Raw genomic sequence first — 56,913 nt, forward strand, 5'->3', positions numbered from 1 at the left:
AGGTTCGTACCGCCGAGGTCGACGCTCTGGCACAGCTTCGTGAGCGTCGCGTTCTTGATCGCGGACGTGACGATCAGTACCTGGCCGCCGGTGTCCCCCTCGTTGGGGCTGCCCGGGGCCATGTTGTCGAGTCCGCCGAACTGCTCGAACCCGGTGCCGTTGAGCTCGGTCGCGGTGACCGTGAAGGGCATGCCGGAGATCGCGAACTGCACGCCCAGTGCGCCCTCGGCGGTGAGCACCGCGAGGGCACCGGCGACCAGGGTGGCCGGCACGGCCATCACGGCGGCCCGGCGCGCCCGGACCCGCCCGCGTCTGGCGGGGCCGTCGGTGGTTTCGGATGCTGCTGGCACGGAACCGCTTTCCGGGTTCTCGGGGGTGTGGTCGGCGGACGAGGTGACGTCCGAGGACGAGGCCATAACTGCTCCCAGATGCAAAAGTGCGGGTAGGGCATCAGTGGCACGTTGTCCTGGCGCGGACAGCGCCCACGGCGCACGCCCCTCGCAACTCCCGGCGGATGCAAGGGCTTTCTCGTACTCCGCAGTAGCCAGCCCGGAAGTTACCGGTGGTTACACCCAAGGGTCAAGGCGGTTGTGGGAAAAGAGTGTTGATTGTGCGCCACCTGTGAGTTCCCTTGCCTCGCCGGCCCTCCGGAGGCTCGCAAGGGCACCGACGAGATGCATCAACTCCCTTGCAACTCCTTGACGTTGAGCGACACGCAGGTCTACAACTCTCCCTGGCTCCCCCCTGGATCCGTGGCGCCGGATCCGCCGTCGCGTTGGCCCGAGGCCCGCGTTCCCGGACTTGATGTCCTTACATCTCTGCGAGATCACTCCACGGCGCCGTCACGGTCGCTTCCCCCCTCGGTCCGTGCCGGCAGCCCTCCCCGCCCGGTCCGTCCGGAGCCCTCCCCACGGTCTCCGGCCGGCCACCGGTCGGCTGTCGTTGCCGGTCCGTGTCGTACGGAGAAGGCGTCACGGACCGGCAACGGCACACACCGACTCGCGAACGAGCCCCCACACCGAACTGCCCTGAGCCGCGCAGTTGCCCTCAGGGCACACCCCCGCAACGAAAGTCGAGGTACACCCGCATGCGCGCACGCACCCTCCTCACCCTCGCCGGCACCGTCGCAGCCCTCGGGCTCGCAGTCCCCGCCTCGGCCGCCGACACCCCGGTGCTGACCACCACCGACGGAGCGGCGGTCGCGGTCGGCGCCGTCCTCGACGCCAACCTGGCGAGCGGCACCGCCGCCACGTTCTACTCCAGCGCGACCGGCACCAGCGGCATCTCCTGCACCAAGTCGGCGTTCTCCGCCACCGTCACCGACAACCCCGCCGCCCCCGGCACCGCCACCGAGTCGCTGACCTCCCACACCTTCGACACCAGCGGCTGCACCGCCAACGTCACCGGTGTGCTCGGCGTCAGCGGCATCACCGTCGACAACCTGCCGTACACCGCCAGCGTGTCCTCCGACGGCACCGTCACCGTGACCCCGGCCGCGGGCTCCGCCGTCCAGTCCACTGTCAAGCTGCGCACCCTGCTCGGCACCATCACCTGCGTCTACCAGGCGCCCAGCCTCTCCGGCTCGGCGAGCAACGCCGACAACAGCATCGCCTTCACCAACCAGCCGTTCACCAAGACGTCCGGTTCGTCGCTGTGCTTCAGCAACGCCTACTTCACCGCCAAGTACGCCCCGGTGACGAGCTCGGGCCTCGCTGTCAACGTCAACTGACCGTCGTACGGCGCAATTTCACCGCCGACGCAGACGCATGACCAGGGCGGCGCCGCCCGTGAGTACCAGCACCGCCGCGGCGCCGCCCGCCAGCACGGGGGTGGACGGCCCCGAGCCGGTGTCCGTGCCGGAAGCCACCGGGGTGCTGTCGCTCTGGGGCTGTGCGGACGCCGGGTCCTGGGACGGCGGCTGGGACGTGCGCTGCTCGGACGCCGGCGGAGGGCTGCTGTCCGCGCGCTTCTCGCCGCCGCTCGGGGACGCTGTCGCGGAGCGCTCGGGATTGCCCGGCGACGCCGTCGCCGAGCCCTCGCCGCCCTGCTTCCTCGCCTGCGGGAACACCACGTCGGAGCACGAGTAGTAGGTGTCCGGCGTGCTGCTGTTCTGCCAGATCGTGTACAGCACATGCCGCCCGGTCCGGTCGGACGGCAGGGTCGCCCGGATCCGGTACGCCCCGTCCATCAGCGCCGGGTCCTTGACCACCGCGAACGGCTGCTCCGCGAGGTCGGACCAGGCGAGCGGCTTCGCGGGGTCGTAACTGGCTTTGGTGAGGTAGAGCTTGAAGGCGCCCGTGTGCGGGATCGTGGACACGTACCGCATCGTCAGGGTGGACCCCGGCGCGAGCCGCGTCGACGGCCAGTCGGTGCGGGCGAGGTCGAGGCCCCGGTAGGCGGGCAGTCCGCCGCTGCACAGCTGTCCGTCGGGGACGACCTGTCGGTCCCGGCCGTTCACGTTCGCGATCCGCAGGTTGTCCCAGGCCGTGAAGGGCGCGCCGTTCGAGGCGATCGCCGCCCGGCATGCCGACGTGGACGCGCTGCCGCCGTCGGGGGAGCAGGCGTACACGCGGCTGGTCGGATCCGTCGGCGCACCGTGCGCATGGGCCGGGCCCGCAGCCCACACCGTGAGCAGCAGCGGCGTCACGGCGGCAGCCGTCAGGGCGGTGCGGTGCGATCTCATCCAGGGCATCCGGGACATCCGGAACGTCTCCTCGGCCGGTGCGGAAGGGTCCTCGTGCAGTACGGGAAACCGGCCCGGCGCGTTCACTGCGTGATGAGTCGGGCAAAGTCCGCCAATACCGGTCAACCAGGCGACGTAGAGGGTGGGTTTCCGGCCGGATCGAGGGTTTCCCCTGTATCCGGATGACCAGCTCTTTGCCTATCGTTCGACCACAGCCGCCCCACAGGTAACCCCGAACGGGGCCTAGCTCGCGCCAGGCCGGCCGCCGCGCCCCCGCACCACGCACTGCCCCACCTGCGTTCGTTGCACTGCCCCGCCTTGCCGCACAGCCCCCACCTGCCCACCCGGTGGACCCCCCGCCGCTTCGAGGACGAAGCGAATCGACCGCCGCTCCGCGCTGCCCGGAGTACGGCCGGCCACGAAAGGCAAGCCCTTGCGTACCTCCACACCCCTCAGACGGAAGCTGATATCCGTCGCCGCGGTCTCCGCCGCGCTCTTCACGGCCGCCACCACCACGGTCGCCGTGGCCCAGGATTCCCCCACCGAGGAAGCCGCCGCCCCCATCCCCGCGGCCCAGACCGAGGCCGCCCCCGGCACCACTGCCGAGCGCCTCATCGTCGGCTACAAGTCCGGCGCAGCCGAGGCCAAGTCGAACAAGGCCGCCGAGTCCGACGCCGCCGCCAAGGGCAAGGAGGCCGGCGAGGACCTCGACTTCCAGCGCCGCCTCGGCTCCGGCGCCGCCCTCGTCGACCTCGGCGAGAACCTGACCAGGACGGACGTCGCCGACGTCGTCGCCGAGTACCGGGCCGACCCGCAGGTCGCCTACGTCGTACCGGACCGGCTGAACAAGCCGCTGGCCACCCCCAATGACACCGAGTACGCCAAGCAGTGGGACCTGTTCGAGTCCACCGCGGGCATGAACGTGCCGGGCGCCTGGGACGTCGCCACGGGCAGCGGCGTGACCGTCGCCGTCATCGACACCGGTTACGTCACCCACTCCGACCTCGGCGCCAACATCGTCGGCGGCTACGACTTCATCTCCGACACCGCGGTCTCCAACGACGGCAACGGCCGTGACAGCAACCCGGCCGACACGGGCGACTGGACCACCGACGGCCAGTGCGCCGCCGACTGGGAGGCCTCGCCCTCCTCGTGGCACGGCACCCACGTCGCGGGCACCATCGCCGCGGTCACCAACAACGGCAAGGGCGTCGCGGGCATCGCCCACGGTGCGAAGGTGTCCCCGCTGCGGGTCCTCGGCCAGTGCGGCGGCTACGACTCCGACATCATCGACGCCATCACCTGGGCGTCCGGCGGTACGGTCTCCGGCGTCCCGGCCAACGCCAACGTCGCCAAGGTCATCAACATGAGCCTCGGCGGGGGCGGCGCCTGCACCACCGCGACCCAGAGCGCCATCAACGCCGCCGTGAACCGCGGCACCACGGTGGTCGTCGCGGCAGGCAACAGCAACGCCAACGCCGCCAACTACTCGCCGGCCAGCTGCAGCAACGTCATCAGCGTGGCGGCCGCGGACCGCCAGGGGAACCGCTCCTACTACTCCAACTACGGCTCGGTCGTCGACATCGCCGCTCCGGGTGGCGAGACCAACTCCGTCACGGCCAACGGCATCCTGTCCACGCTGAACTCCGGTGCCCAGGGCCCGTCCTCCGAGAGCTACGAGTACTACCAGGGCACCAGCATGGCTGCCCCGCACGTCGCGGGCCTGGCAGCGCTGATGAAGTCCGCCAACGCGTCGCTGACCCCGGCGCAGATCGAGTCCGCGATCAAGACCAACTCGCGTACTCTGCCGGGCACTTGCTCGGGCGGCTGCGGTGCCGGCCTCGCGGACGCGACCAAGACGGTGCAGGCGGTGAGCGGCAGCTCCGGCGGCCCCACGGGGGGCACCACCTTCACCAGCACGTCCGCCGTCTCCATCCCGGACAACAGCTCCGCCATCGAGTCCGCCATCACTGTCAGCGGCCGCAGCGGCAACGCCCCGTCGGCCCTCCAGGTCGGCGTGGACATCACCCACACCTACCGCGGTGACCTGGTCATCGACCTGGTCGCCCCGGACGGTTCGACGTACCGCCTGAAGTCCAGTTCCTCGGACTCCGCGGACAACGTCAGCACCACCTACACGGTGAACGCCTCGAGCGAGACGGCCAACGGCACCTGGAAGCTGCGCGTCCAGGACACGGCGGCCCAGGACACGGGCCGGCTCAACAGCTGGAAGCTGACCTTCTGAGCGAACGGGTACCACAAGCGGGCGGGCCGGCCGGCGCGGATGGGGCATCGGCCGGCCCGCCGTTCGTCAGGGCACCGACCGGAGTGACGGAAACCGTCACTCCGGTCGGCGGCTGTGCACTCAGCGTACGGACAGGTCCATGTCGTCCCTCTCGACGCCGGCTTCGTCGAGGGTGGCCAGCACCCGGACCCCGCGGTCGGGCTCCCGGTCGATACCGGTCAGCAGCCCCGGCACCGCGACGCTCGGCAGGATGTGTCCCCACAGGACCGAGATCCGCTCCGCAAGGTCCTCCCGGTCGGTCAGCGCCAGGGACATCAACTGGAGCCCCGCGAACGCCCCGACCAGCAACTCCACCGTCTGCCTCGGCACCACGGTGGGCAGCAACTCGCCCTGGTCGCGGGCCTGTTCGAGCAGCCCGACCAGATGGTCCGCCCACTGCCGGAACGGCCCGGCATCGTCGACACCAGGCGGAGCGCTCTGGTCAACGGCCAGCCGCACGCTGCCCTTGAGCAGTGAGTTGCCGATCAGCCGCTGCCCGAACACAAAGGTCATGTCGACGAGTTCCTGCAGCTTGCACGGCTGCGGCGGCACCACGCCGAACGGCATCTGCTCGTCCAGCACGGCCTGGGCGAGGGATTCCTTGGAGGGGAAGTGGAAATACAGGGCGCCCTTCGTGACCTCGGCCCGCTCCAGGACCATCGAGATGGTCGTCGCCGCGTACCCGTGCTCGTCGAAGACCGCGCCCGCGGCCTCCAGAATCACCCTCCGCGTTCTGATGGCGCGCTCCTGCCTCGCCATAACAGCCCCTCCGCTGCGCCGAGTCGACCTGTGCGCCGGGCGTGCGCCGGAGCGGTTCGGGCACGGCAGGGCGACCCAAGGCCGCATTGAAAACAAACCGGTCGCCTCGTACTCTAACGCTCGCGGCACGGGCACCTCGCCGTTGTCAGCGCACACACGGGGGGACCCAAGGAGGGGACATGTCTCATCCGCGGCAACTCGCCACGACTCCGCTCACCGAGACCCCGGTGGCACCGGAAGGGCTGACCGCCACCGTACCTCGCCAGCTCGTCCACCGTGCCTCGGTCGCGGAAACGTTTCTCACGGGTGCGACCAGCACCGAAGCGGACCGGTTCACCGTCTTCGCCGAGTGGCCTCGCGCTCACCAGTTACACGTGTCGCCGGACCGGTCGGCATACGAGCCGCTGCTCGTCGCGGAAACCGTCCGCCAGGCCGGGACGCTCATCGCGCACACCGCCTACGAGGTCCCGCTGGGCCACCAGTTCGTGCTCACGGAACTGCGGATCACCACGCGCCCCGAGCATCTGGCCATCGGCACCGCACCCGCCGCACCCGTCCTTCACATCACGGTCTCCGACGTCACCCGCCGCGGCGGACGCCCGGCCGGATTCCGCTACGACGCGGAGATACGGCTCGGCGACCGACGCGTCGGCAGCGCACACGTGGCCGCCACCTGGACCAGCGCAGCCGTCTACCACCGACTGCGCGGCGGGCGCACCGCGGCCACCGTCTCCGTGCTGCCCCTCCCGCCGGGTCTGCCGCCCGCCGACGTGGACCGCGCGCTGCCCACGGACGTCGTCCTCGCGCCGGCCGAAGCTCCCGACCGCTGGCAGCTGCGAGTCGATACCGGCCATGCTGTTTTCTTTGATCACCCACTCGATCATGTGCCCGGCATGCTGCTGCTGGAGGCAGTCCGCCAGGCCATACGTGCCCGGACCCGGAAGTCTCCCCGCAGGCCCGCTTCCTTCCATGCCGTCTTCCACCAATACGCCGAACTCGACCTGCCTATTTGGATCGAGGCCGTGGGTGATCCGGGCCCGCACGGCACCGATGTGCAAGTCGTGGGACGGCAGGGAAAGTCGACGGTTTTCGAGTGCGGGGTGGGCATCGAGGAGGGCTGAGCTATCGTGTACGGGGAGTAAGAAACAAACGGCGCGACCCGTTCTTTTCCGGCCCAGGAGAGTTCAGCTGATGGCGAGGCAGTTACGAGCGGAACAGACCCGCACCACGATCCTCACGGCCGCCGCCGAACTGTTCGACCGTCACGGCTATGAATCGACCAGTCTCAGCGACATCGTCGAGCACGCCCAAGTCACCAAGGGCGCCCTGTACTTCCACTTCGCGGCGAAGGAAGACCTGGCCCAGGCCATCATGGAGCTCCAGTCCCGCGCCTCGCGCCAGGTCGCCGCGGAGATGGACGGCAGGGGCTACACCTCGCTGGAGGCCCTGATACGCACGACGTTCGGGATCGCGCGGCTGTCCGTCGAGGGCCCCATCCCCAGGGCCGGCCTGCGCCTCGCCACCGGGGGAGTGGTGATACGGCCGCCTCTGCGGCACCCCTTCACCGAGCTGCTGGACATCACCACCCGCAAACTCGCCGGCGCCGCCAAGGAGTCCGACCTGCACCCGGACATCGACGCCGAGGCCGCGGCCAACTCGCTCGTGTGCTTCTTTGTCGGCACCCGGGTCGTCGGCCGCTCCCTCGAACCCGTCGCCCGCCAGCCCCGCAGGGTGGCAGAGATGTGGCACATCATGATCCGCGGTCTGGTCCCGGTGCCCCGTCGGGCCCGCTATCTCACGCTCGCGACACAGCTGGAACGGGAGATCAGAGCCGTAGGACACGCCTGACCCGCGCGATACGGTGAGGCGTATGCCCGAGAGGTCCGACACCCCGCCCGTGCCCGCGCTCCTCGGGAACGAACCCGGCTCGTTCCCGCACAGCGTCCTCGCCGAACGGCACCCCGCGATCATCCGGCAGGTACGGGAGTCCTTTCCGTACGGCCCCGAGCAGCACCGCGCGCTCGACGCGCTCCTCGCGAGCTGCACCAAGGGCGTGATCGAACCGCTGCCCGCCGACGCGCCCGACCGGGACCGCTGGACGGCCTGGGACGCCGACGCGCAAACCGGCCGGTCCTGGTTCGACGTTCCGTGGCTGTGGTCGGAGAGCTACTTCTACCGCCAACTCCTGGAAGCTGTCGGGTACTTCACCGCGGGCCCCTGGCAGGGCATCGACCCCTTCCGTCCCTCCAAGACGGCCGAACTCGACGCCCCGGAGACGGACGAGGAGCTCGCCGCGCTCGACGACCTCGCGGACCGGCCCGCCGACGAGCAGGACGGGGCCCTGCTGCACGGCTCCCTGTGGGGCAACCGGGCCGACCTCGGCTTCCGCCTGTCGGCCGCACACGACGAGACGTCGTCGGACACCCCACCCCTCGTGGCCGACGACAGCGAGGCCCTCTGGTCCCTGCTCCCGCCCTCCGGCTCCGCCACCCTGTGTCTGATCGCCGACAACGCGGGCCGCGAACTCGTCCCCGACCTGCTCCTCATCGCCCAACTCCTCACCCAGGGGCGGATCGGCCGGGCCGTCCTGCACATCAAGGCGTACCCGTACTACGTCTCCGACGCCACGCACGCCGACGTGCTCGACGCCCTGCGCCGGCTGACGGCGGCGCAGGGCGCGGCGGCTGCGTACGGCCAGCTCCTCTGGTCGGCGATGACGGACGGCCGCCTCACCGTCCGCGCCCACCCCTTCTCGTGCGCCCCGCTGCCGTACGCCGCGATGCCCGGTGACCTCCGCGACGAGCTCGCCGCGGCCACGCTCACCATCGTCAAGGGCGACCTCAACTACCGGCGTCTGGTGGGCGACCGCCCCTGGCCGCCGACCACGCCGTTCGCCGACGTCACCGCGTACTTCCCCGGTCCGGTGGCCGCCCTGCGCACCCTGAAGTCCGACGTGATCACCGGCCTGGACGCCCGTACCGAAGCGGCGCTGGTCGCGGCTGAGGGGCAGAAGTGGCGGACCGGCGGGACGCATGCGCTGATCCAGGTGCGGACGTGACGACCGCTCACCATCGAGTCGTTCCGGATCAACTGATCTTCACCGGCAGTGACTTGAGCCCATTGATGAAGTTGGACACCAGCCGCTTGGGCTCTCCAGCGGTCCTGAGGACGGGCAGCACGCGCAGCGCCTCCCGGTAGAGCACCCGCAGCTGGAGCCGCGCGAAGTGGGCGCCCAGGCAGACGTGCGGGCCGTCGCCGAAGGACACGTGCGGGTTGGGCGTGCGAGACAGATCCAGCCGGTCGGGGTCGGCGAAGGACCGTTCGTCGCGGTTGGCGGCGGCGTGGAAGACCACCACTTTGTCGCCCGCCCGGATGTGCCGGCCGGCCAGCTCGGTGTCCTGCGCCGCGGTGCGGCGGAAGGTGAGGACCGGGGGGTGCCAGCGCAGCAACTCGTCCACGGCGGACGGCAGTTCGACATGGCCCGCGCGCAGTCGATCGTACGACTCCGGGTGCTCCGCCAGCGCCAGCAGCCCGCCCGGCGCCGCGCTGCGGACGGTGTCGTTGCCCGCGACCGTGAGCAGGAAGAAGAACATCTCCAGCTCGAGTCCGGCGAGTTCGGCATCGTGGGCGAGGGTGGTCATGACGTCGTCGTCGGGGTAGCGCCGCTTGTGCGCGGCCAGTTGCTGGGCGTACCCGAACATGTCCCGCAGCATGGCGGGCGACCGCGGATTGACCGGCCTGCCCTGCGCGTCCAGCACCGGGGGGCCCGCCTCGTCGGGGTCCTGGTAGCCGATGACGCGCTGCGTCCAGTGCAGCAGCAGCTTGCGGTCACCCTCCGGCACGCCCAGCAGGTCGGCGAGGTTGAGCAGGGCGTAGTCGTCGGTCACGGCGGCGACCAGATCGACGGTGCCGTCCGCCGTTCGGGCGGTCTCCAGGGCGTGCGCGAGGAGCGTACGGGCGCGTGCCTGAGCGATCCTCGCGAAACGGTCCACGCGACCGGGGGTGAAGGCCCGGCTCACCAGCCGCCTCAAGCGGCCGTGACCCGGCGGGTCCTGATTCAGCATCATGCGACGGATGAACGGCAGGTCGTCCGGGTCGGGGTCCCGGATCTGGGTGGCGCCGATGTAGGAGGAGTACGTCGCCGAGTCCTTGAGTACCCGCACGACGTCGGCGTGCCGGGTCACCGCCCAGAACCCGGGTCCGGCCGGCCAGCCCAGCACCTCGGGCTCGTCCTGCCGGGACACGGGGTGGTGGTCGCGCAGGACGCGATAGGCGTCGTAGGGCACGCCGGTGGCGTACTGCCGGGGGTCGAAGACATCGGGGGCGTCGGGGACGGGGGGTGAGTGGCGGGACGTCACGCCTGCTCGCCTTCGTTCGGGCCGTCCGCGTGCACGGCGAGCACCTTGTGGGCGCCTTCGCCGTGCAGCTCGCGCGGGAGCGTGAAGGAGGTCATGTGACCAAGGTGGCGTATCTCGGTGAAGACCGACACCTCACCCCGGCCGAACGGCTCCGCTTCCTGATCCTCCCCTCCGCACTGCCCCGCATCTTCGCCGGGCTGAGACTGAGCCTGTCGCTCTCCCTCATCCTCATAGTGTTCCCGGAGCTGCTTCCCGGCACCGCGGACGGCATCGGCTTCACCCTCACCGACGCCCAGTCCCGCTCCGACCTGCTCACGGTCTGGGCGGCGCTCGTCCTCCTCGGCGCCCTCGGCCACCTCCTCAACACCGGCCTGCTGGCGGTCGGGAAGCGGCTCGTCGGCAAAGGGAGGACGGTGACCGTATGACCCGTACGCCCCCCACAACCTCCGCACAGGGACATCCATGCTCCGCCTAGACGAAGTCGGCCGGCGCTACGGCTACCACCAAGTCCTGCACGACATCACCCTCACCGTGCCGGACGGCCGACTCCTGTGTGTCGTGGGCCCGTCCGGCTGCGGCAAGTCCACCCTCCTGCGGACCATCGCCGGGCTGCTGCCCGGGCTACGAGGGCACGATCACCCTGGACCTGTCGGTCGAACTCCCCGGCACCCGGGACCAGATCACGACCCGGGGCCTCGCGCAGTTCGCGACGCAATGGGTAGGGCGGCCGAGAGCCGCCGTCACCTGCCGCTGCCCCTGCCCGCACCGCTCAGCCCACGCGCACGTCCTGCCACACCATCCGGTGGTCGGACGTCGGCACCGTCTTTCCGTCTCCCACCAGCCGGTACAGCGGGTCGTCGGAGGTCGGCCAGAAGACGCCGTTCGCGCTTGGTATCAGGCCCCTGGACGGGATGACGTAGTCGACGCGCAGGTTCCCGGGAGCGGCGTCGCCGAAGTCGGACGTGTCGTACGCCGGGTCGCCGAGGTGCGAGGTGTTGGCGCCGCCCTGGAGCTTCGCCGCCTCGACGCCGCCCGCGCTGGCCGGCGGAGTGGCCGGGAGGTTCACCGCCGGGTGGTCGAGCAGCTGCCGGATGGCGTGGGCGTAGCTGTCGCCGTCGTACGGGTCGGCGTTGTTGTCGCCCGCGATCACGAACCGGGCCCCGGACCGCAGTCCGCCGCGCACGCCCTTGTCGTCGTAGAGGTAGGAGCTGCGCCGGCGCCCGCCGATGTAGTCGGCCCACAGGCGGATCTCGTCGTGGTTGCGGCGGCCGTTGCGGTCCTCGGTGCCGTCGAAGGTGGGCGGCGTCGGGTGCGACACCAGGAAGTGCACGGTGGAGCGGCCGATGCACACCGGCACGTCCCAGTGGCTCTTCGACGACAGGCGGAGGATCGCGCGGGCCTCGTCGCTGTAGTAGCCGGGAGGCATCACATGGTCCGGCATGTCCCGCCACAGGAAGCGCTGGAAGGTGCGCACCGCGCGCGTGTCGATCGGGTACTTCGACAGGACGACCATGCCGTATTGCCCCGGGAACCAGCCGTAGCCGTAGGCGTCCTGCCCGTACGCGTCCGAACCGGGCGTCGTGACCGCGCCGTTCTTCCCGTCGAGGTCCACACCGGAGGCGACGCCCGTGTTCACCGGGCCGGTGAAGTGGTAGGGGAAGCGGGCCGGCCTGGCGCCGTTGTGGCCGACGGACAGGTAGTTGCGCAGGAACAGGTGGACCGCCCTGCCACGCTCGTCGTAGTCGAACTCGTTGATCAGCAGGATGTCCGGGTCGACCCGCTGGATCGTCTCGGCGGCATTGCGTGCCTGGGCGTTGTCCGGCGTGGACAGGTCGGTGATCAGCGCGCCCTCGGTGCCGCGGTTCAGGGAGGCGTTGAAGGTGGCGAACCGAACGGACCGGTGGCCGTGCCGCTCGGCCGCCTCGGCGGGCAACGCCGCGGTCGTGGCCAGTGCCGCCCCTGCCAGGGAGGCGAGTGCCGTGCGGCGGGAGAGTGATCCGGTGTGGTTCATCGCGACTCCGGGAGGGAGAGAGGGAGGGGAGGGGCACACGGGGGATTCCGGGATTCCGGGATTCCGGGATGCGGGGGACATGAAGCTCGAAAAGTCTGCGCGCGTAGAGATGAACGCCGCAAGATCCGTCGAGAACTCCCGGATTCACCCGTGATTCACGCGATGGTGTGATCATGTCCCGCGCCGCGGATGCCCGTTGGGGCCCGAGGGTAGGGCCCGGCCATGACGCAGCAGCCCTTCGAACTCCCGCACTTCTACATGCCGTATCCCGCGCGGCTCAACCCACATGTCGACGAGGCCCGCGCCCATTCGACCGAGTGGGCACGTGAGATGGGCATGCTGGAGGGGTCCGGGGTCTGGGAGCAGGCCGACCTGGACGCACACGACTACGGCCTGCTCTGCGCCTACACCCACCCCGAATGCGACGGCCTCGCTCTCTCCCTGATCACCGACTGGTACGTGTGGGTCTTCTTCTTCGACGACCACTTCCTGGAGATCTTCAAGCGCACTCAGGACCGCGCCGGCGGCAAGGCCTACCTCGACCGGCTGCCCCTTTTCATGCCGATGGACCTGTCGACCCCGATGCCGGAGCCGCAGAACCCCGTCGAGGCTGGCCTCGCGGACCTGTGGACGCGCACGGTGCCCTCGATGTCGACCGACTGGCGCCGCCGCTTCGCCGTCGCCACCGAGCACCTGCTCAACGAGTCGCTGTGGGAGCTGTCCAACATCAACGAGGGCCGGGTCTCCAACCCGGTCGAGTACATCGAGATGCGCCGCAAGGTGGGCGGCGCCCCCTGGTCGTCCGGCCTCGTGGAGTACGCGACGTCCGAAGTCCCCGCGTCCGTCGCCGAGTCGAGGCCGCTGCGGGTCCTGATGGAGACGTTCTCGGACGCGGTGCACCTGCGCAACGACCTGTTCTCCTACCAGCGCGAGGTCGAGGACGAGGGCGAGCTCAGCAACGGCGTCCTGGTGCTGGAGACCTTCTTCGGCTGCACCACCCAGGAGGCCGCGGACACCGTCAACGACGTCCTGACCTCCCGCCTCCACCAGTTCGAGCACACCGCCCTCACCGAAGTCCCCGCCGTGGCACTGGAGAAGGGGCTCAACCCCGGCGAGGTGGCCGCCGTCGCCGCGTACACCCGGGGGCTGCAGGACTGGCAGTCCGGCGGCCACGAATGGCACATGCGCTCCAGCCGGTACATGAACGCGCGCGCCGAACCGACGGCCCCCTGGAAGGCCCTGACCGGCCCGGGGACCTCCGCCGCCGACGTCGGCGCGCTGCTCGCGGCGGCCGGCGCCGAACGCCTGCGTGCCTACACGCACGTGCCGTTCCAGAAGGTCGGCCCGTCCCGGCTCCCCGAGTTCTACATGCCCTTCCAACTGGAGCTCAGCCCGCATCTGGAGGACGCCCGGCACCGCCTGACCGAGTGGACGCACCGCATGGGCATCCTCCAGGAAGGTGTGTGGGACGAGGACAAACTCGCCGCCTACGACCTCCCGCTGTGCGCCGCGGGCCTCGACCCGGACGCCACACCCGAGGCCCTCGACCTCAGCTCCGACTGGCTCGCCTGGGGCACCTACGGCGACGACTACTACCCTCTCGTCTTCGGTCAACGGCGCGACCTCGCCGCCGCCCGGCTGACCACACAGCGCCTGTCGGCCTGCATGCCCCTCGAAGGCGAGGAGGCCACCGTGCCCCTCAACGCCATGGAGCGCGGCCTCGCCGACCTGTGGACCCGTACGACGGCGGACATGAGTCCCGAGCACCGGCGTTTCCTGAAGGACGCGGTCAACGTCATGACCGAGAGCTGGGTGTGGGAGCTGTCCAACCAGATGCAGAACCGCATCCCCGACCCGGTCGACTACCTGGAGATGCGCCGCGCCACCTTCGGCTCCGACCTCACCCTCAGCCTGTGCCGGATGGGCCACGGCCCCGCCGTCCCACCCGAGGTCTACCGCAGCGGCCCGGTCCGCTCCCTGGAGAACGCCGCCGTCGACTACGCCTGCCTCCTCAACGACGTCTTCTCGTACCAGAAGGAGATCGAGTACGAGGGCGAGATCCACAACGCCATCCTCGTCGTACAGAACTTCTTCGGCATCGACTACCCGACCGCCCTCGACGTCGTCCACGACCTGATGACCCAGCGCATGCAGCAGTTCGAGCACGTGGCCGCGCACGAACTGCCCATCATGTACGAGGATTTCGGGCTCTCGGAGGAAGCTCGGGAGATCATGGCGAACTATGTGGTCGACCTCCAGAACTGGCTGGCGGGCATCCTTAACTGGCATCGCGAGGTCGACCGCTACAAGGCCGAGTACCTGTCCCGCCGCGCACACGGCTTCGTACCGGACCGCTCGCCGGCCGTGCCCGTCCTCAGCTGAGCTCGCGCACCCGCGCGGCCGTCTCCTCGGCGAGCTCTCGTACGCCCTTGGTGCCATTCTCCGAGAGCTCGCCGAGTATGGCGTCGGCGGCCGGGAGGAGCGAGCGGGCCTCGTCGGTGAGGTGCGCGTCGGCCAGGACGCGGGTGAGTCGGTAGTGCTCCTCGGCTATGAAGCGGCCGAGGTTCACTCCTTCCCACTGACGCAGGGAGTCGTCCCCGGGAGCCGCCAGGATCCCCCGCAGCGTGGCCAAGGTCTGCACGGCTTGCGTCAGTTGACCGTCCTCACGCTCCAGACGGGCCTGGTCGAGGCGGGCCGAGACCCGGTCCCAGGCCTTCTCCTGCAATGCAGTGTGGAGCTGCTGGGCGCGCAGGGCCTGCGTGCGGTCGCCGAGTTCCTCGAAGTCGCGGGCGAGCGTGCGCAGCGGGGCCGTGGTCAACGCCCGCGGCGCGTCGGGCCGGCGGAGTCTGCTCTGGTCCATGACGATCGCGTCGAGCTCGCGGATCAGCGTCACCCGGGCGAGCTCGGTCATGCCCTGGTCCCGGGCGAGGTCGGTCCAGGTGGACACCGGCTCGTCAGCGGGATCCGTGCCGAACAGCGAGTCGTCGAGCTCCTGCGCCCAGTCCCGCAACTCCTCCGAGCTCGCGCCCGGCTCGGGGATCCCGCCGAGACCGCAGGCTGTGTCGTAGTCCGTCTCACGCACCTCGTGCAGCAGCGGCAGATCCCCGACGTCTCCGCGCAGCCCCACCAGCACGGCCGCGAGGCGCAGTTCGTCCGTCATCGAGGACCGCGTCTCCTGCCGCAGCAGATGCCGCAGCAGTCCCAGGTCGTCCTCGGCCCGGTCGAACTGCGCGGCCCGCAGGGCGAGCCGGCGCCGCACGGGATCCTCGGCCACCGCCTCCCACGCCGCACCGTCGCCCGCACGCAGCAGCGTCAGATCGGCGCGGCCGCTCGCGAGCACCGGCTCCCACAAGGGCGGGCGGGGATACGAGTCGAGCAGCTGATGGGCGTTGTGCTCCGTACCGTTCAGCAGCAGGAAGTCGGGCTCGGTGCGCAGAAGTGCCGCCCGGAGCATGGCTTCGAGCTCTGCGGGGGCGCGCTCCGGAAAGCCCAGCGCCGCTCGCAGCTCGGTTCGCGCCTCTTCAAGGCGACAGAGGCGGCTGTGCTCCGCTCCGTCTCCGTCGTCGTACTCCTCGTCGAACTCCTCCTCGTCGTCCCCTTCGGCCTCCTCCAGGCCGATCATGATCTCCAGCGCCTCGTCGACACTGGAGCCGATGATCCCGGCCGAGCCTTCCGAGTCGGCGTACAACATCGACCCGTCCGCGCAGACGAAGTACGTACCGCCGGTGTCGTCCCCCGCCACGATGTCGAGCGGGCCGCCCGAGGCAAGGCGGACCTCTTCGACGTGGCCGTGGGCGGCCCGGGCGATGTCGAAGTTGAAGGGGTAGGCCGCAAGTTCGGCCAGGCGGGGGTTCTCCCGGAGCGCCCGCAGCGCATGATCGGTCATGTCACTGAACGTAACAGCCGCCACTGACAACGGACTTCCCGCCTCCGGATGCCGTCGCCGAAACTTTTCGTGCGGAACGGGACATTCAGGGAACTTCGATGCGGCGCGGCGAGTCTTCTGGGGTGAGAGGAAACGACCACAAGAACACACGGGGGTGTTCGCCTTGACCGACATCATCGAGAGGTTCACGGACAGCGACACGGGGGCCGTGGCGGAGGCCGAATCGGGGAAGCAGCCGCTCGGCACCGGCGAGCTCACGCCCTATGTGGCCCCGCTGCCCGTCCCATCCGTCCTGCGACCCGCGTCCGAGGACGTCTTACGCGAGACTGAGATCGCCCTGCGCCCGACCTGGGTGCGCCTGCACCCGCAACTGCCGCCGACTCTGATGTGGGGATACGACGGCCAGGTGCCGGGCCCGACCATCGAGGTGCGGCGCGGACAGCGCGTGCGCATCGCCTGGACCAACCGCATCCCCAAGGAAGGCGAGTACCCGGTCACTGCGGTGGAGGTACCGCTCCGTACGGACGGCCGCCCGCAGTCCGCCACCGAACCCGGCCGCGACGGAGTCGAGCCCAACAAGGACGTCGCAGCCCTGCCCGCCTGGTCGGTGACCCACCTGCACGGCGCCCAGACGGGCGGCGGCAACGACGGCTGGGCGGACAACGCCGTCGGCTTCGGCGACGCCCAGCTCTCCGAGTACCCGAACGACCACCAGGCGGTGCAGTGGTGGTACCACGACCACGCGATGAACATCACGCGGTGGAACGTGATGGCGGGCCTGTACGGCACCTATCTCGTCCGTGACGACGAGGAGGACGCCCTCCGTCTCCCGCGCGGCGAGCGGGAGATACCGCTGCTGCTGGCCGACCGCAACCTCGACACCGACGAGGACGGCCGGCTCAACGGCCGGCTGCTGCACAAGACGGTGATCGTCCAGGAGAAGAACCCGGAGACGGGCAAGCCGGTCTCCATCCCGTTCACCGGCCCGTACACCACGGTCAACGGCCGCATCTGGCCGTACGCCGAGGTGGACGACGCCTGGTACCGCTTCCGGCTGGTCAACGCGTCCAACGCGCGCATCTACGACCTCGTCCTGGTCGACGAGGACAACAACCCGGTGTCGGGCATCGTCCACCAGATCGGCAGCGACGGCGGACTGCTGCCGCGCCCCGTACCGATCGACTTCGACGGTGCGCTGCCCACGCTGACCGCGGCCCCGGCCGAGCGGTTCGACCTGCTCGTCGACTTCCGCGGTCTCGCGCGCCGGAAGCTCCGCCTGGTCAACAAGGGCCGCAACCAGCCGCCGGGCGTGCCGGACGCGGCGGGCGACGTCCGCTATCCGGCGGTCATGGAGTTCCGGGTCAGGGAGGGCGGCGGGGCGGACACCTTCGAACTGCCCGAGGTGCTCTCCGGTTCCTTCCGCCGGCTCACGCACGACATCGAGCACGGCCACCGCCTGATCGTGCTCACCCCGCCCGCCACCAAGGGCGCCGGCGGGCACCCGGAGATGTGGGAGATGGCGGAGGTCGAGGACCCGGTCGACATCCAGGTCCCCACCGACGGGGTCATCCAGGTCACCGGAACGGACGGGAAGACGAAGACCTACCGACGCACGGCCCGGACGTTCAACGACGGACTCGGCTTCACCATCGCCGAGGGCAGCCACGAGCAGTGGAGCTTCCTCAACCTCGCGCCGATCGTCCACCCCATGCACATCCACCTGGCCGACTTCCAGTTGCTGGGCAGGGACGCCTACGACGTCTCGGGCTTCGACCCGGCAGTGGGCGGTACCCGCAGCCCGATCCGCTACGACGCCGGCACGGCGATCCCGCTCGCGCCCAACGAGCGCGGACACAAGGACGTCTTCCGGGTGCCGGGGAACCAGATGCTGCGCGTCATGGGCAGGTTCGACGGGGCGTACGGCCGGTTCATGTACCACTGCCACCTCCTCGAGCACGAGGACATGGGGATGATGCGGCCCTTCGTCGTCCTGCCCGCGGAGGCGTTGAAGTTCGACCACGGCGGCGCGCACGGCGGCCACGGGGAGGGTCACACGGGCTGACGTCACGCGCGCGTGGGGACCCGCCGCGCCGCGTGCTCCACCGCGGCTCGCGCCAGTGCCCGGACGATCGGGTGCGGGCGCGAGCCGTCGCCGGACAGTTCCGGCTGGAAGAGCGTGGCCAGGAAGAAGGGGTGGCCGGGCAGTTCGGCGATCCGGACGTGACCGTCCTCGTCGTGCCCCGGGAATCGCAGGCCCTGCGCGCGCAGGGTGTCCAGGTGACGGGAGGGGCCGTAGGCGCAGAAGTACCGTTCGACGGTCCTTTCCGAGCCGATCACCGACTGGGCGAGCGAACCCGGCTCGACCCGGACCACCGCTTCGTGGCCGACCAGTGAGCAGGCCAGGGGTTCGATCAGGAAGTCGTCCGCGTCGGGGTCGTTCTCGGCGTGGGCGACCCGGGTCAGCCCGCACACCTCGCGGGCGTATTCGAGAAGCGCGTGCTGGAAGCCGCCGCACGTGCCGAGGAACGGAATCCCGTCCTTGCGCGCGGTGCGGATCGCGGACAGCACGCCCGCCTCGCTGCGGTACGGGCTGCCCGGCAGCACCCACACGGCGTCGAAGCCGCGCACCGCGTCGTCGGCCACCACGTCCTGCGACGGGATCCAGTAGGCGTCGAGGACGAGCCGTTCGCGCGCGGCGAGGGCGTCCAGCAGCAGCGGCACGCGCGTGTGCGAGGCGACGTTGGGGGAGCGGTCCCCGACCAGCGCGAGTCGTGCGGTCGTTGCTGCCCGAGCAGCGGTGTTCGTCATGACCGTCATCCTGGGCGCGGCCCGTACTTCACGTCCAACGATGATTACTGGACCTCCGATAAGCGGCGCTGATGGCATGCGGGAAGCTGTGCGGCATGGACCCGCACCTGCTGCGCACCTACGTCTTCGTCGCCCGTCTCGCCTCGTTCTCCGAGGCCGCCCGCGAGCTCGGCTACACCCAGTCGGCGGTGTCCCAGCACATCGCCGCGCTCGAACAAGACCTGGGCGCGCCGCTGCTCACCCGTCGCCCCGTGGCGCCCACGGCGGCCGGCGAGCGGCTCCTCGAACACGCGGGCCCGCTGCTGCTGCGTCTGGAGGCGGCCCGCGCGGACGTCGTGAGGATGGCGGCCGCGCCCGACCACGGACTGACGCTCGCGACCGCGTCGACCGCACTCGGCCCCCGCGTCCTCGCCGCGCTCCCGGCAGCCGGGGTGACCTTGCGCGTGCTGCCGCGCGCCGAGGTCCCCGTGGTCGTCGCCACCGGCACGGCGGACCTCGGCCTCGTCGACGGGCTCGCCGCCCCCAGCGACCCGCTGCGACTGCCGGACGTGGCACCGCTGACCACGTACGGCGTGGGGGAGGAGCCCGTCTGCGTCCTCCTGCCCGACACCCACCCGCTCGCCCGGCGCACCGGCCTGCGCCTCGGTGACCTGGCCGACGCGCGCTGGCTGGACGCCCCCGACGCGGGCCTTCCGCTCGCCCACCTCCGCGCCGCGAACGGCGGCAACGGCTTCCGCCCCGCCCTGCGCTACGAGGGCACCGACGTCCACGCCCTCACCGCCCTGGCCGCGACGGGCCACGGACTGACCCTGTTGCCGCGCTCGGCGGCCACCGGGGTGCCCGGCTGCGTCGCCGTACCGCTCACGGAACCGCGTGTCGTACACCGGACGGAACTGGTGTTCGCGGGGACGCTGCGAGGAGCGTCGGCGGCGGTCGCGGAGGCGTTGCTGGAACCGGCGTGAGGCTGGGCCCGCCACTCCGGAAGCCCCCCTGACGTCCCGTTTCTGCCGTGACGCCTATGGCTTCCCGTTCCTGACCGCGGGTCAGTCTCACTCGATCGTGGCTCGTCGTGCGCCGGTGCGCAGGGTAGTCACCAGCCGGAGGCGATCCGATGGAACAGACTGCGTTGAGACCCAAGCCCATGCCAGGTCAGGGACCCGGCGACGAGGCCAAGCCCGCCGCCGGCGCACGGCGTCCGCACGCCGCGCCCCACAAGCGCGGCCGACGGCTCACCACCCTGCTCTGCGCCCTGCTGGTGGGAATGGTCCTGATCCTGTCCGGGGTCGGACTCGGCACCCTGGGGGCCACAGTGATCGGCATGAGCAAGCTCGCCGAGCTGAAGCGACAGGCAGGCCTGGGCGCACCCGGCAGCCCATCCGAGTCGGCGCACCCCGGTTCCTCGGCCCCCGCCTCTGCGACGCCGACGACCTCGCCGCGTCCGGCCGCCGTCGCCACCCTCGGCGTGGAGGCAGTGGACGCCAGGAAGCCGGGCGCCCTGCTTGTCGGCGTCCACGTTCCGGGACCGGGGTACACGGCAGGCCTGGTCCGCGGCGACGTACTCCTCGCGTTCGGCAGGACCCGCATCGACTCCGCCGCCGACCTCGCCCGAGCCGTCGCCCGGGCCCGCCCGGGCAGCGAGGTCACCCTCACGGTGCGCCACCGCAGCGGCGGCTACCAGCAGCTGACGGTGATCCCGGGCGTCGTCACCTGACCGCCCCGCATCTCAGGCGCGGGCTTGAGGACGAGCCTGCGAAATCCACTGGTCCCGTTCCGCCGGCCGGACCACCATGACCCCATGCTGACCACCCTCATCGCCTTCCTGGGAGCCTGCACCCTCGTCGCCGCCTCGCCGGGGCCCAGCACGGTGCTGATCATCAAGCAGTCGCTGCACAGCAGACGCTCCGGATTCCTGACGGTGCTCGGGAACGAGACCGGGGTCTTCGTCTGGGGCGTCGTCGCCGCGTTCGGCCTGACCGCGCTGCTGACGGCCTCCGAGGTGGCGTACGACGTGATGCGGATCGTCGGCGCGGTCGTGCTCGTCTGGTTCGGCATCCAGGCGCTGCGGCAGGCCCGCCGCGCGAAGGCGCAGCAGGAGACCGGGTGGGAGAGCGCGCAGAAGAGCGGATGGGCCTCCTACCGCGGCGGGCTGCTGCTCAACCTCGCCAACCCCAAGGCGGCCGTCTTCGCCCTGTCCTTCCTCCCGCAGTTCGTCCCGGAAGGCGCCCCGCACCTGCCGGCCATGATCGGCCTCGCCGCACTCTGGGCGGTCTACGAAGTCGGCTACTACGGCCTCTACGTGTGGTTCGTCGGCCGGATGAAGAACGTGCTGTCCCGCGCGGGCGTGCGCCGACGCCTGGAACAGGTCTCCGGAGGGGTGCTGCTCCTTCTCGGCGTCCGAATGGCACTGGACAGCTGACGCCATGCCCGGCCGGCCCACGAGCCGCTCGAAAGACCCGCCGATCGGCTCGCGCCGCCCCCTCCGTGCGGGCAGGATGCTGCCCGTAGTCCTTTCACGCGCCCAGGGAGGCCCGGATGACCGGCACCGCACCCGCGCCCTTCACCGCCGACGACTACAAGGCCCGCATGGAACGTGCCGCGCGGGCGGCCGGGGACGCCGGCCTGGCCGGGCTCCTGGTGGCCCCCGGCCCGGACCTGGTGTGGCTGACCGGCTACGCGCCCACCGCGGAGACCGAGCGGCTCACCCTGCTGGTCCTCGTCCCCGGCCGGGACCCCGTCCTCGTCGTCCCCGCTCTGGAGGCCCCGGACGCCGCGCAGGCCGCCGGTGCGCCCGGCCTGACCCTGCGCGACTGGACGGACGGCAAGGACCCCTACGCGGCCACCGCCGCCCTCCTCGACGCGAAGGGCCGGTTCGGCATCAGCGACAACGCCTGGGCCCTGCACCTGCTGGCCCTGCAGAAAGCACTGCCCGGCACCTCCCACGCCTCCCTCACCGACGCACTGCCGATGCTGCGTGCCGTGAAGGACGCCGCCGAGCTGGACCTGTTGGCGGCCGCGGGCGCGGCCGCGGACGCAACGTTCGAGGAGATCCGGAAGGTTCCCTTCAGCGGTCGCCGCGAGTCCGAGGTCGCCGCCGACCTGGCCCACCTGCTGCGCCGCTTCGGCCACTCCCAGGTCGACTTCACGATCGTCGCCTCCGGCCCGAACGGCGCCAATCCGCACCACGAGGTGGGCGACCGTGTGATCGAACGCGGCGACATGGTCGTCCTCGACTTCGGCGGCCTGAAGGACGGGTACGGCTCCGACACCTCCCGCACGGTCCACGTCGGCGAACCCACCGACGAGGAGCGCCGGGTCCACGACCTGGTGCGCGCGGCCCAGGAGGCCGGCTTCCGTGCCGTACGGGCCGGAGTCGCCTGCCAGGAGGTCGACCGGGCGGCCCGCGCGGTCATCGCGGACGCCGGATACGGCGAGTACTTCATCCACCGCACCGGGCACGGCATCGGCGTCACCACCCACGAGCCGCCGTACATGATCGAGGGCGAGGAGCAGCCCCTCGTGCCCGGCATGTGTTTCTCCGTGGAGCCCGGGATCTATCTGCCCGGCCGCTTCGGAGTGCGTATCGAGGACATCGTGACGGTCACCGAGGACGGCGGCCGGCGCCTCAACGACACCACCCGCGAGATGGTCATAGTGGACTGACCCGGCCACCGATCCGGGAGCAAGGAACCCGGCCCCCGTAGACCTCCGAGCGACGACGGCGCGACCATGACCCAGGCACCGACACCCACCGCGGACACCGTCCGCCGACTGGTCCGTTCCCTGCTCAAGAACGGCGCGGACGACTCGGCCGGACCCGAGGTCCGCCCTGCCGCCACGGGCGCCGAGCCCGCCACCTGGTGGGTCGGCACCCGCCATGTGCTGCGGCTCGCGAGCGACCGTGAGGCCGCCGCCCGCCAGCGCCGCGAACTGCGCCTGCGCGACCTCGTCCGCCCGCACGTCCCCGTCACGGTGCCGACGAGCGTCGCGTACGGCGAGTGGGCACCCGGACTGACCTGCACCCTGGACACCAAGGTGCCCGGCGGGGCGGGCGGGCGGCACGAGGTGTCCGCCGTCGGCGAGGCCGACCTGGCCGGACTGCTCACGGGACTGCGCGAGGTCCCGGTACGGCAAGCGGAGACGCTCGGCGTGCCGCGCGCCGCGCCACGCTCCCTGGAGGGCCTGCGCCGGGCCGCCGAACGTGCCGCGGCACGCCTCGACGCCGCCGAGGAGTTCGACGCCGCCCGCGTGCGCCAGCTCACCCAGCAGGCCGCTGTACAGCTGGCCGCCCAGTCCGCGACGGCCGTCCTCGTCCACCACGCCCTCACCGGCGACCACCTCGTGGTCAGCGCCGACGGCCGGGTGCGTGGCGTCCTCGGCTGGGCCGACACCGTCCTGGGCGATCCCGCCGAGGACATCGCCGGCCTCGCCCTCGCCGTCGGCTCCCCGGCCGCCGTACGCGCCGCCACCCTCGCCGGCTACGGCGCCCGCCCCTGCCTACGAGGCCTCTGGCTCGCCCGCTGCGACGCGGTCGTCCGCCTCGCGGACCGCCTCGCCGGCAAGGGCGAGTCACCGCCACCGCTGCTGAGAGCGCAGCTCCGGCACGCCTGGGAGCCGATCCTGCTGGAGCGGGTGACGGAGCTCAGGGAGGACGACGGCGGGGAGGAGGAGTTGTAGGCCCGCCTCTACCGCGCCGCGCTCACCCCTGCAACAGCACCACACCCGACTCCCCGGGCACATGCAGCACCCCGTCCGCGCCCGGCGCCTCGACCGGCTCCCACGCCGCCAGTACGGCCGCCTGCCGGGGCCCCAACGGGATCGCCGCCGGTTCCTTGGCGAGGTTGACGGCCACGCGTACGTCACCGCGCCGGAAGGCGAGCCAGCGCCCCTGCTCGTCGTAGGCCACCTTGGTGTCGGCGAGGTCGGGATCGGTGAGGTCGGGCTGCTCGTGGCGCAGGGCGATGAGGCGCCGGTACCAGGCCAGCACGCGCGCGTGAGGCTCGCTGTCGAGCTCGGACCAGTCGAGGCAGGAGCGGTCCCGGGTCGCCGGGTCCTGCGGGTCGGGCACATCCTCCTCGGCCCATCCGTGCGCCGTGAACTCCCGCCGTCTGCCGCGCCGTACGGCTTCGGCGAGCTCCGGATCGGTGTGGTCGGTGAAGAACTGCCAGGGCGTGCCCGCGGCCCACTCCTCGCCCATGAACAGCATCGGCGTGAACGGCGCTGTCAGCGTCAGCGTGGCCGCGCAGGCCAGCAGCCCGGGGGAGAGGACGGCCGCGAGCCGGTCGCCCTGGGCCCGGTTGCCGACCTGGTCGTGGGTCTGGCCGTAGCCGAGGAGGCGGTGCGCCCCCACGCGCGTACGGTCCAGAGGGCGCCCGTGGCGGCGGCCCCGGAAACTCGAGTACGTGCCGTCGTGGAAGTAGCCGCCGGTGAGGGTCTTGGCGAGTCCCGCCATGGGGGCACGCGCGAAGTCGGCGTAGTAGCCCTGGGACTCGCCGGTCAGCGCGGTGTGCAGAGTGTGGTGGAAGTCGTCGTTCCACTGGGCGTGCAGACCGAGGCCGCCCTCCGCGCGTGCGGTGATGAGCCGAGGGTCGTTCAGGTCGGTCTCCGCGATCAGGGACAGCGGCCGGCCCAGTTCGGCGGAGAGGGCGTCGACGGCCGTCGACAGCTCCTCCAGGAAGTGGCACGCGCGCGTGTCCACCAGCGCGTGCACCGCGTCCAGGCGCAGCCCGTCGATCCGGTAGTCCCGCAGCCAGGCCAGTGAGCCCTCCACGAGAAACGTGCGCACCTCGTCCGAGCCGGGCGCGTCCAGGTTGACCGCGGAGCCCCACGGCGTCTGATGCGTGTCCGTGAGGTAGGGGCCGAAGACGGGCAGATAGTTCCCGGACGGGCCGAAGTGGTTGTGCACGACGTCGAGGACCACGCCCAGGCCCAGTTCATGAGCCCGGTCGACGAAGCGTTTCAGCGCCTCGGGGCCGCCGTACGGTTCGTGCACAGCCCACAGCGAGACGCCCTCGTAGCCCCAGCCGTGTCGCCCCGGGAAGGGGCACAGGGGCATCAACTCGACGTGAGTGATGCCCAGTTCGACGAGATGCCCGAGTCGCTCGGCAGCCGCGTCCAGCGTGCCCTCACGCGTGTACGTGCCCACGTGCAGCTCGTACAGCACCGCACCGGGCAGTGGCCGCCCGGCCCACTCGCTACGCCACTCGTAGCGGCTGTGGTCGACGACCGCACTGAGCCCGTCCGGGCCGTCCGGCTGCCGGCGCGAACGCGGATCGGGCAGCACCGGCCCGTCGTCCAGCGCGAAGCCGTACCGCGTCCCGTCCCGCGCCTCGGCCTCCCCCCACCACCATCCCGCTCGATCAGGATCTCGCTCCAACGCGCGCGTGGCGTCCTCGCAATGGAGCGTCACACGGCCGGCCTGCGGTGCCCACACCTCGAACTGCACGGACGGTTCCCCTTCGTCTGCTCACCGTGATGTAGCCCGTCCATGGTGCTTCAAACGAGATCAATCCGCTTTTGAATCTTCCCTTTTGCGGCGGGGTGTCGTGACCGGTCTCGGCGATCACGCGCGTGTGGTGGCCGTTTCCCCGTTTTCTGGACACCGGGGGGTCACTGACCGACAATCAGCAGCGTGACGTCGTCTTTCGAGTTCAACACGTACCCCGCGCGGCTCTCCGACGTGGAGCGCGACAAGGCGCTGAAGGTGCTGCGTGACGGCGTCGCCATGGGACGGCTGTCGCACGACACGTTCGTGCGCCGGATGGAACTCGCCCTCTCCGCCCGCCGCGCGGACGAGCTCGCGGCGCTCACCGCCGACCTGCCCTCCGAGAGCCGTCTGTCCCGTCTGGTGTTCGGCACCGTCGAGGCCGTCTCCGGCTTCACGGTACGGCTGCGCAGGGCTTGGCAGGCCGAGCGGCTGCCCAAGCTGCTGCTGCCCCACCCCGGGTCCGGTCATCCGCTGCGCATAGGCCGTGACCCCGCCAACGGGCTGCGGCTGACGCACGAGACGGTGTCCCGGGTGCACGCCGAACTGAGCCACCAGGCCGGCCTGTGGGTCCTGCGGGACCTCGGCTCCACCAACGGCACCACGGTCAACGGCCGGCGCGTCATCGGTGCCGTCGTGGTCCGCGAGGGCGACCAGGTCGGCTTCGGCCGGATGTCGTTCCGGCTCGCCGCGAACTGAGCCGACCAGCGGCTCGGGGCCTCCATCTACTTGAAACGTTGACTCAAGTCCCTTTGCCCTCGGTGGTGTTGACGTACTGGCCAAGTCGTGACTGACTGTGCGTACGCCATGCACACCAGGTGAACCGACGGCACCGCATTGTGGAGGTGTGCCCTGCCGCCACTCCTCCGCTACCCGACCGTCGACGAGCTGAGCGCCCGGGCGGCCGCGCTCGTCGCCCGCCGCCCCCGTGACGCACGACTGCGCCGTGTCGGCACGTCACGCGCGGGCACGCCCCTGTGGTTGCTGTCCGTGGGCCACGGCAGCCGCCAGGCCCTCGTCGTGGCCGGCCCGCACGCCAACGAGCCGGTGGGCGGCGCCACCGTCCTGAGGCTGGCCGAACGGGTGCTCGCCGATCCTCGTCTGCACGAGGGCGCCGACGCCACCTGGAACCTGCTGCTGTGCCTCGACCCCGACGGCCTGCGCCGCAACGAGGGGTGGCTGCACGGCCCGTACGTCCTCGCCGACTACTTCCGGCACTTCTTCCGGCCCGGCTTCCTGGAACAGCCCGAATGGCTGCCGGACGGCGCGGACGCCGCCACGCTGCCCGAGACCCGCGCCCTGCTCGAACTCCAGGACGAACTGCGTCCCTTCCTGCAGTGCTCCCTGCACGGCGTCGACGTCGGCGGCGGCTTCGTCGAGCTGACCCACGACCTGCCCGGCCTCGCCCAGCGCATCGCGCACACGGCGGCCCGCCTCGGCATCCCGCGCGAGCTCGGCCCCTACGACACCCTGTACTGGCCGGAACTGGGACCCGCCGTCTACCGGATCCCCAGGCCCCGCCGGGGCGACCTGGCCGCCGCCATCACCGAGGCGGCCGTCGAGTCGACATGGTTCCATCCGTACCGGCACGGCACGGTCACGGCCGTCGTGGAGGCCCCCATGTGGGGCGTGGCGGCCGTCCAGGACGGTGCACCGCCCGCCGATGAGGAAACGGTCCTGCGCAGAGTGAGCCACACCCTCCGTCACGACACCCTCCTGCTGCAGCGGCTGCTGGAACGCCTGCGGCCCCACCTGCCCGCCGGACCGGAATCGGCCCGGCTGCTCGCCCCGGTGGACGACTATTTACTGGTCTGTCCCGGGCTCGCGAACACCTGGGACCCCGACATCGGGGACCCGGTCGGCGTACACCCCCTTCCCCCGCTCAGCACCGCCCATCTGGCCGCCCTGCGCATCGCCGGGCGGCGCCTCGCCCTGCGCACCGCCGGGCTGCTGCACCAGCTCGTGACGGGCTCCGGGCACGACCCTGCCGGGGTGCTGCCGGAACTGGACCGGCTCCTCGACGAGTGGTGCGACGACTACCGCGACGGCTGCGGGGCCCGCTGGATACCGGTCGCGCGCCAGGTGGAGTACCAGGCGCGGGTGGTGCTCGCCGCGTTCGAACTCGCCGGACGGTACGCGCCCGCGTGCTCCCGTTCGGGTGAGTCGGGGTGGAATGCCGGGGCCGCCGTGCCGATGCATCGGGAATGACGCAATCAATCACGGCGAAAGCGGTACGGGGCGGCCTGCTGGCGGCGGCCGCCATGCTCCTCCTCGGCGCGACCCCGGCGCAGGCGGCGGTCCAGGAGTCGGACTCGGGGAACTGGCTCTTCCTGACGGTCACCCGGGGCGACGCCCGCCACGGTGACCCGCGCGGCACGCTGCTGCTGTGCGACCCGCCGCAGGGCCACGGGAAGGCGGCGGAGGCCTGCGCGGAGTTGGAGAGGGTGGGCGGTGACATCAGCCGGCTCCGCACCGCGGACGCCTTCTGTCCGATGATCTACGCCCCGGTGACCGTGCACGCGCGCGGGGAGTGGCAGGGACGGCCGGTCGAGTACCGGGAGACCTTCGCCAACGGGTGCGCGATGGGTGCTCGGACGGGAGCCGTGTTCGCGCTCGACGCCTGACCCCTGGCGCCTGCGCCGCATCGGCCGTACCGCACACGTCGGCACGGCACACGTCGGCACGGCACACGTCGGCACGGCACACGTCGGGACGGCTCACATCGGCCGGTCGCGCGCGTGGAGCGCTGCCGCGACGACCGTGCGGGACTGGTGCTCGACCTGGTGCTCCAGAGGCACCCAGCGGGCGCGGAAGCGCTCGGCGAACGCGTTGCTCCAGGTCGCCACGAGGTGTTCTAGGCGCTGCGCCCCGCGGTCGTCGGTCTCCCGCAGGACACGCAGCAGCATGGCCGCCGCCCGCAGCGGCAGCCGGCGCCCGAAGGCGTCCACGCTCCCGACGTACGCCATGGTGTTGTCGGCGGGCGGCGTGCGCATCCAGTCGGCGGCCAGCCCCGGCACGAGCTCCAGCGCCCACTTGGAGGCACGCAGCAGGGGCCCGTCGACGCCGTCCAGGCGGGGGAGCGCCTCGGCCAGCACCCGCTCCACCTCCAGTGTGTCCCGCAGCAGCCGGGCCGCCAGCCGCCGCATCGCCCCGGCCGGGTCCGGATGCGGTGCCGGGTCGTCCACCAGGTCGCTCGCCCACATCGGCACCTCGACGACCGCGGTCAGGCCGCCGTAGCGGTGCACGTGGTACCAGGTGCTGCTGCGCGCGTCGTCCGGCATGCTCGGATACGCCGCGCCCGCGCCCGGCGCCGGCATCACATGCACCCCGGGGCCGGACGCGGGCCAGCCCGCCGCGTCCGACGCGCCCGTCTCCACCGGGATGTGCAACTGGGCCGCGGACTTCGCGAACGGCTCGGCGAGGCCGGGGACGTCCTTCGTCAACTGCACCCAGCTGCCGCCCAGATCTGTGCCGTGCAGGGTCACCTGGAGGTAGGGGCGCAGTTCGTCGATGACCCGGGTCAGCGCGCGCGTCTCGGGCGGCAGCCGGTCGGCCGGCAGCGTGGCCGGTGCCCACTCCGGCTGTTCCTCGGCCGCGGGCCGGAAGAAGCCGCGGTGGTAGTCGAGCAGGCTGCGGGGTGCCGGAGTGACGTGCAGGCTCGCCCCGTCGGGATCCGCGCACAGCAGGAAGTGCCAGGAGACGTCCCGCCGCAACTCCCGCTCGAGCAGGACGCGTTCGGCGACCGCGAGGAGGGTGGGGCCGCCGGTCGGTTCGTTGGAGTGCGCTCCGGCGACCACCAGGACCGCGGACCGGGCGTGACCGATGGACAGCAGGTGCAGGGGTCTGCCCGCTCGGGAGGCACCCACCTGTCTCAGTGTGCACAGGCCCGGTCGGTGTGCGGCCAGTGCGCGGGCGGACCGGACCAGCTCGGTCAGCGTGGGGTAGCGCAGCTCCGGCAGGAGACTCACCCCCGTCATGTCCGCCCAGCCTTCGCAATCCGCAGTACCCCACGGTCTGGTTTACGTGTCAAGGACTTCACGGGGGAGGCTCCCGGGGGCGCCCAGGTGCATTCACCTCCGGCGGGTGGGGCAGCGGGAGCCAGGGGAGGTGCGGGGCCCACGCGGCCGGGGTACCTCACACCGATCGCCCGCCGCCGACCGGCATGAACGGACGCCGGGAGCGCCGGAGCGGAGAGGGCGTCAGCGCTCGTCACCACGCGCCGCCAGGGTGCACGAGCTCCGGGAGCGCGCGCGGGCCCGAGCCGGGCGCCGGAGCCATGACAGGGCGCAGGATGCCGTCGTACGCGCTGGACGGACGTGCTCCGGGCGGAGGCCTCACCGACGGCTCCACGGTCTCGCTCTACGGCCGTCCCTCCTGTTCGGCCGACCCTTCACCGACCCGCTCCAGCAACGCGACCGGGACGCGCTCGAAGAGCTCCTCCACGCGCGTGCGCCCGACGAACTCCCGTTCCGGAGCCAGCACATCGGCCCACCGCCCAGGCGGCAGCGCGAGCACGGTGTTGCGCCAGCCACCCGACTGCTCCAGCCGCAGCGACAGCCGCGTCACGGCGGTGACCACCTCGCCGGAGCGCCCGAAGGCCACACAGTGCGCGGCGGCCGGGCCCTCGGCGGTCAGGGGCACGTACGACGCCGCGTCACCGAAGACCTCCGGACGCCTCCTGCGCAGCCGCAGCGCGGCCGCCGTCAGTGCACCCTTCTCACCGGGGTCCTGGTGCGGGAACCGCACGCTCCGGCGGTTGTCCGGGTCCACCAGAGCCCGGTACTCGCCCTCGGTGCCCTGATAGACGTCCGGCACGCCCGGCATCGTCAGCTGGGCCAGGGCCATGCCCAGCACGTTCGCCCGGATGTGCGGCTCCAGTCGGCTCCGGAAGGCGGCCACGCGCTCGCCCGGCACCCCGCAGGGCCCCGCGGCGACGAACGCCGCCACCGCCTCCTCGTACGGCGGTTCCTGCTCCGTCCAGCTGGTGAACAGCCCGGCCTCGCGCACGTGCTTCAGCAGCGCCCCCCGCACCCGGTCCACATCCGGCTCGCCCAGCCCGTACACCGTCTGCCAGGCGGCCCACGCCAGCTGCGCGTCCGGTACGCCCTCGCCGTCGCGGGTCACCTCGGCCAGGACGTCCGCCCACTGTTGCGGGCACTCGGTGAGCACGGCGAGCGCCGCCCGTACGTCGGCACTGCGCTTGGTGTCGTGCGTCGACACGGCCGTCCCCGTCACGGGCCAGTCGCGCTGCACGCGCGCGCAGTAGGCATGGAACTCGTCGGCCGACACGGCGGGGCTCCCCGGGTTCCCGCCCACCTCGGTCGCCGACAGCAGCGGCACAAAGCGGTAGAACGCCGTGTCCTCCACGGACTTGGCCCGCAGCGCCGACGCCGTCTGAGCGAACCGCGTCCGGAACTCCACATGGTCCGGCCCGTCACCGGCCCGCCCGAGCACCAGCTCGCGTACGACGTCGACGGCGCCCGCCTCCTCCGGCACGACGAAGGCGAGCCGGGCCTCGGCCGCGGCCTCCTCGGTGACCACACGGGCCGCGTCACCGGAGGCGTACGGCCGGTAGACGTCCAGCCGGACGAGGAGCTCCTGCAGCGCGGTGCGCAGCGCCCAAGGGGCCCGGTCGCGCAGCGCCGCTTCCGGCGACGTGGCGCACACGCGGCTCGCGACCCGCGTCAGCCGGTCGATCTCCGTGGCCAGCTCGTGCGTGAGCACCTTGTACGCGGCCCGCCGCACCGTCGCCTCCCAGTCACCGCCCCGGTCGGTCTGCGGGGCCGCGAACCGCCGGTACTGGCCGAGGAGTTCCCCGAACCCCGCCGGATCGGTGAAGAGGCCGTCGATGTGCCGCAGGGCGTCGTAGCCGGTGGTGCCGGCCACGGGCCAGGAGGCCGGCAGATGCTCGCCGTCCGACAGGATCTTCTCCACGACCGTCCAGCGCCCGCCGGTCGCCTCGTGGAGGCGCTGGAGATACGCGTCGGGGTCGGCGAGGCCGTCGGGGTGGTCGATGCGCAGCCCGTCGATCACGCCCTCGTTCAGGAGCTGGAGGATCTTGGCGTGCGTGGCCTCGAACACCTCCGGTTCCTCGACCCGCACCCCGATCAGCTCCGAGATGCTGAAGAACCGCCGGTAGTTGAGCTCCGTACGGGCCAGCCGCCACCATGCCGGCCGGTACCACTGAGCGTCCAGGAGCTGCGGCAGCGGCAGTTGCCCGGTGCCCTCGCGCAGCGGGAACACATGGTCGTAGTAGCGCAGGACGTCGCCGTCCACCTCCAGACGGCCGAGCTCCTCGCCCAGCGGTCCTCCGAGCACCGGCAGCAGCACCTGGCCGTCCTGCGCCTCCCAGTCGATGTCGAACCATCGCGCGTACGGCGACTTCGGGCCCTCGCGCAACACCTCCCACAGGGCGCGGTTGTGGCGCGGGCTCATGGCCATGTGGTTCGGCACGATGTCCACGACCAGGCCCAGACCGTGTTCGCGCGCGGTGCGGGCCAGTGCGCGCAGCCCCTCCTCGCCGCCCAGTTCCTCGCGCACGCGCGCGTGGTCCACGACGTCATAGCCGTGCCCCGACCCCGGGACCGCCTCCAGGACGGGGGACAGGTGCAGATGCGAGACGCCGAGCGAGGCCAGGTACGGCACGGCCGCCGCCGCGGCCTCGAACGGGAACGAGGACTGCAGCTGCAGCCGGTACGTGGCGGTCGGCAAGGTCGGCACCGTCGGTTCAGGTCGCTCAGGTGTCATGGAAAGCTACGTACCCGCCCTGCCGCCCTTCGTGTCATCGTCCCCTCCACGTGGGCCCACGCGCGTGCCTAGCTTCGAGCGATGGGACAGACGGTGACGACAGGACGCCGCGGCACATCCGCGGCCTACCGCGAGGTGATCGGCCTGACCGGGCCGCTGCTGCCGGTCATGTCCTTCCTGGCACGACTGCCGACCGCCACGATCCAGTTCGGCAGCGTGCTGCTGGTCGCGCGCACGAGCGGTTCCCTGGCCGCCGCCGGGCTGACCGGCGGTGCGCTCGCCGTCGGGCAGGTGGCCTGCGGTCCGCTGGTCGGCCGGCTCGCCGACCGGCACGGGCAGCGGACGGTCGTGCTCGTCCTCTCGCTCGCCAACGCCGTCGCGATCGCCGGGCTGGTCGCCGCTGCGCTCGCGGGGCTGCCGACGGCATTGCTGGCCGTTGTGGGGGCGGCGGCCGGGGCGACGGTGCCGCAGATCGGGCCGATGGCCCGCGCCCGTCTCGTCGCTCTCGCACGCCGTGCGGGGGCTCGCGATTCCACGGTGGGTGCCGCGCTGTCCTTCGAGAGCACCCTGGACGAGGTCTCCTTCGTGCTGGGGCCCGCCCTGGTCGGCCTGGCGGCGGTGACTGCGCATCCGGGGTTCGCGCTGGGTGGTGCCGCGGTGTTGGTGGCGGTGTGCGGCAGCGGCTTCGGGCTGCATCGGACGGCGGTGGCGACACGGCCCGGGCCCGTCGGTGCGTCGGCGGAACGACGCCCGGAATCCGTCCGGACGCGTGCGGGGCGACGAAACGATGCAGGAGCAGACAGTCCTCTCCCGCCGCACCCCATCCCCCGCTCCATTCACGCCCTCCGAGCCGCCCTCGCTCTTCAGGGCGCCATGTTCGGCGCCTGCCAAGCCGGCATCACCGCCCTCACGGAGCGACTCGGACGGCCCGACCAGGCGGGGCTCGTCTACGCCGCCATGGGAGTGATGAGCGCCGTCGCCGGGCTCTCCATGGCCGCCGTGCCCGCCCGCCTCGGACTCGCCGTCCGCTGGCGGGCGGCCACCGCAGCCGCGTTCCTGCTGTCGCTCCCCCTGCTGTGGACCGAGGGCCTCCCCGCCCTCTACGTCACCGTCACCGTCCTCGGCGTCGCCTACGCCCCGCACCTCATCACGGTGTTCGGGCTCACCGAGCGCGTGGTGCCGCCCGCGCGGCTCTCCGAGGCCATGGCGTTCGCGACGAGCGCGCTGGTCGGCGGGCAGGCACTCGCACTCGCCGTCACCGGCCGGCTGGCCGAGTCGTACGGCCCCGCGACGGCCTTCGGCGCCGCGAGCCTCGCCGCGGCACTCGCCTGCGCGATCGCGTTGACGGCGCGCCCGGCGTCGTACTCCGGACGCACCGCCACGTCGCTCTAGACCGGCCGCTGCAGCACCGTCATGCTGCGGTCGACCAACGTCAACCGCTCCCCGGCCCGCACCTTCGCCGCCGTCTCCGGCGGTACCCCGTCCGCGCGCGCGGTGTCGACGACGACCTGCCACTCGCGCCCGTGGTTGACCGGCACGACGAAGTCGAGGGTCTTCGGGGAGGCGTTGAACATCAGCAGGAACGAGTCGTCACCGATGCGCTCCCCGCGCGCGCCCGGCTCCGAGATCGCGTTGCCGTTGAGGAACACCGTCAGCGCCGACGCCTGCGCGCGGTCCCAGTCCCGCTGGGCCATCTCCTTGCCCTGCGGAGTGAACCAGGCGATGTCCGACAGGTCGTCGTGGGTGCCCTCCACGGGCCGCCCGTGGAAGAAGCGGCGCCGGCGGAAGACCGGATGGTCGCGCCGCAGCCACACCATCGCGCGCGTGAAGGCGAGCAACTCACGGGGCAGACCGGCCGGAGCGTCGTCGTCGGGGCCGCCCTTCCCGTCCGAGCGGGCCTCTCCCTCCGAGCCGGCCTCAGCGGCGTCCTCGTCAGTCGGCCATTGCACCCACGCCAGCTCGCTGTCCTGGCAGTACGCGTTGTTGTTGCCCCGCTGCGTGCGCGCGAACTCGTCGCCGTGGCTGATCATCGGCACGCCCTGGGACAGCATCAGCGTGGCGATGAAGTTGCGCATCTGACGGGCACGAAGCTCCAGGACGGCCGGCTCGTCGGTCTCGCCCTCCGCCCCGCAGTTCCAGGACCGGTTGTGACTCTCGCCGTCCCGGTTGTCCTCGCCGTTGGCGTGGTTGTGCTTGTCGTTGTACGAGACGAGGTCGTGCAGCGTGAACCCGTCGTGGCAGGTGACGAAGTTGATGGAGGCCAGCGGGCGCCGCCCGTCGTCCTGGTACAGGTCGGACGAGCCCGTCAGCCGGGACGCGAACTCCGCCAGCGCGCGCGGCTCGCCGCGCCACAGGTCCCTTACGGTGTCGCGGTACTTGCCGTTCCACTCGGTCCACAGCGGCGGGAAGTTGCCCACCTGGTAACCGCCCTCGCCCACGTCCCAGGGCTCGGCGATCAGTTTCACCTGGGACACCACCGGGTCCTGCTGGACCAGGTCGAAGAACGACGACAGCCGGTCCACCTCGTGGAACTGCCGGGCCAGGGTGGCCGCGAGGTCGAAGCGGAAGCCGTCGACGTGCATCTCGGTGACCCAGTACCGCAGCGAGTCCATGATCAGCTGAAGGACGTGCGGGGACCGCATCAGCAGCGAGTTCCCGGTCCCGGTGGTGTCCATGTAGTAGCGCGGGTCGTCCGTCAGGCGGTAGTACTGCGGATTGTCCAGGCCCCGGAAGGACAGCGTGGGGCCCAGATGGTTGCCCTCGGCGGTGTGGTTGTAGACCACGTCGAGGATGACCTCTATGCCGGCCTCGTGCAGCGCCCGCACCGCCGACTTGAATTCCAGGACCTGCTGGCCGCGGTCGCCCCAGGAGGCGTACGCGTTGTGCGGGGCGAAGAAGCCGATCGTGTTGTAGCCCCAGTAGTTGTTGAGGCCCATGTCGACCAGCCGGTGGTCGTTCACGAACTGGTGGACCGGCATCAGCTCCAGCGCCGTCACCCCCAGCTCGGTGAGGTGCTCGATGACCGCAGGGTGCGCGAGAGCGGCGTACGTGCCGCGCAGTTCCTCGGGCAGCCCGGGGTGGCGCATGGTCAGGCCCTTCACATGGGCCTCGTAGATCACCGTGTGGTGGTACTCGGTGCGCGGCCGCCGGTCGTCGCCCCAGTCGAAGTACGGGTTCACCACGACCGACGACATCGTGTGCGGCGCCGAGTCCAGGTCGTTGCGCCTGTCGGGTTTGTCGAAGTGGTAGCCGTACACCTCCTCGCCCCAGCTGATCGAGCCGCTGACCGCCTTGGCGTACGGGTCGAGCAGCAGCTTCGCGGAGTTGCAGCGCAGACCGCGCTCGGGCGCGTAGGGTCCGTGCACCCGGAAGCCGTACCGCTGCCCCGGCATCACGCCCGGCACGTACGCGTGGCGTACGAAGGCGTCGCTCTCCCGCAGTTCCACCGCCGTCTCCGAGCCGTCGTCATGCAGCAGACACAGCTCTACTCGGTCCGCGGCCTCCGTGAAGACCGCGAAGTTGGTGCCGGCGCCGTCGTAGGTGGCACCGAGTGGATATGCCTCTCCAGGCCAGACCTGCATGGACACGACTCTTTCAGTTCGGGCACGCCGTCGTGGGTGCCTTGACGTCGAGTCTCCCCAAAAGTGATGGAACCACCTATGACTTACGTCCCTCTTATCGGTCGACCAGGCATACGCGTTATGCCGAACCAGTGGGGCCAACACGTACTCCCGGGGACATACGGGGAGTAGGGGGAAGATGTGCGCAAGATAGTGCACCGCCATCTGGGCAAGGTGGTGGCAGGTGCGGCCATCGCGGTCGCGGGAACGGCCGTGATGGTCGGGATCACCCTGCCGGGGACGGCGGGGGCCGACGACACGGGAGGAAGCAACAGCGGTCAGTCCGCCCAACAGGCGGCCCAGGCGCAGGAGCAGGGTGGCGGCGCGGTGCCGCCGGGCGTCGTCGAGGGGGCCCCGGACGAGGGTGACAAGGGCTCGGGCAACGACCCGCTGACCGACGACGAGATGGACCGGGCCGCGAAGCTCGCGGTCAACCCGCAGCTGCGCAGCGCCGGCGAGAACGTCGAGGGCGACCGCGGTCCGCAGCGCCTCGGCGTCGACCTCGCCGAGCCGGACGCCGACGAGCTGGACGACGCGAACGCGCCGCGCCGGGCCGAGGTGTCGTTCTACGACTACAAGGCCGACGCGCTCGTCACCAAGACCGTCAACCTCGACACCGGCAAGGTCGAGCAGACCTCCACCGAGCACGGTGTCCAGCCGCCGCTCAGCCGTGCCGAGTACGCCGAGGCGGCCAAGATCCTGATCGCCGATCCGCTGGGCGCGGGCATGAAGGCGGACTACAAGGACGCCACCGGCAAGGAACTCGGCTCCCCGGACCAGCTGCTGCTCAACGGCGCCGTGTACCGGGCGACTCCGGGCGCCCAGCCCGCCGTACTCGACCAGTGCGGCGAACACCGGTGCGTGCGGCTGTTCCCGAAGGTGAAGAACGGGCCCTGGATCGACGCCCGCTCCTTCGTGATCGACCTGAGCGCCCGCAAGGTCGCCAAGCTCGACATCGGCTGAACACCCTCCGTTCAGTTTTCCAACTCGCGCGCCGCAGGCGTGCAACTCACGTACTTGCACCTCCTGTAAGGGAGTCATTTCTTCATGCGTGTGAACAGAATGAGCCGTGCCCGCAAGGGGGCGGCCCTGGGCCTGTCCGTGGCCGCACTGGCCGCCGGCGCGACCACCGGCGCCGGACCCGCCTCCGCCCAGCCGAAGAACGCCCCGGCTCCGGCCGCCGACTGCAGCGCCGCCTACCGCATCGAGCAGAAGCTCACCGGCGGCACGACCTGGCGGATGTGCTGGCGCTACGACGGCAAGGCCGGGCTCGTCCTGGAGAACATCTCCTACCAGCCCAAGGGCGAGACCAAGCCGATCAAGGTCCTCAACAACGCCAGGCTCGGGCAGATCCACGTCCCGTACGACGACGGCAGCGTCGAGTACGACGACCTGACGGGCTTCGGCTTCGCCCAGGGCCTGATGAACCTCGCGCCGAGCGAGTGCCCGGGCGGCACCATCAAGTCCGTCAAGGTCCCGGAGTCCTGGGACCCGGAGCACCCGAACGTCAACGGCCTGTGCACCACGACCCGCGCGCGTGGCCACGCCTACCGCATGCAGGGCGACACCGCCAACAAGGTCTACCAGGCGCAGAGCAAGGACCTGCTCGTCTACACGGTCAACCAGGTCGGCTGGTACGAGTACATGACCGAGTGGCGCTTCCAGGACGACGGCACGGTCACCATGAACGTCGGCGCCACCGGCAGCCTGTCGTACGACGACTACGACGCCGGCGACGGCCGCGGCTGGCCGATCGGCAAGGGCGACAGGGCCAAGGCCACCAGCCACAGCCACAACGTCTTCTGGCGGCTCGACTTCGGCCTGGACGGCTCCTCCAAGGGCAAGATCGAGCAGTACGACTCGGCCGTGACCGCCCCCGCCGCCGGTGACCGGGCCCCGAAGACCAAGACCACCCGCACCAAGGTCGCCAAGGAAGTCGCGGGCGACGCCAAGAACTACCGCTGGTGGCGGATGGTCAGCGCGACCGGCAAGAACAAGGACGGCCACGCGCGGTCGTACGAGATCGTCCCCGGCGCCACCACCAAGTATCCGGGCCGCAGCTTCACCAAGCACGACATGTACTTCACCGAGTACAACAAGTGCGAGAAGTTCGCCACGAACAACCCCGGTTGCGGCAACACCCACCCCAAGTCCGTCGACAAGTGGGTCAGCGGCCAGAACCTCACTCACCCGATCGTCTGGATGAATGTGGGCTTCCACCACATCGCCCGTGACGAGGACCAGCAGCCCATGCCGGTCCACTGGCAGGGATTCTCCATCGTCCCGCGGGACGTGACGGCTATGAATCCGCTCACTCCGAGCGAGCTCGCCTGGCAGAACGGGCACTGGCAGCCTCGTAGTTGAGAAACGACCCTGTCCATCCGGCTGCACCGCCGACCGCTCCCGGAGTACCCTTCCTTGATCGTTGGGACGGGGAGTGCTCGGGGGAGCGGAAGGCGGTGCGCGGGTGGGCTCGGGAGGGCTGGAGTTGCCCCCTGGTGACGAGGGTCACGAGGGGAACTCCACAGAGGTCCCGCCCGGCACGGTGTCCCTGGCCAGGCCGATGGAGACCAGCTCCATCGGCCCGGAGCTGGACTGGGACACCGACGCCTGGCTCGAGGTGCGTACGCGCGCCCAGCGGGCCGGCCGGGCCTACATCTGGCTGAACCTCGTCGAACAGCGGCTGCGGGCGGTCGTGGCCGCTGTGCTGCGCCCGATCTACGAACCCGTCCACGGACACGACGACTGGGTGGTTGCGGCGGCCGGGCCGGCGGGCCAGGAGTGGGTGCAGCGCGCCGTCGCCGTACGCGAAGTCAGCCGCCGCAAGGGCTACTTGCTGGACCCGGCCGACGACAACGTCCTCAGCTTCCTCACCCTGCCGCAGCTGCGCGAGCTGATGGTGCAGCACTGGCCGTGCTTCGAGCCCTACCTCGACGACCGCCGCGACGTCGAACTCGCCCTGGACGAGCTCGAAGTGACCCGGAACGTCGTCTCCCGCAACCGGGCCCTGTCCGAGGCGGTCCTCAACCAGGCCGAACGGGCCTCCGCGCGGCTGCTGGAGATCCTCGGTTCGAGCGGTGACGTCCCGTCCGCGCGCCGGCTGCCCATCGACGCGGTCGAGGACCTGGTCGGCGACCGGTACGCCGACGTGGTCGCCGTGCACTCCGACCGGGTGCGGCTGCTGCGCCAGTTCCCCGCCGAGGACATCTTCGGCGGTGCGCGCAGGCTCGACGCCATCGGCATCGGCCTCAACCTTCTCGTGCAGAACTTCTCCGGACGCCGCCTGGTGCGGCTCGCCGAGTCCGGCTGCCGGGTGCGGCTGCTCTTCCTCAACCCGGCCTCCAGCGCGGTCAAGCGGCGCGAACGCGAACTGGGCATCAAGCGCGGCGAGCTGAGCCGGGCGGTCGAGATGAACATCCTTCACATGCGCCGGGTGCGCTCCCGCCTCCGTGACCCGGGTGCCTTCGAGATCCAGGTCTTCGACGAGACGCCCCGCTTCACGGCCTACCTCGTGGACGGCGACGGCTCCGACGGCATCGCGGTCGTGCAGACCTATCTGCGGCGGATGCGCGGTCTCGAGGCGCCGGTCCTGGTGCTGCGCAACGGCAGCAGGGTGGTCAAGTCGGACGAGATCGACGAAGGCGGGCTTTTCCCCACGTACCGCGAGGAGTTCGAGCTTATGTGGGCGGATTCGCGGCCAGTGTCCTGAACTGTCCCAGTGCGGGCCGGTCACGGAAGGCGGTCCCGCCGCGGAAGCGGAATGCGGTCCTCTGATTGTCAGTGGCGCATGGGAGGGTGGAGACCACTGGGGGAAAGCACCACCAAGAAGGGGGACCGCCCATGGGCTGGCACCGTGAGCTGCTGATCGGCTTCGACCTGGAGACGACCGGGACGGATCCGCGCGAGGCGCGCATCGTCACCGCCGCCGTGATCGAGGTCAGGGACGGGCAGCCCATAGGGCACAAGGAGTGGCTGGCCGATCCGGGCGTCGAGATCCCGGCGGACGCGGTCGCGGTCCACGGCATCAGCAATGAGCGCGCGACCGCCGAGGGCCGCCCGGCCGACCAGGTGGCGGACGCCATCGCGGACGTCCTCGTGGCGTACTGGAAGACGGGCGTGCCGGTCGTCGCGTACAACGCGGCCTTCGACCTGAGCCTGCTCTCCGCCGAACTGCGGCGGTACGGCCTGCCGTCCCTGAGCGACCGCCTGGGCGGCCCGGCTCCCGCCCCGGTCATCGACCCGTACACCATCGACCGCTGGGCCGACCGCTACCGTCGCGGCAAGCGCAACCTGGAAGCGGTCTGCCGGGAGTACGGCATCGCACTCGACTCCGCACACGACGCCTCCGCAGACGCCCTCGCCGCGGCCCGTCTGGCCGGCGCGATAGCCGTCCGCCACCCCAAGATCGCGTCCCTCGGTCCGGCGGAGCTGCACCTCCGTCAGATCGAGTGGTACGCAGAGTGGGCGGCGGACTTCCAGAACTTCCTGCGCCGCAAGGGCGACGCGACCGCGGTGGTCGACGGGACGTGGCCGCTGCGGGAGCCGACGGGGGAGCGGGTGGCGGGCGAGACGGTCTGAGGTGCGCTGAGCGCGGGCTGCGGGCTGCGGGCGGCGGGCTGCGGGCGAGGAGCGTCAGGCCGACCATGCCGGCCCTGCCTTCCGACGGCGTCCCGCACCCCGGTGCGGGACGTGACCCCGCAGGAACCGGCGACACCCGTGCGACACCTATGCGATGGCTTGCGTCACTCAGCCTCGGACGCCGGCGCAGAGATCCGCTCGATGCGAGGCTTGGCCAGCCGTTCGTAGTCCGCGCCGGAGATCAGGAGCGAACGGTCCAGCCGGGCGGCGTTGAAGTACAGCTTCGGCTGGGCCACGACGTCCGGGTCGGCGACGACTTCGAGGTCGGAGTCGAAGCTGAACGGCAGGACGGTGCCGGGCACGGCATGGGCCAGCCGCTCCGCGGTCTGGGCGTCGCTGAAGCCGACGTAACGCGCGGCGAACAGCGCCCGGACGGCGTCCAGGTCCACCCGTCGGTCGCCCGGGACGACGGCGAGGACGTGCCGCGTCGTGCGCCGGTCCACCTTGACCCGCAGCACGATGCACTTGGCGGCCTCGGACGCCGGGTGACCGCGCAGGGCGCAGACGGCCTCGGTGGCGCCTTCCGGCTCATGGTCGATGAGGCGGTAGTCGACGGAGGAGGCGTCGAGCAGGGAGATCAGGTGGTCGTAAGTGTCGTAGGCGTGCTCGGGCATTCGGGGTCCTTGCTGAGGGCGTGGGCGTTCGCGTGGGCTTGGGATGCGGTGAGCGAGGGGTCCGGTGTGCTGCGGTGCGCACGTTCCACAGCCTGACCCCAGTAGGTGCCGGCCACCATGAGGGCCGCTCCGAGGCCGGTGAGCGGGGTGAGGCGGTCGCCGCCGAGGGCCACGCCCACCGCGACCGCCCAGACCGGCTCGGTGCCCAGCAGCAGGCTGGCCCGGCTGGCGGAGGTGCGCTGCACGGCCCAGGTCTGTGCCAGGAAGGCGAACACGCTGCAGAACAGGGCGAGATAGACCAGCTGGGCCCAGGTCGCCGGGTCGGCGTGGACCAGCGTCGGCAGGTCGAGGGCGGCGGCCGGCAGGAACAGGGCCGCGCCGACGAGGGTTTGCACGGTCGTCAGCTGTAGCGGTCGGATCGCGCGCCCGGTGGTGAATCGGCCGACGAGCGCGACATGCCCGGCCCGGATGACGGCGGCGCCCAGCATCAGCAGGTCGCCGAGGCGGGGCGCGTGAAAGCCGTTGCCGGACATCAGGAGCCCCACGGCCAGGATGCACACACCGGTCGCGGCGAAGAAGGAGAGGGGCAGTGAGCCGTGGCGTCCGCCGCGGTCGAGGAGCGGGGTGAGGACGATGGTCAGGCTGATGATGAGGCCGGCGTTGGCGGCGCTGGTGTGGGCGACGCCGTACGTCTCCACGAGCAGGACCGCGGCCTGCGTCACCCCGAGGGGCAGACCGGCGCGCAGCTCGGCACGCGTCCACCGGCGCGAGCCGCGCCGCCCGGACGCGACCAGGCCGAGACAGGCGACGGCGGACAGGCCATAGCGGGCGAAGAGCACCAGCAGCACGGGGAGCGCGGCTGTCGCCGTCTGGGCGGACAGATAGCTGGAGCCCCAGACGAGCGCGACCAGGAGGAGTACCGCATCGGTACGTCGGACATCGGACACCTGCCCACGGTGCACGGAAACGTCCGTGAAGCCCAGTACCACCTTCTACAACGATCATTTAGCAGCCCTACATCGTCGTCCCTACACTGAGGCAATGGACGAACGGCAGCTGCGGATCCTGCGGGAGCTCGGCGAACTGGGCAGTGTCACGGCGGTCGCCGAGGCGTTGTTGGTGACGCCGTCGGCGATCTCCCAGCAGCTACGGCTGCTCCAGCGGGCGATCGCGGTGCCGCTCACCGAGCGGCAGGGGCGGCGCCTGGTGCTCACCGATGCCGGGCAGGCGCTGGCGGGCGCGGCCGTCGAGGTGGAGACGGCGCTGGCGCGCGCCAGACGCACCGTCGACGACTTCGTCGGGCGGCCGGACGGGGAGGTGTCGGTGGCGGCGTTCCACAGCGCGGGTGCCGCGTTCTTCCCGCCGCTGCTCAGGGCGCTCGCCGCTCCGGGCAAGCCGGTGCCGAGGCTCGCCGACGAGGACGTGCCGCAGGAGGACTTTCCCCGGCTCACCCGGGAGTACGACGTCGTCCTCGCCCACCGTCTGGATCACGCCCCGCCCTGGCCGGACACGGTGACCGCGACGACGCTGCTGCGCGAGCCGCTGGACGTGGCCATGCCCGCCGACCATCCCCTGGCCGCCAAGCGCCGTGTCACTCCGCGCGATGTGGCGGACGAGCCATGGATCACGGTGCACGACGGCTTCCCGGTACTGGCGGTCATCGAAGCCATCGCCGCGTCGGCCGGTCGACGCCTCCATCTGGCGCACCGCATCAACGAGTTCACGGTGGTGGCCGAGGCGGTGGCGGCGGGCGGAGGCATCGCGCTGATGCCACGCTGGACGACGCGCCGACATCCGGCCCTCGTCCTCCGGCCGCTCAGCAGAGTGCAGGCACGCCGTCACATCGACGCCCTGTACCGCCCGGAACGCACGGCAAGGTCGGCGGTCCGAGCGGTACTGACCGAACTACGCCGGGTGGCACGCGACATCCAGAGCAGGGATACGTCGGCTCGGTGATTCGCTCACCAAGAGCCGCGAACACGCATCACTCGCGTGAGAGACGCACCCGCCGCCGCTCAGAACGGATACCACCGCACCGCCTCATCCCCCTCCCGCAACGACGCCACCCGCCGCTCGAACTCGGCCAGCGCCTTCGGGTTGCTCGGCGCATGCTGGGAAACCCATGCGCAACTCGCCGTCTCCCGGGCTCCGCGCAGCACCGAGCAGCCCTCCCACTCCCGTACATCCCAGCCGTAGGTCTCGACGAAGGAGTCGTAGGCCGCCGCGGGCAACCCGTACCGATCGCGTGAGAGCGCCATGACCACCAGGTCGTGCTCGCGCAGATCGGCGGAGAAGGTCTCCAGGTCGACCAGGACCGGCCCGTCCGGGCCCACATGGACATTGCGCGGCAGTGCGTCCCCGTGGATGGGCCCGGGGGCCAGACGGGGCGTCAGCCCGGCCGCAGCCGCCGCGAATCCGTCCCGCCGCTCCCGCAAGTACGCCGCGTCCGCGGGGTCGATCGCGTCGCCGGCCAGCCGCAGCCACCGCTCCACGCCGCCCAGCAGCTCGCGGGGCGGCAGTTCGAAGGAGGGCGTGGGCAGGGCGTGCACGACCCGTAGCAGTTCGGCCAAATCCCTTGGTTCGGCGGGCCGTACCGGGTCGGGGAGGCGGTGCCACACGGTCACCGGGTGCCCCTCCACCAGCAGCGCCTTGGGCTCGGCCGCCCGCACCGCCGGCACGCCCGCCTCTTCCAGCCACACGGCGATGTCCAGTTCGCGCCGTGCCCGGCCGAGGAGTTCGGCGTCGCGGCCCACCTTGACGACCAGGTCACCTGCGGCGAACACCGCGTTCTCACCGAGGGCGAGCAGTCGCGCGTCCCGGGCCGGACCGGGCAGTACCCCCGCCGCACCCAGTACGTCCCGCGCCCGTGCCTCGTCCATCGTCCGCCTCCATATGGTCCCGCCTCGCCGTGAACAGCGTCGGATTCCCGCCATCCACGGCTCAGTCTCGCATTTCCACAGGTCGGACCGCGTGCGCGCTGTCTTGACGGGGCAGAGCGCCTTCACGACCATGACGGGGCCCGTTCCGAGCAGCGCAAAGGGGCTGATGTGAGGCTGATTCCGTGACATCGGTGACCGAGGCGGACAGGCCGGTGAGACGCGCGCCGGGCGGCAAGCCGCGGCAGCGGCGCGTCACGGATCACGGCGCCTGGTTCCTCGTACTTCCCGCGCTGATCCCCATCCTCGTCCTGAGCGTCGGACCGCTCCTCTACGGCATCCTGTTGTCCTTCACCGACGCCCAGTCCGGACGAACCCAGCCCACCCAGTGGATCGGCGGTCTCAACTTCCGGGACCTGCTGGACGACACGCTGTTCTGGGAATCGTTCCGGATCGGCCTGGTCTGGGCCGTCGGCGTCACCGTGCCGCAGTTCCTGCTGGCACTGGGCCTCGCCCTCCTCCTCAACGAGGACCTGCGGCTGCGCTGGCTGGCCCGCGCCCTGGCGATCATCCCGTGGGCCATGCCCGAGGTCGTCGTCGGCGTGATGTGGCGGCTGGTCTACAACCCCGACGCGGGCATCCTCAACGAGACCCTGCGCGACCTGGGCCTCGGCGACGGCCGTGACTGGCTCAGCGGGCTCGGCACCGCCCTGCCCGCCGTGATCGTCGTGGGGATCTGGGCCGGGATGCCGACCACGACGGTCGCCCTGCTCGCCGGCCTGCAGAACACCCCGCGCGAACTGCACGAGGCCGCGGCCGTGGACGGCGCCGGGGCCTGGCGTCGCTTCCGCACGGTCACCTGGCCGGCCCTGCGGCCCGTCGCCCTGTCCATCACGGCGCTCAACCTCATCTGGAACTTCAACTCCTTCGCCCTGGTCTACGTGCTCACCAGCGGCGGCCCCGGCGGCCGCACCCGACTGCCCATGCTCTTCGCCTACGAAGAGGCCTTCCGCTACGGACAGTTCGGCTACGCGGCGGCGATGGGATGCGTGATGGTCGCGGTGATCTCGATCGTCCTCGCCGTCATCCTCGTCGGCCGGATCAGGGGAGGTGACGAGGCATGAGGACCAGCCGAACCGGCCGCGCCGGACAGTATGTCGCCCTGCTCGCGTACCTCCTCTTTCTCGCCTTCCCCTTCCTCTGGCTGATCTCCACCGCCTTCAAACCCCCACGCGAGCTGGGCAGTCTGCACCCCACCTGGATCCCGGAGGACCCCACCCTCGCCAACTTCCGCCAGGCCTTCGACGAACAGCCCCTCCTGGACGCCGCCCTCAACTCCCTGATCGCCGCACTCGGCGCGGCCCTGATCGCCGTGCTGCTCGCGACCCCGATGGCCTACGTCATGGCCCGCAGGCGCACGCTGCTCGCGCGAGCCGCGACGGGGTGGGTGATCGTCAGCCAGGCGTTCCCGCTCGTGCTGGTGATCATCCCGCTGTTCCTGGTGCTGAAGAACCTGGGGCTGATCAACTCGGTGCCGGGCCTGATCATGGTGTACGTGGTGTGGGCGCTGCCCTTCGCGCTCTGGATGCTCGTCGGATACGTCCGTGCGGTGCCGCCCGAGCTGGAGGAGGCGGCGTCGGTCGACGGGGCCGGGCGCCTACGGACCCTGGTCTCGGTGACCGCGCCGCTGCTGGCGCCCGGGATCGTGGCGACGGCTATGTTCGCGTTCGTCACGGCGTGGAACGAGTTCTTCTTCGCGCTCGTTCTGCTGAAGACCCCGGAGAAGCAGACCCTGCCGGTCGTCCTCACGCACTTCATCGGCGCGGAGGGAGTCGCGGACCTCGGCCCGCTGGCCGCCGCCGCGTTCCTCGCGACACTGCCCTCGCTGGTCGTGTTCGCGCTCATCCAGCGGCGGATCACGGGCGGCATGCTCGCCGGGGCGGTGAAGAACTGATGCGTACGAGACTGCTGCCGGCCCTTGCCGTCGTCCTGGCCCTGCTGCTCGCGGGCTGCGGTGGCGACGACCGCGACGGCGCCGACGACGGACGTGTCACCCTGCGTTTCCAGTCCCTGGCCTGGCAGGAGGAGTCCGTCGAGGTCAACAAGGAACTGGTGAAGGAGTGGAACGACACTCACCCCGACGTCAAGGTCGAGTATGTCCAGGGCAGTTGGGACAGCGTCCACGACCAGCTGCTCACCTCGTTCGAGGGCGGTGAGGCCCCGGACATCATCCACGACGCCTCGGACGACCTCGCCGATTTCGCATACGGCGGTTACCTCACCGATCTGACCGACCTCCTGCCGCAGCGGCTCAAGTCCGATATTCCGCAGCGCAGTTGGGACACGGCGACCTTCGGGGACGGGATCTACGGCGTCCCCTTCCTCCAGGAGCCACGCGTCCTCATCGCCAACGCGACATGGCTGAAGGAGTCCGGCGTACGGATCCCCACTCCGCAACGCCCGTGGAGCTGGCCGGAGTTCCGGCGGATCACCGCACAGCTCAGCGGCGACGGCAAGTACGGGGTCGCCTGGCCGCTGAAGGAGCCGGTCTCCGCCAGCCTCAACCTGTCCCTCTCGGCGGGTGGGCAGCTGTTCCACCGAGGCGCCGACGGCAAGGTGACCGTCCGCTTCGAAGCGGCCGACGAGGTGATGCCCGGCACCGTCCACGACCAGGTCAACACCGATCACAGCGCCTCGCCGACCACCCTGGGCAGCGGCGGCTCGGACACCCTGCCCGGCTTCTTCGGCGGCCGGTACGCGATGGTCCCGCTCGGCTTCTCCTACCGTCAGCAGATCGAGCAGCAGGCGCCCAAGGGCTTCGACTGGCAGGTGCTGCCCGCCCCGGCGGGCGCCGACGGACTCACCCAGGGCGTCAGCCCGCAGACCCTGTCCGTCGCCGAGGACAGCCCGCACAAGCGGGAGGCGGCCGCCTTCATCGACTTCCTGCTGCGGCCCGAGAACATGGTCCGGCTGGCGCTGGGCGACTGGATGCTGCCGACCGGTACCGCGGCGCTGAAGGACCCCGCCCTGCACACCGCCGAGAACGACTGGGCCACCGGCACCGCCCTCGCCGCCCACCTGCGCTCGGCGCCCGCGCAGTCCGTGCGCGGCTACCCGGAGTGGAAGGACAAGGTCGCCACGCCCGCCTTCCAGGAGTACTACAGCGGAGCCATCGGCGTCGACGAGCTGCGCGACCGCCTGGAGGAGGACGGGAACCTGGTGCTGGCGCGCTACCAGCGCTGAATGAAGTCGTATCGACGCCGACATGATGCCGACGAAATTCGGTTGTCCTCGTCTCCCGGCCACGCCTAGCGTGGCGTCCGTGGCAGCGAACAACGCGATCATCAACACCGGTCTCGGCCGGGGCTACGCGCACTCCGTACGGATGCGCCGCGGCCCCGGAGCCCTGACCGGCCCGGGGAGCCACGCCCGCTGATCCGTCGCGGACCGGCGTTTTCTGCGTCCCGCTGACTGCTCTCCCGCTCTCTTCCTCCTGTCTTCCGGTCAGGGCCTTCGTCTGCCCTTTTCCCTCCCCACGGAAGACAAGGACCGCAGGCCATGGCCCGCCCCACCCGCGTATCCCGCGCGCTCTCCCAGAACTTCCTCGCCGACCGCGCCGCCGCCGGACAGCTCGCCCGGCTCGCCGTACCGCACGGACGTGAGGCACCCCTGCTGCTCGAAGTCGGCGCCGGAAAGGGTGCGTTGACCGAGCAGCTCGCCCCGCGCTGCCGGCGCCTCCTCGCGTACGAGATCGACCCCCGGCTCGTCCCCGCACTGCGCTCGCGCTTCTCGGACACACCCCAAGTCCGCGTCGTCGGCGAGGACTTCCTCACCGCGCGACCACCGCGCACACCGTTCTCCGTCGCCGGAAACGTGCCCTTCTCCCGCACCGCCGCCATCGTCGACTGGTGCCTGCGGGCACCCGCCCTCACCGACGCCACACTCCTCACCCAGCTCGAGTACGCCCGCAAACGCACGGGTGACTACGGCAGCTGGACCCTGCTGACGGTCCTGAGCTGGCCCCGCTACGAGTGGCGTCTGCTGGGGCGGGTCGGGCGGCGCAGCTTCCGTCCCGTGCCCGGCGTGGACGCCGGGATCGTCCGCATCGAGCGGCGCCGCACGCCGCTGCTCGACGCCGGGGCGTACGAGAGCTGGCGGCGACTGGTGGAGCTGGGCTTTTCCGGGGTCGGCGGCTCGCTGCACGCCTCGCTGCGCCGGGCGCACCCGAGGCGACGGGTCGACGCGGCGTTCCGCAGGGCGGGCATCGAGGCGACCGTGCTCGTCGGCGGGGTGCCGCCGGGGGAGTGGCTGAGGCTGCACGAGGTGCTGGCCCCGTGAAACAGAGTTGCACGAGACGTATCGTCTCGCATATCTTCGGTGCCATGACCAGTCCCGCTCACATCGCCATGTTCTCCATCGCCGCCCACGGCCACGTGAACCCCAGCCTCGAAGTGATCCGCGAGCTGGTGGCACGCGGGCACCGGGTCACGTACGCGATTCCGCCGGCCTTCGCCGAGAAGGTGGCCGGGACGGGCGCCGAGCCCAAGCTCTGGAACTCCACGCTGCCCGGGCCGGACGCAGACCCGGAGGCCTGGGGCTCCACCCTCCTGGACAACGTCGAGCCGTTCCTCGCCGACGCGATCCAGGCCCTTCCGCAGCTGATCGAGGCATATCAGGGAGACGAGCCGGACCTCGTCCTGCACGACATCACCTCGTACCCGGCACGCGTCCTCGCCCATCGATGGGGCGTGCCCGCGATCTCGCTCTCGCCGAACCTCGTCGCCTGGGAAGGCTACGAGGAGGAGGTCGCCGAGCCGATGTGGGCGGAGCCGAAGCAGACCGAGCGCGGGCAGGCCTACTACCGCCGCTTCCACACATGGCTGGAGGAGAACGGCATCACCCAGCACCCGGATCCGTTCGCCGGCCGGCCCGACCGCTCGCTCGTCCTCATCCCGCGGGCCTTGCAGCCCAACGCCGACCGCGTCGACGAGACGACGTACACCTTCGTCGGCGCCTGCCAGGGCGACCGGGCGGCCGAGGGCGACTGGCAGCGGCCCGACGGCGGCGAGAAGGTCGTACTCGTCTCCCTCGGGTCGTCCTTCACCAAGCAGCCCGCGTTCTACCGCGAGTGCGTGAAGGCCTTCGGCGAACTGCCGGGCTGGCACCTGGTGCTCCAGGTCGGCAGGCACGTCGACCCGGCCGACCTCGGCGACGTACCGCCGAACGTCGAAGTGCGATCCTGGGTGCCGCAGTTGGCGATCCTCAAGCAGGCCGACCTGTTCGTCACCCACGCCGGCGCCGGCGGCAGCCAGGAGGGCCTGGCCACCGCCACCCCGATGATCGCGGTACCGCAGGCAGTGGACCAGTTCGGCAACGCGGACATGCTCCAGGCGCTGGGCGTCGCCCGGCACATCGCCACGGAGGAGGCCACGGCCGAGGCCCTGCGCGAGACCGCCCTGTCCCTCGTCGACGACCCCGAGGTCGCCCGGCGTCTGAAGGACGTCCAGGCGCAGATGGCGGGGGAGGGCGGCACCAAGCAGGCCGCGGACCTGATCGAGGCGGAGCTGGCCGCCGCACAAGAGACCCGCGAGAACGGCTGACAAACGCAAGGCCCGTCGACTCCCCCCGGAGTCGACGGGCCCCACTCGCACGTCAGGCGGATCAGACAGGCACCCGCTCGCCCTCGTCGTCCCGAGCCGCACTTCGCGTCACGGCCTCTGGCGCCTCGTCGTGCGTGAGGTCCGGCAGGCGGTTCAGCCACTTCGGGAAGTACCAGTTGCGCTCGCCGAGAAGTGCCATGACCGCCGGGAGCAGGACGCCCCGGATGATCGTCGCGTCGATGAGGACCGCCGCCGCGAGGCCGACGCCCATCTGCTTCATGGACTGCATCGACAGCGTGCCGAAGATCGCGAACACGGCGACCATGATGACCGCGGCGCTGGTGACGACACCGGCCGTGGTGACCACGCCGTGCTGGATCGCGTCCTTCGTCGTACGGCCGCGCAGCCGCGCCTCGCGGATCCGCGAGACCACGAACACGTGGTAGTCCATCGACAGGCCGAAAAGGATCACGAAGAGGAACAGCGGCAGCCAGGTGATGATGGCGCCGACGCCCTCCGCACCCACCAGCGACGCGCCCCAGCCGTGCTGGAAGACGGCGACGAGGATGCCGTACGCCGCGCCCACCGACAGCAGGTTCAGCACGATCGAGGTGATCGCGATCGTCAGCGAGCGGAAGGACAGCAGCATCAGCCCGAAGGCGAAGACCACGACGAACGCGAAGACCGGGATGACCGCTCCGGCCAGCTGGTCGTTGAAGTCCTTCGAACCGGCGACCTGCCCGGTGATCGGCGCCTCGACGCCGTCGACCTTGCCGAGCGTGGCCGGCCGCACGTCGTCGCGCAGCTTGTCCAGGCTCGTGCCCGCCTTGTCGAGGTCGGAGCCGCCGACCAGCGGGACGTACACGAAGGCGACGTTCTGATCGTCGTGCAGCTTGATCTCCACCGGGCCGCGCGAGGCACCCGAACTGATCGCCCGCTCACGGAAGTCGGCCAGCGCGGACTTCACCTCGGGAGCGTTGATGTCGCCCGCCTTGACGACCACCTCGGCCGGCTCGGAACCGCCCGGGAAGGCCTCGTTGACCCGGTTGTACGTCTGCACGATCGGCAGCGAGTCGCCGAACTCCTGGTCCAGCGTGAGGTTCTGCGTCTTCATGCCGACCGCCGGCGCCGCGATGGCGAGCAGCGCGCCGGCCGCGACGACGACCGAGATCACCGGCCGGGCAAGAACGCCCTTGAGTACGGCCGTCCAGAACCGGCTCTCGCGGTTGCCCTGCCCACGGTTGCGGCGGAGCTTGCTCTGCGGGTGCAGGAAGGGGATCTTGCCCTTCTCGACCCGCTCACCCAGCAGCGACAGCAGCGCCGGAAGCACCGTCACCGAACCGACCATGGCGACCGCGACGACCATCAGCGAGGCCAGGCCCATCGCCTCGAACTCGGCGAGGCCGGTGAACAGCATGCCGGCCATCGCCACGCACACCGTGACGCCCGAGACGATGATCGCGCGGCCGCTGGTCGCGGCGGCGACCCTCAGGGCCGTCTGCGCGTCCCGGCCGGCCTCGCGCTCCTCGCGCTCACGGCGCAGATAGAACAGGCAGTAGTCGACGCCGACGGCCAGACCGACCAGCAGCATCACCGAGTTCGCGGTGTCGCTCATCGGCATCACATGGCTGACGATGCCCATCAGGCCCATCGTCGCCATGATCGCGGTGACCGCCAGCAGCACCGGCAGCAGGGCCGCCACCAGCGCGCCGAAGGCGATGAGCAGAATGCCGAGGGCCACCGGCACCGCGGAGTACTCGGCCTTCTGGAAGTCGTCCCCGAACGCGTCGTCGAACGTCTTCATCATGCTGGCGCCGCCGATCTCCTCGATCCGCAGCGACTCATGGTCCTTCTGGACGTCCTCGACCGCCTTCAGCACCGGCTCCACACGCTCACCCGCGGTGTCCGAGTCGCCGCGGATGTCGAACTGCACCAGCGCGCTGCGCCCGTCCTTCGAGATCGTCTGCGTGTCGTACGGCGAGGTCACGTCCGTGACCTTGCCGGTGCCCTCGACCGCCTTGACGACCGCGGTGACGGCGGTCCGGAACTCGCTGTCGGTCGCCTGGAGCGACCCGTCCTTCGCCTGGATCAGGACGGTCTCACTGGCCGGCTCCTCGATCCCGGCGTCCTCGATGATCTTGGCGGCGGTGTGCGTCTCGCCCTTCAGCTGGTCGCTGTCCTTGACGTCGACCCGGCCGGCCGCCGAACCGAGGCCCATCGCCAGCACGACGAACAGCACCCAGACGCCGACGGCAGCCCATCGATGGCGGGCGCTCCAGCCGCCGGCGCGGGCGGCGAGGCCCCGCACACGTGTGTCTCCGTTCCCCATGACGGGCTTGCCCCCTTGATTGCGGTGGCGGCCCCCTGCCGCCTCCTTTCGTTTCGAAGGTATGGGCCGGATAAAGCCATCTCGTCGTGCTGCTCGGTGAAAGGCAGAGGCCAGAACTCATCCCCTTGGCCCGTGGGTCCTCCCCACTGGGGAGGATGGGCGTCCCTTACATCTATCCGGCGGTGTCGGGGATGACGATCAGGGCCGAAAAGCTTGTGCTCGATGCTGACCGGTAAGTAACTTACGGGTCCGGGCCGCCGTCGTGCCCACCCCCACGGGGCACGAAGGCGGCCCCGGCGCACCCGGTCGTCCTAAGGTGGCCGGATGACGACGTATGCGGCGCTGCTGCGCGGAATCAACGTGGGCGGCAGCAGAAAAGTCCCGATGGCCGACCTGCGCACCCTGATGACCGGCCTCGGTTACGACGGCGTACGCACCTACCTCCAGAGCGGTCAGGCGGTCTTCGCCACCGACCACGGCGACGAGGAGTCCCTGGGCGTGGAACTCGCGTCGGCGATCGAGAAGCACTTCGGCTTCCCCGTGGACGTGATCGTGCGCGACCACGCCTACCTCCGGGCGATCGCGGACAACTGCCCGTTCCCCGCAGCCGAGTTGGAAGGCAAGCAGCTCCACGTCACCTACTGCTCCGCCCCGGTCGACGCCGAGCGATTCGCGGAGATCGACCAGGCCGCCTACCTCCCGGAGGAGTTCCGCATCGGCGACCGCGCGGTGTACCTGTACGCCCCGAACGGCCTGGGCCGCTCCAAGCTCGCCGAAATTCTGTCGCGGCCCCGGCTCAGCAAGGGTTTGATCGCCACCAGCCGCAACTGGAACACGGTCGTAAAACTTGTGGAGATGACCGGTGACTGAACACGATCCCGCCGTACGGGCCGCCGTCGAGGGCGAGCTGAGGCTGCTGGACCCCGCGGTCCGACGCTCGCACAGGCTGCTCGGGTCCCTGCTGCACCCCGACTTCCACGAGTTCGGATCGTCGGGGCGGCGCTGGGACCGGGCGTCGACCATGGCCCGCCTGCCCGCCGACACCGATCCGGCAGCAGCCCGGTATGCCGTCACCTCCGAGATCCAGGGCGTCCGGCTCGCCCCCGACATCGTCCATCTCACCTTCGACACGGAGTGCAACGGCGTCCACGCACACCGCAGTTCACTGTGGCGGCGAACGGCCGACGGCTGGCAGATGTACTTCCACCAGGGCACGCCGTTCAGCCCCGAGGAGGAGTGACCGTGCGCTACGTCATCATCGGGGCAGGAGCCGTCGGCGGCGTCATGGGCGGACGGCTCGCGGGGGCGGGCCACGAGGTCGTGCTGGTCGCCCGGGGTGCCCACTTCGAGGCCCTACGCGACCGCGGCCTGCGCCTCAGGGTGCCCGAGGGCGAGCTGACCCATCGGCTGCCGGTCGTCGACGGCCCGTCCGAGCTCGGGGAGCTCCGCCCCGACGACGTCCTCGTCCTCGCCGTGAAGACACAGGACAGCGCGGCCGCGCTGCAGACGTGGGGACCCGTACCGGTCGCGGGAGGCAAGACGGCCGCCGAGCGGCTGCCCCTGATCTGCGCGCAGAACGGCGTCGAGAGCCAGCGCCTCGCCCTGCGGGTGTTCCGGCGGGTGTACGGCGTCTGCGTCTGGCTGCCCTCGACATACGTCGAACCCGGCGTCGTCTCAGCGGCCGGCAGCCCCCTCACCGGCATCCTGCACCTCGGCCGCCACCCGCACGGCACCGACGAGACCGCCCGTCGCCTCGCCGCCGATCTGGAGAAGTCGCACTTCGAGGCACCGGTCGTCGCGGACGTGGCGCGCTGGCAGTACGCCAAGCTGCTGTCCAACCTCGGCAACGCCCTGGAGGCGGTCACCGGCCCCGTCGACAGCGAGGAGGCCGCGGCGCTGTTCCGGCGGGTGTGGGCCGAGGGCACGGCCGTGCTCGACGCCGCGGGGATCCCGTACGCGAGCGCCGAGGAGCAACGCGCCGTACGGGGCGACAAGGTCACCCTCGTCCCCCTCGACGGCGCCCCGCGCGGCGGCGGCTCGTCCTGGCAGTCCCTGACCCGGGGCACCGGCACCATCGAGGCCGACTATCTCAACGGCGAGATCGCCCTGCTGGGCCGCCTGCACGGCGTACCGACCCCGCTGAACGACCTCCTCCAACGCCTCGCCAACGCGTTCGCGCGCGAGCGACGGGCGCCTGGGGCGATGCCGGTGGGGGAACTGGTGCGGCTTGCCGAGGAGGCGGCGGTGCAGATATCGGGTGAGGACGCGGGCGGACTCTTCGGCTGAGGGCCGGCTCAGGCGCCCACGGCCGCGAGCACCGGCACCCGCGCCGCGTCGTACCGCTCCAGCAGCACCCGCGCCACCTCGGGCGCCGCGCCGAGCACGTCCGCCAGGACGTCCGCGTCGGCCGCGCCCCGCGCGATGCGGTCGGGGAGGAAGCCGGGGGCCAGGACGTACGGCGCCACGGCCACCCGCTCGCAGCCGAGTTCCCGCAGCTCGCGTACCGCGTCCTCGGTGCGGGGAAGAGATGCGGAGGCGAACGCAGGCCGCACGGCGCACCAACCGGTGTGCCGCCACTCCCGCGCGATTTCTGCGATCACTGCGATCGCCTCCGGGTCGGTGGACCCCGCCGAGGCCAGCACGACCCCGGTCGAGGACTTGTCGGCGGGCGTCAGACCCGCCTCGTACAGACGCCGTTCCAGCGCCGCCATGAGCAGAGGCGACGGCCCCAGCACCTCCGCTTGGCGGATGCGCAGCTGGGGCGGCGCGTCCCGCAGCACCGCGGGGATGTCGGCCTTCGCGTGGAACGCGCGCGTCAACAGCAGGGGCAGGGCCACGACATCCCGGACACCCTCCGCCGCCAGCGACTCCAGCACGCCCTGCACGGACGGGATGTTGAAGTCCAGGAAGCCGGTCTCCACCCGTACGTCCGGGCGCAGCGAGCGCACCCGCCGTACCAGGGCATGCACCGTCGCGGCGTGCCGCGGGTCGCGGCTGCCGTGGGCGATGACGAGAAGAACCGGCTTCGTGAACACAGGCGTCAGCTCCTTGGCAGCAGACCGCGGCTGCGCAGGACCGACCGCTCCAGTGGGCTGAAGATGAGCAGGTCGATGGCGATGCCGACGATCAGGATGAGGAGGATGGCGAAGAAGACCGTGGACATGGAGCTGGTGTTGCGGCCGTTCTCCAGCAGCTGACCCAGCCCCACACCGAGGTCGGGGGAGGAGGCGATGATCTCCGCGGCCATGAGTGAGCGCCAGGAGAAGGCCCAGCCCTGCTTCAGGCCGGCCAGGTAGCCGGGCAGCGCGGCCGGCATCACGATGTGCCAGGTGCCCTTGAGCCCGGTCGCGCCCATCGTGCGGCCCGCTCGCAGGAACAGCGGCGGCACCTGGTCGACGCCGGAGACGAGGCCGTTGGCGATGGAGGGGACCGCGCCGAGCAGGATCACCGCGAACATCATCTTGTCGTTCAGGCCCAGCCAGATCACCGCCGGCGGTACCCACGCGACCGAGGGGAGGGACTGCAGACCGGACAGGATCGGCCCGATCGCCGCCCGCACGAACCGCACCCGCGCCACCAGCAGCCCCAGCGGGGTGCCGATCGCGAGGGCGAGCAGGAAGCCGAGCAGGCCGCGCGAGACGGACGTCCAGATGTACTCGTGGAGGGTGCCCTGAAGCCACGCCTCACGCAGCTCGCCCCACACGTCGGACGGTGAGGGCAGCTTGGTCGGGTCGTCCGCGACGCCGGTGGAGATCAGCAGTTGCCAGACCACCAGCACCAGGGCGATGGCGGCGATGGGCGGCAGGACCTTCTGCGTCAGGGTCTTCCGGAAGGGTGTGCGGCCGGTGTGGACGGTTTCCAGGGCGTCCAGGCCGGCTTCGAGTCCGGCGAGATCGTTGCCGTCCTTGACGGTCGTCTCAGTGCTGGCCATGACGGCGGATCTCCCCACGCAGTTCTTCGGTGATCTCGACGGACAGCTCGGCGACCGCGGTGTCCTCGATGCGGCGCGGGTGCGGGATGTCGACCGTCCACTCCCGGGCGACCCGGCCGGGGCGTGAGGACAGCAGCACCACGCGCTGGGCCAGGCGGACCGCCTCGCGCACGTTGTGCGTGACGAACAGGACGGACACGCCCGTCTCGCGCCAGATGCGGGTGAGCTCGTCGTGCAGGACGTCACGGGTGATGGCGTCGAGTGCGGCGAACGGCTCGTCCATCAGCAGCAGGTTGCTGTCCTGGGCGAGCGCGCGGGCCAGGGCGACGCGCTGGCGCATGCCGCCGGACAGCTCGTGCACCCGCTTGCCGTACGCGCCCTTCAACCGGACCAGTTCGAGGAGTTCCTCGGCGCGCTCACGCCGCTCGTTCTTGGCGACGCCCCGGAGTTTGAGGGCGAGTTCGATGTTCTTGCCGGCGGTCAGCCACGGGAACAGGGCGTGTTCCTGGAACATCAGTGCCGGGCGGCCGTCGGTGGTGATGCCGCCGGCGCTGGGCTTGTCGAGTCCGGCGACGAGGTTGAGCAGTGTCGACTTGCCGCAGCCGGAGGCGCCGAGGAGGGTGACGAACTCGCCAGGGGCGACATCGAGGGTGATGTCGTCGAGGACGAGTTGCTGCCCGGCGGGGCCGGCGAAGGACTTCGAGACATGCTCGATACGCGCGGCGTGCTCCACGGACGTAACCGTGTCGGCGGCCTTGGCGAGGGCGGTTGCCATGGTCGTCACCTCCTGTGAACTCATCGGGTGCGGTGGTTACTTGCTGCCGAGGTCGGCGTCGTCGACTTCGGGCTCGCCCTCGGCCTTGAGGACCTTGTTCAGTGGGGCCAGGTCGTAGATGCCGGTCAGGTCCGGCTTCTGCAGCAGCCCTGCCTTGACCGCGTGCTCGGCCTCGGTGTTCAGGGTCGCGGCGAGCGGGTCGTCGGTGACCTGGATGGACTGCCATGCCGGGTCGAGCACGTTGGCGGGCAGCGGCTTGCCGGTGTCGGCCTTCAGTTGCGCGTTCGCCGCGGCCTTCGCCCGCTCCGGGTTCGCGTCGATCCACTTGTTCGTCTTCACCGAGGCACGCAGGACGGCCTCCACGGCCTTCGGGTGCTCCTTCAGGAAGCTCTGCGACACGATCACGTTCGTGATCACGAACTTCTTGTCCGGCCACAGGTCGGCCTCGTCCAGGAGTACCTTGCCGCCCTCGGCGACCAGCTTGGACGCGGTCGGCTCCGGCACCCACGCACC

At 71.2% G+C, this 56,913-nt stretch carries 48 protein-coding genes and 2 pseudogenes (2 of these 50 only partly in view); 31 read left to right on the top strand and 19 right to left on the bottom strand.

The window, feature by feature from the left end; translation table 11 throughout:
* Positions 1–416 carry the 5' portion of a DUF6230 family protein gene (locus ACZ7L5_RS02550; RefSeq protein ID WP_471513733.1) on the bottom strand. Its footprint begins 277 nt before the window's first position, so the window shows 416 of its 693 coding nt (coding positions 1–416); it begins with the start codon at positions 414–416; its stop codon lies off the left edge, out of view.
* Positions 417–1,087: 671 nt separating this feature from the next.
* On the opposite strand from ACZ7L5_RS02550, the gene ACZ7L5_RS02555 reads away from it, so the two are divergent.
* Positions 1,088–1,729 (top strand): Tat pathway signal sequence domain protein, encoded by a 642-nt coding sequence (locus tag ACZ7L5_RS02555; protein WP_471513734.1) that lies wholly within the window; start codon positions 1,088–1,090, stop codon positions 1,727–1,729.
* An 18-nt stretch (positions 1,730–1,747) separates the two neighbouring features.
* On the opposite strand, the gene ACZ7L5_RS02560 is transcribed toward ACZ7L5_RS02555, so the two are convergent.
* Entirely contained in the window at positions 1,748–2,692 is a 945-nt protein-coding gene (locus ACZ7L5_RS02560; protein WP_471514486.1) for a lytic polysaccharide monooxygenase auxiliary activity family 9 protein, read from the bottom strand.
* Positions 2,693–3,116: 424 nt separating this feature from the next.
* On the opposite strand from ACZ7L5_RS02560, the gene ACZ7L5_RS02565 reads away from it, so the two are divergent.
* Positions 3,117–4,928 (top strand): S8 family peptidase, encoded by a 1,812-nt coding sequence (locus ACZ7L5_RS02565; RefSeq protein WP_471513736.1) that lies wholly within the window; start codon positions 3,117–3,119, stop codon positions 4,926–4,928.
* A gap of 120 nt (positions 4,929–5,048) precedes the next feature.
* Here the strand turns inward: ACZ7L5_RS02565 and ACZ7L5_RS02570 are convergent, their stop codons facing one another.
* Entirely contained in the window at positions 5,049–5,726 is a 678-nt protein-coding gene (locus tag ACZ7L5_RS02570; RefSeq protein ID WP_471513739.1) for a ScbR family autoregulator-binding transcription factor, read from the bottom strand.
* Positions 5,727–5,905: 179 nt separating this feature from the next.
* Between ACZ7L5_RS02570 and ACZ7L5_RS02575 the strand changes: the two genes are divergently transcribed.
* The 3 genes from ACZ7L5_RS02575 to ACZ7L5_RS02585 all read left to right on the top strand — a co-directional run bounded on the left by ACZ7L5_RS02575 (position 5,906) and on the right by ACZ7L5_RS02585 (position 8,784).
* Positions 5,906–6,847 carry a ScbA/BarX family gamma-butyrolactone biosynthesis protein gene (locus ACZ7L5_RS02575; protein WP_471513741.1) on the top strand — a complete coding sequence of 314 codons (942 nt, stop codon included), beginning with the start codon at positions 5,906–5,908 and terminating at the stop codon, positions 6,845–6,847.
* 70 nt (positions 6,848–6,917) lie between these two features.
* The gene (locus ACZ7L5_RS02580) at positions 6,918–7,574 is read left to right on the top strand and encodes a ScbR family autoregulator-binding transcription factor (RefSeq protein ID WP_471513743.1); all 657 of its coding nucleotides are present in this window, start codon (positions 6,918–6,920) and stop codon (positions 7,572–7,574) included.
* Positions 7,575–7,596: 22 nt separating this feature from the next.
* On the top strand, positions 7,597–8,784 hold the full coding sequence (locus ACZ7L5_RS02585; RefSeq protein ID WP_471513745.1) for a damage-control phosphatase ARMT1 family protein: 1,188 nt from the start codon (positions 7,597–7,599) through the stop codon (positions 8,782–8,784).
* Between the two features lie 28 nt (positions 8,785–8,812).
* Here ACZ7L5_RS02585 and ACZ7L5_RS02590 read toward each other — a convergent pair whose 3' ends face one another.
* Positions 8,813–10,084 carry a cytochrome P450 gene (locus tag ACZ7L5_RS02590; protein WP_471513747.1) on the bottom strand — a complete coding sequence of 424 codons (1,272 nt, stop codon included), beginning with the start codon at positions 10,082–10,084 and terminating at the stop codon, positions 8,813–8,815.
* A gap of 95 nt (positions 10,085–10,179) precedes the next feature.
* Here ACZ7L5_RS02590 and ACZ7L5_RS02595 point away from each other — a divergent pair, with 95 nt between their 5' ends.
* Together ACZ7L5_RS02595 and ACZ7L5_RS02600 are read left to right on the top strand one after the other, a co-directional pair.
* Complete coding sequence (locus tag ACZ7L5_RS02595) at positions 10,180–10,509, top strand: ABC transporter permease subunit (protein WP_471513749.1); 330 nt, start codon at positions 10,180–10,182, stop codon at positions 10,507–10,509.
* Positions 10,510–10,546: 37 nt separating this feature from the next.
* A pseudogene (locus ACZ7L5_RS02600) lies at positions 10,547–10,666 on the top strand (ABC transporter ATP-binding protein); the annotation flags it as partial.
* Between the two features lie 187 nt (positions 10,667–10,853).
* Here the strand turns inward: ACZ7L5_RS02600 and ACZ7L5_RS02605 are convergent.
* Positions 10,854–12,095, bottom strand: coding sequence for an endonuclease/exonuclease/phosphatase family protein (locus ACZ7L5_RS02605; protein ID WP_471513751.1), 1,242 nt, complete (start codon positions 12,093–12,095; stop codon positions 10,854–10,856).
* Positions 12,096–12,317: 222 nt separating this feature from the next.
* On the opposite strand from ACZ7L5_RS02605, the gene cyc2 reads away from it, so the two are divergent.
* Positions 12,318–14,477 (top strand): germacradienol/geosmin synthase Cyc2, encoded by a 2,160-nt coding sequence (cyc2, locus tag ACZ7L5_RS02610; protein WP_471513752.1) that lies wholly within the window; start codon positions 12,318–12,320, stop codon positions 14,475–14,477.
* Here the strand turns inward: cyc2 and ACZ7L5_RS02615 are convergent.
* Positions 14,470–15,981 (bottom strand): hypothetical protein, encoded by a 1,512-nt coding sequence (locus tag ACZ7L5_RS02615; protein WP_471513754.1) that lies wholly within the window; start codon positions 15,979–15,981, stop codon positions 14,470–14,472. The two genes, cyc2 and ACZ7L5_RS02615, sit on opposite strands and share 8 nt — an antisense overlap.
* Before the next feature lie 163 nt (positions 15,982–16,144).
* Here ACZ7L5_RS02615 and phsA point away from each other — a divergent pair, with 163 nt between their 5' ends.
* Positions 16,145–18,043, top strand: coding sequence for an O-aminophenol oxidase PhsA (gene phsA / locus ACZ7L5_RS02620; protein WP_471513756.1), 1,899 nt, complete (start codon positions 16,145–16,147; stop codon positions 18,041–18,043).
* Between the two features lie 2 nt (positions 18,044–18,045).
* Here phsA and ACZ7L5_RS02625 read toward each other — a convergent pair whose 3' ends face one another.
* Positions 18,046–18,789 carry a CTP synthase C-terminal region-related (seleno)protein gene (locus ACZ7L5_RS02625; protein ID WP_471513758.1) on the bottom strand — a complete coding sequence of 248 codons (744 nt, stop codon included), beginning with the start codon at positions 18,787–18,789 and terminating at the stop codon, positions 18,046–18,048.
* 95 nt (positions 18,790–18,884) lie between these two features.
* On the opposite strand from ACZ7L5_RS02625, the gene ACZ7L5_RS02630 reads away from it, so the two are divergent.
* The 5 genes from ACZ7L5_RS02630 (at position 18,885) to ACZ7L5_RS02650 (ending at position 23,463) form a co-directional block, all read left to right on the top strand.
* Positions 18,885–19,751, top strand: coding sequence for a LysR family transcriptional regulator (locus ACZ7L5_RS02630; protein WP_471513760.1), 867 nt, complete (start codon positions 18,885–18,887; stop codon positions 19,749–19,751).
* A 149-nt stretch (positions 19,752–19,900) separates the two neighbouring features.
* A complete protein-coding gene (locus ACZ7L5_RS02635) occupies positions 19,901–20,500 on the top strand; it encodes a PDZ domain-containing protein (protein WP_471513762.1) in 600 nt (199 codons plus the stop codon).
* Positions 20,501–20,584: 84 nt separating this feature from the next.
* On the top strand, positions 20,585–21,205 hold the full coding sequence (locus ACZ7L5_RS02640) for a LysE family translocator (RefSeq protein WP_471513764.1): 621 nt from the start codon (positions 20,585–20,587) through the stop codon (positions 21,203–21,205).
* 116 nt (positions 21,206–21,321) lie between these two features.
* Positions 21,322–22,449 (top strand): M24 family metallopeptidase, encoded by a 1,128-nt coding sequence (locus ACZ7L5_RS02645; protein WP_471513766.1) that lies wholly within the window; start codon positions 21,322–21,324, stop codon positions 22,447–22,449.
* Between the two features lie 66 nt (positions 22,450–22,515).
* Positions 22,516–23,463, top strand: coding sequence for an aminoglycoside phosphotransferase family protein (locus ACZ7L5_RS02650; protein WP_471513768.1), 948 nt, complete (start codon positions 22,516–22,518; stop codon positions 23,461–23,463).
* Positions 23,464–23,485: 22 nt separating this feature from the next.
* Here the strand turns inward: ACZ7L5_RS02650 and treZ are convergent, their stop codons facing one another.
* A complete protein-coding gene (gene treZ, locus ACZ7L5_RS02655; RefSeq protein WP_471513770.1) occupies positions 23,486–25,231 on the bottom strand; it encodes a malto-oligosyltrehalose trehalohydrolase in 1,746 nt (581 codons plus the stop codon).
* 186 nt (positions 25,232–25,417) lie between these two features.
* Between treZ and ACZ7L5_RS02660 the strand changes: the two genes are divergently transcribed.
* The 3 genes from ACZ7L5_RS02660 to ACZ7L5_RS02670 all read left to right on the top strand — a co-directional run bounded on the left by ACZ7L5_RS02660 (position 25,418) and on the right by ACZ7L5_RS02670 (position 27,894).
* Complete coding sequence (locus tag ACZ7L5_RS02660; RefSeq protein WP_328421918.1) at positions 25,418–25,969, top strand: DUF1707 and FHA domain-containing protein; 552 nt, start codon at positions 25,418–25,420, stop codon at positions 25,967–25,969.
* Positions 25,970–26,107: 138 nt separating this feature from the next.
* Positions 26,108–27,478: a M14 family zinc carboxypeptidase gene (locus ACZ7L5_RS02665; RefSeq protein WP_471513772.1), complete on the top strand. Its 1,371-nt coding sequence runs from the start codon at positions 26,108–26,110 to the stop codon at positions 27,476–27,478.
* Complete coding sequence (locus tag ACZ7L5_RS02670) at positions 27,475–27,894, top strand: SSI family serine proteinase inhibitor (protein ID WP_471513773.1); 420 nt, start codon at positions 27,475–27,477, stop codon at positions 27,892–27,894. The genes ACZ7L5_RS02665 and ACZ7L5_RS02670 overlap by 4 nt, the downstream gene beginning before the upstream one ends.
* A 93-nt stretch (positions 27,895–27,987) precedes the next feature.
* Here the strand turns inward: ACZ7L5_RS02670 and ACZ7L5_RS02675 are convergent, their stop codons facing one another.
* Both ACZ7L5_RS02675 and treY read right to left on the bottom strand, forming a co-directional pair.
* A complete protein-coding gene (locus ACZ7L5_RS02675; RefSeq protein WP_471514488.1) occupies positions 27,988–29,238 on the bottom strand; it encodes a M14 family zinc carboxypeptidase in 1,251 nt (416 codons plus the stop codon).
* Positions 29,239–29,629: 391 nt separating this feature from the next.
* Positions 29,630–32,017 carry a malto-oligosyltrehalose synthase gene (gene treY, locus ACZ7L5_RS02680; protein WP_471513775.1) on the bottom strand — a complete coding sequence of 796 codons (2,388 nt, stop codon included), beginning with the start codon at positions 32,015–32,017 and terminating at the stop codon, positions 29,630–29,632.
* 81 nt (positions 32,018–32,098) lie between these two features.
* On the opposite strand from treY, the gene ACZ7L5_RS02685 reads away from it, so the two are divergent.
* On the top strand, positions 32,099–33,409 hold the full coding sequence (locus tag ACZ7L5_RS02685) for an MFS transporter (RefSeq protein WP_471513777.1): 1,311 nt from the start codon (positions 32,099–32,101) through the stop codon (positions 33,407–33,409).
* On the opposite strand, the gene glgX is transcribed toward ACZ7L5_RS02685, so the two are convergent.
* Positions 33,406–35,598, bottom strand: coding sequence for a glycogen debranching protein GlgX (glgX, locus tag ACZ7L5_RS02690; protein ID WP_471513778.1), 2,193 nt, complete (start codon positions 35,596–35,598; stop codon positions 33,406–33,408). The two genes, ACZ7L5_RS02685 and glgX, sit on opposite strands and share 4 nt — an antisense overlap.
* Before the next feature lie 180 nt (positions 35,599–35,778).
* Here glgX and ACZ7L5_RS02695 point away from each other — a divergent pair, with 180 nt between their 5' ends.
* From ACZ7L5_RS02695 to ACZ7L5_RS02710, 4 genes are all read left to right on the top strand, one after another.
* The gene (locus ACZ7L5_RS02695) at positions 35,779–36,600 is read left to right on the top strand and encodes a Tat pathway signal sequence domain protein (protein WP_471513780.1); all 822 of its coding nucleotides are present in this window, start codon (positions 35,779–35,781) and stop codon (positions 36,598–36,600) included.
* A gap of 84 nt (positions 36,601–36,684) precedes the next feature.
* A complete protein-coding gene (locus ACZ7L5_RS02700; protein ID WP_328878452.1) occupies positions 36,685–38,001 on the top strand; it encodes a copper amine oxidase in 1,317 nt (438 codons plus the stop codon).
* 103 nt (positions 38,002–38,104) lie between these two features.
* Complete coding sequence (locus ACZ7L5_RS02705; RefSeq protein WP_471513782.1) at positions 38,105–39,346, top strand: SAV2148 family HEPN domain-containing protein; 1,242 nt, start codon at positions 38,105–38,107, stop codon at positions 39,344–39,346.
* 131 nt (positions 39,347–39,477) lie between these two features.
* A complete protein-coding gene (locus ACZ7L5_RS02710) occupies positions 39,478–40,215 on the top strand; it encodes an exonuclease domain-containing protein (RefSeq protein WP_471513784.1) in 738 nt (245 codons plus the stop codon).
* A 164-nt stretch (positions 40,216–40,379) separates the two neighbouring features.
* Here the strand turns inward: ACZ7L5_RS02710 and ACZ7L5_RS02715 are convergent, their stop codons facing one another.
* Positions 40,380–40,889, bottom strand: coding sequence for a YbaK/EbsC family protein (locus ACZ7L5_RS02715; protein ID WP_471513786.1), 510 nt, complete (start codon positions 40,887–40,889; stop codon positions 40,380–40,382).
* Complete coding sequence (locus ACZ7L5_RS02720) at positions 40,853–41,836, bottom strand: DMT family transporter (protein WP_471513788.1); 984 nt, start codon at positions 41,834–41,836, stop codon at positions 40,853–40,855. The genes ACZ7L5_RS02715 and ACZ7L5_RS02720 overlap by 37 nt, the downstream gene beginning before the upstream one ends.
* Positions 41,837–41,930: 94 nt before the next feature.
* On the opposite strand from ACZ7L5_RS02720, the gene ACZ7L5_RS02725 reads away from it, so the two are divergent.
* On the top strand, positions 41,931–42,845 hold the full coding sequence (locus tag ACZ7L5_RS02725; RefSeq protein ID WP_471513790.1) for a LysR family transcriptional regulator: 915 nt from the start codon (positions 41,931–41,933) through the stop codon (positions 42,843–42,845).
* A 59-nt stretch (positions 42,846–42,904) separates the two neighbouring features.
* Here the strand turns inward: ACZ7L5_RS02725 and ACZ7L5_RS02730 are convergent, their stop codons facing one another.
* Entirely contained in the window at positions 42,905–43,768 is an 864-nt protein-coding gene (locus tag ACZ7L5_RS02730) for a phosphotransferase enzyme family protein (RefSeq protein WP_471513792.1), read from the bottom strand.
* Positions 43,769–43,950: 182 nt separating this feature from the next.
* On the opposite strand from ACZ7L5_RS02730, the gene ACZ7L5_RS02735 reads away from it, so the two are divergent.
* The 5 genes and pseudogenes from ACZ7L5_RS02735 to ACZ7L5_RS02755 all read left to right on the top strand — a co-directional run bounded on the left by ACZ7L5_RS02735 (position 43,951) and on the right by ACZ7L5_RS02755 (position 49,365).
* Entirely contained in the window at positions 43,951–44,889 is a 939-nt protein-coding gene (locus ACZ7L5_RS02735) for a carbohydrate ABC transporter permease (protein ID WP_467480244.1), read from the top strand.
* Positions 44,886–45,719 carry a carbohydrate ABC transporter permease gene (locus ACZ7L5_RS02740; RefSeq protein ID WP_471513795.1) on the top strand — a complete coding sequence of 278 codons (834 nt, stop codon included), beginning with the start codon at positions 44,886–44,888 and terminating at the stop codon, positions 45,717–45,719. The genes ACZ7L5_RS02735 and ACZ7L5_RS02740 overlap by 4 nt, the downstream gene beginning before the upstream one ends.
* Entirely contained in the window at positions 45,719–47,008 is a 1,290-nt protein-coding gene (locus ACZ7L5_RS02745) for an ABC transporter substrate-binding protein (protein WP_471513797.1), read from the top strand. The genes ACZ7L5_RS02740 and ACZ7L5_RS02745 overlap by 1 nt, the downstream gene beginning before the upstream one ends.
* A 315-nt stretch (positions 47,009–47,323) precedes the next feature.
* Positions 47,324–48,103: an ErmE/ErmH/ErmO/ErmR family 23S rRNA (adenine(2058)-N(6))-methyltransferase gene (gene erm / locus ACZ7L5_RS02750; RefSeq protein WP_471513799.1), complete on the top strand. Its 780-nt coding sequence runs from the start codon at positions 47,324–47,326 to the stop codon at positions 48,101–48,103.
* Positions 48,104–48,110: 7 nt separating this feature from the next.
* Positions 48,111–49,365 (top strand): annotated as a pseudogene (locus ACZ7L5_RS02755) (glycosyltransferase).
* Between the two features lie 61 nt (positions 49,366–49,426).
* On the opposite strand, the gene ACZ7L5_RS02760 reads toward ACZ7L5_RS02755, so the two are convergent.
* Positions 49,427–51,694 carry an MMPL family transporter gene (locus ACZ7L5_RS02760; RefSeq protein ID WP_471513801.1) on the bottom strand — a complete coding sequence of 756 codons (2,268 nt, stop codon included), beginning with the start codon at positions 51,692–51,694 and terminating at the stop codon, positions 49,427–49,429.
* 324 nt (positions 51,695–52,018) lie between these two features.
* Here ACZ7L5_RS02760 and ACZ7L5_RS02765 point away from each other — a divergent pair, with 324 nt between their 5' ends.
* The 3 genes from ACZ7L5_RS02765 to ACZ7L5_RS02775 are packed head-to-tail and all read left to right on the top strand — an operon-like array spanning position 52,019 to position 53,980.
* Positions 52,019–52,564 (top strand): DUF1697 domain-containing protein, encoded by a 546-nt coding sequence (locus ACZ7L5_RS02765; protein ID WP_471513803.1) that lies wholly within the window; start codon positions 52,019–52,021, stop codon positions 52,562–52,564.
* Positions 52,557–52,934: a nuclear transport factor 2 family protein gene (locus ACZ7L5_RS02770; RefSeq protein ID WP_471513805.1), complete on the top strand. Its 378-nt coding sequence runs from the start codon at positions 52,557–52,559 to the stop codon at positions 52,932–52,934. Before ACZ7L5_RS02765 ends, ACZ7L5_RS02770 begins: the two co-directional genes overlap by 8 nt.
* Positions 52,935–52,936: 2 nt before the next feature.
* Positions 52,937–53,980, top strand: a complete 1,044-nt coding sequence (locus tag ACZ7L5_RS02775; protein ID WP_471513807.1) for a ketopantoate reductase family protein — start codon at positions 52,937–52,939, stop codon at positions 53,978–53,980.
* A gap of 8 nt (positions 53,981–53,988) precedes the next feature.
* On the opposite strand, the gene ACZ7L5_RS02780 is transcribed toward ACZ7L5_RS02775, so the two are convergent.
* The 4 genes in view from ACZ7L5_RS02780 to ACZ7L5_RS02795 are tightly spaced (at most 36 nt apart) and all read right to left on the bottom strand, a layout consistent with a single transcriptional unit that may run on beyond the window.
* Complete coding sequence (locus tag ACZ7L5_RS02780) at positions 53,989–54,729, bottom strand: sirohydrochlorin chelatase (protein WP_363050371.1); 741 nt, start codon at positions 54,727–54,729, stop codon at positions 53,989–53,991.
* Positions 54,730–54,734: 5 nt separating this feature from the next.
* Positions 54,735–55,625, bottom strand: coding sequence for an ABC transporter permease (locus tag ACZ7L5_RS02785; RefSeq protein ID WP_471513809.1), 891 nt, complete (start codon positions 55,623–55,625; stop codon positions 54,735–54,737).
* The gene (locus tag ACZ7L5_RS02790; RefSeq protein WP_363031635.1) at positions 55,612–56,400 is read right to left on the bottom strand and encodes an ABC transporter ATP-binding protein; all 789 of its coding nucleotides are present in this window, start codon (positions 56,398–56,400) and stop codon (positions 55,612–55,614) included. Before ACZ7L5_RS02790 ends, ACZ7L5_RS02785 begins: the two co-directional genes overlap by 14 nt.
* 36 nt (positions 56,401–56,436) lie before the next feature.
* A protein-coding gene (locus tag ACZ7L5_RS02795) for an aliphatic sulfonate ABC transporter substrate-binding protein (protein WP_471513811.1) crosses the window boundary here: on the bottom strand, positions 56,437–56,913 show its end. The gene runs 624 nt beyond the window's last position; the window shows 477 of its 1,101 coding nt (coding positions 625–1,101); the start codon falls outside the window, past its right edge; it ends in the stop codon at positions 56,437–56,439.

This window comes from Streptomyces sp. NPDC107528, assembly GCF_055639295.1.

Excerpts from the sequence above, each read along its gene's own strand:
- ACZ7L5_RS02555 (WP_471513734.1), top strand. The coding sequence starts at position 1,088 with ATGCGCGCACGCACCCTCCTCACCCTCGCCGGCACCGTCGCAGCCCTC.
- ACZ7L5_RS02560 (WP_471514486.1), bottom strand. The coding sequence starts at position 2,692 with ATGCCCTGGATGAGATCGCACCGCACCGCCCTGACGGCTGCCGCCGTG.
- ACZ7L5_RS02570 (WP_471513739.1), bottom strand. The coding sequence starts at position 5,726 with ATGGCGAGGCAGGAGCGCGCCATCAGAACGCGGAGGGTGATTCTGGAG.
- ACZ7L5_RS02575 (WP_471513741.1), top strand. The coding sequence starts at position 5,906 with ATGTCTCATCCGCGGCAACTCGCCACGACTCCGCTCACCGAGACCCCG.
- ACZ7L5_RS02580 (WP_471513743.1), top strand. The coding sequence starts at position 6,918 with ATGGCGAGGCAGTTACGAGCGGAACAGACCCGCACCACGATCCTCACG.
- ACZ7L5_RS02585 (WP_471513745.1), top strand. The coding sequence starts at position 7,597 with ATGCCCGAGAGGTCCGACACCCCGCCCGTGCCCGCGCTCCTCGGGAAC.
- ACZ7L5_RS02605 (WP_471513751.1), bottom strand. The coding sequence starts at position 12,095 with ATGAACCACACCGGATCACTCTCCCGCCGCACGGCACTCGCCTCCCTG.
- cyc2 (WP_471513752.1), top strand. The coding sequence starts at position 12,318 with ATGACGCAGCAGCCCTTCGAACTCCCGCACTTCTACATGCCGTATCCC.
- ACZ7L5_RS02615 (WP_471513754.1), bottom strand. The coding sequence starts at position 15,981 with ATGACCGATCATGCGCTGCGGGCGCTCCGGGAGAACCCCCGCCTGGCC.
- ACZ7L5_RS02625 (WP_471513758.1), bottom strand. The coding sequence starts at position 18,789 with ATGACGAACACCGCTGCTCGGGCAGCAACGACCGCACGACTCGCGCTG.
- ACZ7L5_RS02630 (WP_471513760.1), top strand. The coding sequence starts at position 18,885 with ATGGACCCGCACCTGCTGCGCACCTACGTCTTCGTCGCCCGTCTCGCC.
- ACZ7L5_RS02635 (WP_471513762.1), top strand. The coding sequence starts at position 19,901 with ATGGAACAGACTGCGTTGAGACCCAAGCCCATGCCAGGTCAGGGACCC.
- ACZ7L5_RS02640 (WP_471513764.1), top strand. The coding sequence starts at position 20,585 with ATGCTGACCACCCTCATCGCCTTCCTGGGAGCCTGCACCCTCGTCGCC.
- ACZ7L5_RS02645 (WP_471513766.1), top strand. The coding sequence starts at position 21,322 with ATGACCGGCACCGCACCCGCGCCCTTCACCGCCGACGACTACAAGGCC.
- ACZ7L5_RS02650 (WP_471513768.1), top strand. The coding sequence starts at position 22,516 with ATGACCCAGGCACCGACACCCACCGCGGACACCGTCCGCCGACTGGTC.
- ACZ7L5_RS02670 (WP_471513773.1), top strand. The coding sequence starts at position 27,475 with ATGACGCAATCAATCACGGCGAAAGCGGTACGGGGCGGCCTGCTGGCG.
- treY (WP_471513775.1), bottom strand. The coding sequence starts at position 32,017 with ATGACACCTGAGCGACCTGAACCGACGGTGCCGACCTTGCCGACCGCC.
- ACZ7L5_RS02685 (WP_471513777.1), top strand. The coding sequence starts at position 32,099 with ATGGGACAGACGGTGACGACAGGACGCCGCGGCACATCCGCGGCCTAC.
- glgX (WP_471513778.1), bottom strand. The coding sequence starts at position 35,598 with ATGCAGGTCTGGCCTGGAGAGGCATATCCACTCGGTGCCACCTACGAC.
- ACZ7L5_RS02700 (WP_328878452.1), top strand. The coding sequence starts at position 36,685 with ATGCGTGTGAACAGAATGAGCCGTGCCCGCAAGGGGGCGGCCCTGGGC.
- ACZ7L5_RS02710 (WP_471513784.1), top strand. The coding sequence starts at position 39,478 with ATGGGCTGGCACCGTGAGCTGCTGATCGGCTTCGACCTGGAGACGACC.
- ACZ7L5_RS02715 (WP_471513786.1), bottom strand. The coding sequence starts at position 40,889 with ATGCCCGAGCACGCCTACGACACTTACGACCACCTGATCTCCCTGCTC.
- ACZ7L5_RS02725 (WP_471513790.1), top strand. The coding sequence starts at position 41,931 with ATGGACGAACGGCAGCTGCGGATCCTGCGGGAGCTCGGCGAACTGGGC.
- ACZ7L5_RS02730 (WP_471513792.1), bottom strand. The coding sequence starts at position 43,768 with ATGGACGAGGCACGGGCGCGGGACGTACTGGGTGCGGCGGGGGTACTG.
- ACZ7L5_RS02740 (WP_471513795.1), top strand. The coding sequence starts at position 44,886 with ATGAGGACCAGCCGAACCGGCCGCGCCGGACAGTATGTCGCCCTGCTC.
- ACZ7L5_RS02745 (WP_471513797.1), top strand. The coding sequence starts at position 45,719 with ATGCGTACGAGACTGCTGCCGGCCCTTGCCGTCGTCCTGGCCCTGCTG.
- erm (WP_471513799.1), top strand. The coding sequence starts at position 47,324 with ATGGCCCGCCCCACCCGCGTATCCCGCGCGCTCTCCCAGAACTTCCTC.
- ACZ7L5_RS02760 (WP_471513801.1), bottom strand. The coding sequence starts at position 51,694 with ATGGGGAACGGAGACACACGTGTGCGGGGCCTCGCCGCCCGCGCCGGC.
- ACZ7L5_RS02765 (WP_471513803.1), top strand. The coding sequence starts at position 52,019 with ATGACGACGTATGCGGCGCTGCTGCGCGGAATCAACGTGGGCGGCAGC.
- ACZ7L5_RS02785 (WP_471513809.1), bottom strand. The coding sequence starts at position 55,625 with ATGGCCAGCACTGAGACGACCGTCAAGGACGGCAACGATCTCGCCGGA.
- ACZ7L5_RS02790 (WP_363031635.1), bottom strand. The coding sequence starts at position 56,400 with ATGGCAACCGCCCTCGCCAAGGCCGCCGACACGGTTACGTCCGTGGAG.